Consider the following 57,671-nt stretch of genomic DNA (forward strand, 5'->3'; position numbering starts at 1 on the left):
GGCGGTTCGAACGTCTTTGTCCACCGGCTGCGCCGAAAGCGCTGGTGGTACCTAGAATGCGCGATCATGTCCTGGCAGTCCGGCGATCCCGAAGCCCGGCCGACGGTGTACCTCCCGCAGAGCGACGGGGCCACGCCTTTGGCCTATGAGGCGTACGCCGACCCGGCCGAGGCGCACGGCTGGCGCAAGGCGTACGCGGACGGCGACGACACCACCGTCCTGGCCGTCGTACCCGGCGTCCCGGCGGGGCGGCGCGCGCGGCAGGTACGCCACCGCCGGGCGCGGACGGTCCGGCGGCTGGCCGTGGCCGGGGGTGCGGCGGGAGTCGTCGTCCTCGGTGTCGCCGTCGCGGGCGTGTTCGACTCCGGGGTGTCCGGGGGACCGGGCGGCACGCCCGTGCGGACCGCCGGGCCCGCGCACCTCGCCACCGGACCCGCGCAGCCGGCCGGCGGATCGACCGCGGCCTCCTCGGCGCAGCCGTTGGCCGCCCCGCCGGCCACCACGTCGGCATCGGCGCCTCACGCCGTATCGGCCGCCCCCTCCGGCAGCGCGGGCGCCGCCTCCCCGGGCGCGCCCACGACCTCGGGCGGCGCCGCGTCACCGGGCGGTTCCACCGCCCCCGCGTCCTCCGCCTCCGCCGCGCCCACGACCTCCGCCGCCCCCACCCCGCCCGGCCCGACGACCCCGACCGCCTCGGCGACATCCGGCACCGGCGGGCACGGACACGGTCACGGGCACGGCGGCGGAGGCTAGCCCTCGGCCCCAGTAGGTTGACCCTGCCGCAAGGGGGAGGCAGGGCATGGAATTCTCGCTGTTGAACGACGAGCCGGTGGCCGGGCCGGGTGACGATCTGCTGGGCACCGGACGGGCCGCCCGCGAACTCGCCAAACTGCTCCACGACTCACGCGCCGCGACCCCGCTCACCCTCGCGGTGGACGCCGGGTGGGGCATGGGCAAGAGCAGCCTGATGCGGCTCGTGGACGCCGAGTTGCGGACCAGGGAGGGCGTCAACACCGTCTGGTACAACGCCTGGACCTCGACGGGCGCCGACGCCCTCGAAGGCCTGATCAAGTCCGTCCTGATGCGGTTCGACCGGCGGGCGCTGCGGCGGGCGCTGCACCGGGTGTCGGAACAACGGGCACTCATCGGCGTCGTCCGGGCGGCGCTGACCCTCGGGGCGGCGCCGTTCGGGGTCGCCGCCCTCGTCGACCGGCTCTGGCGGGACCTCTCCGTCGACGCCCGGTCCCGCAACGCCATGCGGGACGCGCTGCGCGAACTCACGGCGGACTGGGCCGAGTCCACGTCGTTCGACACCCGGCGTCTGCTCGTCGTCTTCGTCGACGACCTCGACCGCTGCTCCGAGGAGACCGTGCTCGCGGTGTGCGAGGCGGTGAAGGTGTACCTGGACGTGCCGGGACTCGCCTTCGTCATCGGGTGCGACCGTTCCGCGCTGGGGCCGAGCGGGCTGCTGCGGGATCTCTCGCCGGCCGGTTCGGCGTTCATGGAGAAGATCTTCCAGACGAGCTACCGGGTGCCGGTCCCGGCGGTCGCCGAGGTCCGTGCGTACGTCGACCGGTGCGCGGAACGCTCCGGCATCCGGGATCTGCTCGGCGACCACCTCGCCGAGCTGATCGCCCTGCGCTCCGCCCGCAACCCGCGCCGGATCAAGCGGCTCATCAACGGCTTCGGCCTGGAGTGCGCGCTCAACCCCGTCTGGGAGTCGTTCAGTTCGGAGGCGGTGATCCGGGTCCTGCTGCTCCAGCAGCTGTACCCCGAGTTCTACCGGGTGCTGCTCGCCCGCGACGGCGCCGATGTGCACGCGGCCCGGGAGTTCCTCCGCTACCGCGCGACCCGGCGGGTGCTGAGCCAGCCGTTCGCGCAGCCCGCGGAGGGCACCTGGCCGGTCGCGGTGAGCTGTCTGCTCGCCTACGACCTGGTCGCGCCGGAGCCGGGCCGGCCCGAGGACCGGCGCGCGCTCCTCGCCCGGCTGGAGGAGCATCTGCCCACCGGATTCCCGGAGTTGGTGCTCGACCCGAACTTCGTCCGGCTCATCGAGGAGTTGATGGCGCTCACCGAGGTGGACGACCTGGTGGGGCAGTTGCAGCGCGGGGCGCCCCGGCTCGCGCCGGATCCCGCGGACGGAACACCGGAGCCCGGTTCGTCCGTGCGGCCGGGCGGCGCCGGCCCCTCGGACGCCGGGATGCCGTACTCCGGCATGCGGATCCTCTGGATCGACGACCACCCCGAGCGCAACACCCGGTTCACCGAGCTGCTGGAGGCGCGGGGCGGCCGCGTCTGGGTGGCCACGGACCGGGACCGCGCCGAGCACGTCCTCGGCGGCACCCGGATCGACCTGCTCATCTCCGACGTGCAGCGCGGACTCGACCGGGAGGCGGGGCTCACCGATCTGGGCCGCTGGCGGGAGAGCGGGCGGTATTCCGGGCCCGCCGTCTTCTTCACCAGCCGCACCACCCCGAACCGCGAAGCCCGCGCCGCGGCACTCGGCGCGAGGGTCGCCACGAGCGGCGCGCTGCTCTTCCGCTACACCGAGGAGGCCTACGAGGTTTCCGCCCCTTAGGCCGAAAACGGCTCCTTGTTCACCTTCCCCTCCCCCCTCACAATGCGCATGACAAACAGATGACCGGAAGACCTCCGGTCAACAGAAGGTGACCGGATGACCTTCGGTCGCCCCACGTCGCAAGAGGGGACCCCCACATGAGAAAGCCTCTCGTCGCCGCTCTGTTCGCCCTGGTGATAGCCGGGGCGGGCGCGGCACCCGCGGTCGCCGCACCCGCCCCCCACCCGGCTCCCGCGCGCGTGTCGGCCTCCGCCGTCACGACGGACACCGCGGCGGGCACCCAGGCGGCGGCGCCCACGCTCCAGGCCGTCAGCCTCGCCGGGACGGTCGCGCTCAGCAACTGTTCCGGCTCGGTCATCCGCTTCCCCAACTCGGCGGACACCGACCCGGCACTCGTGCTCTCCAACGGCCACTGCCTGGAGACCGGCTTCCCGGACCCCGGTGAGGTGATCGTCGGGCAGTCGTCCAGCCGGACCTTCGGTCTGCTGAACTCGGCGGGCACCAAGGTCGCGACCCTGCGCGCGAGCAAGGTCGCGTACTCGACGATGACCGACACGGACATCACGATCTACCAGCTCACCAGCACCTACGCGACCATCAAGAGCTCGTACGGCATCAGCGCGCTGACCGTGCAGGACACGCACCCGACCGCCGGTACCGCCATCACGGTGGCCTCCGGCTACTGGAAGCGTCTCTACAACTGCAGCATCGACGGGTTCGTGTACCGCCTGAAGGAGGGCAGTTGGACCTGGAAGGACTCGGTCCGCTACACCTCCGCCTGCAACACCATCGGCGGCACCTCGGGCTCGCCCGTCATCGACCAGTCGACCGGCAAGGTCGTCGCCGTCAACAACACCGGCAACGAGGACGGTGAGACCTGCACGGTGGACAACCCGTGCGAGGTCGACGCGAACGGAAACGTCACCATTCACCAGGGCATCAACTACGCCGAGGAGACCTATCTGATCCCGGCCTGCTTCACGACCGGCAACCAGCTCAACCTGAGCGCGAGCGGCTGCGTCCTGCCCAAGCCGTAGCACGGCGGGAGGGCGGGCGGTCACGCCGTGCGGCGGACCGCCCGTCCCGCCAGGACGTCCGTCCGGCGCCCGTCCTCCACGACGAAACGGCCGTCGATCAGGACGTGCGGGACACCGGTCGGCAGGGTGCGCGGCGCCGCGAAGGTCGAACCCGCCGCGACCGTCGCCGGGTCGAACAGGACCAGGTCGGCGCGGTACCCCTCGCGGACGAGACCGCGGTCGGGCAGCCGCAGCCGGGCGGCCGGGCGGCCGGTCAGATGAGCGACGCACTCCTCCAGCGAGAGGACGCCCAACTCCCGTACGTACCGGCCGAGATAGTGCGGGAAGGTGCCGTAGGCGCGCGGGTGCGGCTTGTCGCCGGTGAGGATGCCGTCGGAGCCGCCGGTGTGCACGGGGTGCCGCATGATCGCCCGGACGTTCTCCTCGTGGCCGACGTGCTGCAGGATCGTCGGGCCGAGCCGGTCCTCGACCAGCAGGCGCCGGGCGGTGGTCCAGGGGGCCTCGCCGCGCAGGTCGGCGGATTCCCGGACGGTCCGGCCCACGTACGGGCCGAGGCCGGGGTCGCTCACCCCCGAGATCTCGATCGTGTCCCACGCGATGGGGACGCCGTGGCAGCCGTCCGCGCCCACGACCTCCATGTGGTGCCGGACGCGCTCGGCCGTCGCGTCGTCCCGCAGCCGCGCGAGAACCGCCTCGGGTCCGCCCTCGCCCGCCCAACTCGGCAGCATCGCCACGAGCGTGGTGCACCCGGGGGTGTACGGATAGGTGTCGAGGGTGATGTCCGCGCCTCCCGCCAGCGCCTTGTCCAGCAGGGCGAGGAGGTCCGGCGCCCTCCCCTCGTTCACGCCGAAGTTCATGGTGGCGTGGGCGAGATGGAGCGGACAGCCGGCCTCGCGCGCGAGGGTCACCATCTCCTCGTACGCCTCCAGGGCGCCCGCACCGTAGGAGCGGTGATGCGGGCAGTAGTAGCCGCCGTGCTCCGCCACCACCCGGCACAGGGCGGTGAGTTCGGCGTCCCGGGCGTACATCCCGGGGGTGTACGTCAGTCCCGAGGACATCCCGACCGCGCCCTCCCGCAAGCCGTCCGCCACCAACTGCCGCATCCGGTCCAGCTCCTGGGGGGTCGCCTCGCGGTCCTCCCAGCCGACGGCGAGCATCCGGACGGTGCCCTGCGGGACGAGGTAGGCGGCGTTCACCGCGATGCCCTCGCCGTCGAAGCCGTGGTCGAGGCGGTCCAGGTACTCGCCCACCGAGCGCCAGTCGAAGTCGATGTCGTCGCCGTGGCCGTTCCAGCCGGTGATCGTCCGGCGGACCTCGGCGAGCGTACGGTCGTCCACCGGCGCGTACGACAGGCCGTCCTGGCCGATGACTTCGAGGGTCACCCCCTGGGCGGCCTTCGCGCTGTGGTCCGGGTCCCGCAGCAGCGCGAGGTCGCTGTGCGCGTGCATGTCGATGAAGCCGGGGGCGAGGACAAGGCCCTCGGCGTCCAGCTCCCGTGTGCCGCGCGGCCGTTGGCAGCCGGCCGCCGCGGCCTCCTGGACGATCGCGACGATCCGGCCGCCCTTGACGGCCACGTCGGCGCGGAACGTGGGGGCGCCACTGCCGTCGGCGACGTCGACGTCCTGGATGACGAGATCGGCGTGATCCATGAGGGTGTCTCCCGCTCCTAGAAGAACGTGCGGATGTAGTCGACGACCGTGCCGTCCGCCTCGACCAGCGGGATGAGCTGCCACTTGTCGAAGGACGTGCACGGATGGGACAGGCCCATGCCGAACCAGTCGCCGACCTCCAGATCCGCCCCGGGGGCCGTCCGCAGCCACGCGTGCTGGTCGGAGAGCCCGCTGACCTCGATGCCGGTCGCGGGGCGCTCCTCGCCGTCCCGGCGCACCACCTGGGCGAAGGGCAGGCCGAGGTCGTAGGCCGCGTCCCGCTTGCCGGCGTTGGTGAAGGCCTGCTCGGGGGAAGGCCGGGAGACGACCTGCGACCAGAGGCGGAACGCCGGGTGCAGGGCACCCTCCTCCGGGATACGGGTGAAGGGCGTCAGCTTCCGGTAGTGGCCGTCGTCGTGCGAGACGTACGCGCCCGAACGCAGCAACTTCAGTACGGGGAGAGAGAGTTCGGGGATCTCCGCGAAGACGTCGGCGACCGCGTCGAACCAGGCGCTGCCGCCCGCGCTGACGACGATCGTGTCCAGGCCCTTGAACCGCCCGGCGCCGTCGAAGGCCGCCGCGAGCGCGGTCAGCCGCCGCAGCCAGGCGTGCACCCGCTCGGGGTTCGCGTCCGGGACCTCGCCCTCGTACCCCGCGACACCGGCCAGCCGCAGCGTCGCCGTCGCGGCCACCGCGTCCGCCACGGCCTCGCACTCCGCTTCCGTACGTACGCCGGTACGGGCACCCTCACCGGCGGCGAGTTCGACGACGACGTCCACCGGACGGGCGCTCCCGCGCAGCGCGGCGTCCATCAGCTCCACACCGCGCACCGAGTCGACGTAACAGACGAACCGGAACTCCGGGTCCTCGGCCAGTTCCGCGGCGATCCAGCGCAGGGCCGCCGGGTCGACGAGTTCGTTCGCGAGGAAGATCCGGTCGATGCCGAACTCCCTGGCCACCCGCACCTGGTGGGGGACCGCGAGGGTGATGCCCCAGGCGCCGTACTCGATCTGCCGCCAGAAGAGCTGAGGCGCCATGGACGTCTTGCCGTGCGGGGCGAACGCGAGGCCGTGCCGGGTGGCGTACGTCTCCATGAGTTCGAGGTTGTGGGTCAGGCGCTCGGCGGAGAGGGCGAGGACGGGGGTGGTGAAGCCGTCCGTGAAGAGGTTGAGGCGCCGGCCGGCCAACTCGCCGACGCTCAGGCCGTCCGCGTCCGGAGGCAGGCCCTTGAAACGGTGGTCGACGCGCTCCGCCGCGAGAGCGGCCAGCGGTGCGGCGGCGGTGTCGGCGCTCATGGGGCCTCCTTGGTCTGCCTGTTGTCTGTTGTGCGGCGCGTGTGACGTTGCATCATGTGCAACGCTCATTGCGTATGTCGCTTACTGCTGTCTAACATCCCAGCCAACGCAGGGTCAACGGTGCCGTTCACCGCCGTCGGCCGCCAGAGCGAGGAGCCCCGACCGCCGTGACCAGCAACGGACCCGCAGGTGCCGCGTCCCCCGACGCCGACGCCGACATCGAGAGCGGCACCGGCACTGACACCGGCACCGTCGACGTGGTGGCGCTCGGCGAGTCCATGGTCACCTTTCTGCCCACCCGGGCAGGACGCCTCGCCGACGTGCCCTCCTTCGAGCGGGGCATCGGCGGTGCCGAGTCGAACGTGGCCTGCGTGCTCGCCCGCGCCGGTCACTCCGCGCGCTGGGTCGGCCGGGTCGGCGCCGACGGGTTCGGCGACCACCTGGTGGAGACGATCGCCGCGTACGGCGTCGACACCTCCGCCGTACACCGGGACCCCGACCGCCCGACCGGCGTCTACTTCCGCACCGCGGGCGACCGGGCGACCGACGCCCACGAAGTCGCCTACTACCGCGCCGGATCCGCCGCCTCGGCCATGACGGCCGGGAATGTGGACCTGGCCGCCGCCCGGTCCGGCCGCGTGCTGCACCTGTCCGGCATCACCGCCGCGCTGTCCGACGGCTGCCTGGCCCTGATGCGCGAACTGACCGCCCCCCGGCCCGGCCGCCCCCTCGTCTCCTTCGACGTCAACCACCGCCCGGGGCTGTGGCGCGACCCCGAAGGACCCCGCGTCCTGCTCGACCTCGCGCGCGGCGCCGACATCGTCTTCGTCGGGGCCGACGAGGCCCGCGAGGCCTGGGGACTGCGCGGGGCGCACGCGATCCGCGCCGCGCTGCCCGAACCGGACGTCCTGGTCGTCAAGTACGGCAAGGACGGAGCCGTCGTGTACGACAGGAACGCCGACGGCGGGACAACCGCCGCCGAGCGGGCGAGCGGCACGGCCGACGGGAGCGAGGGCACGGCCGAGGGGGCGAGCGGCACGGCCGACGGGAGCGAGGGCACGGCCGAGCGGGCGGGGGACACCGCCAACCGGAACGAGGGTGCGGCCGAGGGGGCGAAGGGCGCCGCCGACGGGCGCGAGGGCGCGGCCCGGGGGGCCCAGGACGACACCAGGAGGCCCGCGGACGCGGCGGGCACCGTCACCTTCGTCCGCGCCCTGCGGGTCGACGTCGTCGCGGCCGTCGGCGCCGGCGACGCCTTCGCCGCCGGATTCCTCTCCGCCACCCTGCGCGGCCTCCCCGTCCGCGACCGGTTGCGGCACGGCCACCTGATGGCCGCCGCCGCCCTCACCGTGCCCGGCGACCTCGCCGAGCCGCCCGCCCGGGGGCACGCCGACCGGCTGGCCGCTCTCGACGACCGTGCCTGGGAGACACTTCGTCTCGGCCCCGGCTGGACCGCAGCCGACGCACGGGCCGCGGAGGAGGAACGTACGCCATGAGCCAGACCGTCGACCGAGCGCTGAGCATCCTGCCGCTGCTCGCCGAGGGCCCCGCCGACCTCGGACAGGTCGCCGACCGCCTCGGCGTCCACAAGTCCACGGCGCTCCGCCTGCTGCGCACCCTGCACGAACACGGTCTGGTGTACCGCCAGTCCGACCAGCGCTACCGGCTCGGCGCCCGCCTGTTCGCCCTCGCCCAGGAGGCCGTCGAGAACCTCGACGTCCGCGAGATCGCCCACCCCCACCTCGTCCGCCTCAACGAGAGCTGCGGACACACCGTCCACCTCGCCGTGCACGAGGAGAACGAGGTGCTCTACATCGACAAGGTGGAGAGCCGCTACCCGGTGCGCATGTACTCGCGGATCGGCAAACCCGTCGCCATCACCGTCGCCGCGGTCGCCAAACTGCTCCTCGCCGACCTGCCCGAGGCCGAGCGCCGCGCCGTCGCCGACAAGCTCGACTACCCCATGTACACGGCCCGTTCGACCCCCAACGCCCCCGCCTTCCTCAAGGAGCTGGCGGCGGTACGCGAACAGGGCTGGGCCACCGACCTCGGCGGCCACGAGGAATCCATCAACTGCGTCGCCGCCCCCGTCCGGGGCGCCGACGGACGCGTCGCCGCCGCCATGTCGGTCTCCGCGCCCAACGTCGTCGTCACCGCCGAGGAACTCCTCACCCTGCTCCCGCTGGTGCGCCGTACGGCGGACGCCATCAGCCGCGACTACTCCGGCAAGGCCCCCACGAAGGACGATTCCAAGGAATGAGCACCGCATGACCGACAAGACCGCCCTCACCCCCTCGACCCACACCACCCCGCCCGCGAGGTTCTCGCACGGTGTGCGGAAGGGGAACATCCTCCAGGTCGCCGGCCAGGTCGGCTTCCTGCCCGCCGAGGAGGGCAGGCCCCCGACGCCCGCGGGACCGACCCTGCGCGAGCAGACCCTCCAGACCCTCGCCAACGTCAAGGCCATCCTCGAAGAGGGCGGAGCCGGCTGGGACGACGCGATGATGATCCGCGTCTACCTCACGGACACCGGCCACTTCGCCGAGATGAACGAGATCTACAACCAGTACTTCGAGGAGCAGGGCCTCACCGCGCCCCCCGCCGCCCGCACGACGGTCTACGTCGGACTGCCGGCCGGACTCCTCGTCGAGATCGACGTGCTCGCCGTTCTCGGCTGACGTCGCCCGTGCGGGCCCCTGCCCGCACACCGCTCCTCCGGGCCCACGCCCGAGCAACTCCCGCACCGCGTACGACGTCACGGTGCGGCACCCGCAGAACCCGGGGTGCCGCACCGCGATCCGCCCTGCCCGAAAGCTCCATGGACCCACGAAAACGAGGCCCCCCGCCATGTCGTCGTATCCGCTCGCCGCGACAGCCCCATCCCCGGAGACACCACCGCACACCGGTGGTCTCCTGCTCCTCATCGACGGCACGGCCGGACTGCTCACGGTCGCCGCCCTCGGGATCGCGCTCCTCCTCTTCCTGATCATCAAGGTCAGGCTCCAGCCGTTCGTCGCCCTGCTCGCCGTCTCCATAGCCGTCGGCCTGTCCGCCGGACTCTCGGTCACGGAGCTGTTCGGCACGGTCCAGCGGTCCACCGCGGTATCGGTCGTCGAGACCGGCATGGGCGGCATCCTCGGCCATGTCGCGATCATCATCGGCCTCGGCACGATGCTCGGCGCGATCCTCGAAGTCAGCGGCGGCGCCGAGGTGTTGGCCTCCCGGCTGCTCAACCTCTTCGGGGAGAAGCGGGCCCCGCTCGCCATGGGCCTGACCGGCCTGATCTTCGGCATCCCGGTCTTCTTCGACGTCGGCATCTTCGTCCTCGCGCCGCTCGTCTACGCCGCCGCCAAGCGCTCCGGCAAGTCGATCCTGCTCTACTGCCTGCCGCTGCTCGCCGGCCTGTCGATGACCCACGCCTTCCTGCCCCCGCACCCCGGCCCGGTCGCCGCCGCGGGGCTGCTGCACGTCCAGCTCGGCTGGGTCATCCTCATGGGCATCGTCTGCGGCATCCCCGCCGTACTGGCCGCCTGGGTCTACGCCGCCTGGATCGGCAAGCGGATCTTCGTCCCCGTACCGCAGGACATGGTCGAGGCGGCGGCCGAGGCCAAGCGGGCCGTCGTCGCCGAACAGCGGGGTACGGGTGGCTCCTTGCCGGGTGGGCCCGACAGTCCGCAGGACGGGGCGGAGCCGACCGGGAAGCCGGTGCCGGACGAGAAGCCGGTGCCGCTCGGCACGGTCCTCGGCATCATCGGTACGCCCCTGGTGCTGATCCTCGCGGCGACCTTCTCCTCGGTCGCCCTCGACCCCTCCACTCTCCGCTCGGTCATCGAGTTCTTCGGCAGCCCCTTCGTCGCCCTCACGATCGCCCTGCTCCTCGCCTACTACCTGCTCGGCATCCGGCGCGGCTGGTCCCGCAAGTCCCTGGAAACCGTGTCGACTTCGTCCCTCAAGCCGGTCGGCAACATCCTGCTGGTGGTCGGCGCCGGCGGCGTCTTCGGTGCCGTGCTGAAGGCCAGCGGAGTCGCCCAGGCCCTCTCGGACACCTTCAACGACGTCGGCCTCCCGGTGATCGTCCTGGCCTATCTGATCTCGCTGGTCCTGCGGGTCGCCCAGGGCTCGGCGACGGTCGCGATCGTCACCACGGCGGGCATCGTCGCGCCGCTGCTCGTCGAGGGCCACCACTCGCAGGCCTTCGTCGCCCTGGTCATCATGGCGATCTCGGCGGGCTCCATCTTCGCCTCGCACGTCAACGACGGCGGCTTCTGGATGGTGGCCAAGTACTTCGGCATCAGCGAGCGCGACACCCTCAGGACCTGGACCGTCCTGGAGTCGGTGCTGTCCGTCGCGGGGTTCGCCGTGGCCGCCGTGGTCAGCGTCTTCGTGTAGGCGTGGCAGACGTCGTCGTACGGCCGCGGCCGGCGTCCGCGTACAGCGGCCGTCGGCCGCTTCGTACGGCCGAGATGAGTCTCTTCGTGTAACAGAGGCATAGCTAAGTCGGGGCTGGCTGTGTCCGACACAGGATCTTCGACCATACTTCCCGCTGTGGAGCAGCGCATAGGTTCGAAGAGCCAGCCCCTGGACGCCGCCGCGGTGAACCCGGCGTACATCCCCGGGCTTACGTCACCCGTGCCGGCGGAGCCGAAGGACGCGGTCGTGGAGACCGAGGAGGCCGCCGCCGAGGGGACCGTCTCCGAGGAGACGGTCTCCGACGACGCGGCGTCCGACGAGGCGCCCGCCGCCGAGACCCCGAAGGAGTCCGTGCCCGAAGAGGAGACCGACTCCGAGGACGAGACCGGTTCCGGGACGGAGACGGAGTCCGGGACCGCCCCGGAAACCGGCCCCGCCCCCGACGGTCCCGTCTTCGAGGCCTCCGACCGGCGTGCCTCGATCACGGCCGACCACAGCGGCGTACGGCTGCGCCTGGACGACCAGGAGGCCGAGTTCCGCTGGGACGAGATCGGCGCCGTCGAGACGGAGTCGCCGCGCTTCGGCAAGCGGTTCACCATCACGGTGCACACGCCGGAGCGCCGCTGGTATCCGATAGAGATCGAGGCGAACGCCCGGGCACGCTTCAAGGAGTGGGAGGAGCAGCTCGACGCCGTCCTGGACGCCTACTTCGAGGACGGTGAGGACGCCGAGGCCACCGCGGTCGTCGAGTCCACGGAGTCCACCGAGGATGCCGACGACGTCACGTCCGTCGCCGCACCCGAGGCGGCGGAGGAGTCCGAGTCGGCCGAGAAGACGGACGAGGCCGAGGCCGAGGACGCGAACACGGTCGGGAGCAAGGCCGAAAAGCCGTAAGCGGTACGGTGATCCGCGCGCCCGGTCACGAAGGGCGCGCGGATCACCGGCCGGAGCGGCCGGATGGGCCGGTGTGGCGCCTAGGCGCAGTACTGCGCCGCCTTGCCGATGGACCGGTACATGCAGTCGGCGTTCTCCAGAAGTTGGAGCACCGCGTCCCGGTTGCGGGACGTCTCCCGCTCGATGACCTCGTCGGGCGGATAGAAGCCGCCGCCTGAGCTGGACGTCGGGTACATCTCGAAGGTGTAGTCGAAGATCTTCTGGGCGCCCCAGAGATAGTCGTCGATCGAGCCGTCCGTGATGTACAGATCACTGTCCTGTTCGGCCGTGTACCCGTTGCTGGCGGCCATCTTCTGACCGACGGCCTTGAACGCGGCGGCGTCGTCCGCCGTCATCCCGGTGGCCGTGTCGGAGGTGGTGTACCCGAACGGCCACAGCACGAGTTCGCTGTAGGTGTGGAAGTCGATCCCGGCGGTGATCTGCTGCTTGCCGCCGACGACCCGGCCGCGCACGAAGTCGGAGACCACCTTCACCTCGGGCGCCGACTCGGCCGACGTGCCGCGGTAGGTCTCGGAGGACGGGGAGCCCGAAGAGCCGCCGCAGCAGCCGAACTTGTAGTTCCAGTTGCGGTTCAGGTCCGTACCGACGTACGAGGAGCCGGAGTTGGGCTGGCGGTTCTTGCGCCAGGAGCGGTAGGAGCCGCTCGCGATGTCGTACTCGCCGCCGTCCGGGTTGAGGTCCGGGATGATCCAGATCTCGCGGTTGTTCACCATGTTGGTGACCCGGGAGTCGCTGCCGTAACCGGCCCCGAGCTCGCGCAGCAGATACAGCGCCATCTCCACCGTGAGGTGCTCGCGGGCGTGCTGGTGGAAGGTGAGCAGGACCTCGGGCTCGCTCTCGTCGGTCGCGACGTTGTCGCTGACCTTGATGGCGACGATGTCCCGGCCCTGGTACGACTTGCCGATCACCTTCTTGCTCATGATGCTCGGGTAGGCCGCGAGCCGCTGGTCGATCTCCGCGTTCATCTCCGCGTAGTTGTGGTACTTCGCGTCCGCCGTCGGGAAGTCGAACAGGCGTACGTCGCCGGCGGCGGAGCGGTCGGGCGCCGCGCCCAGCGGTGTGACGTCGTAGCCCTGCCGGCGCAGCGCGGCGATCTGGTCCGCGCGGCCCGAGACGACGACGGTCTCCCGGTCGGCCTCGTCCACGGTGACCCCCGACCGCTGGATCTCGGTACGGGACGCGGGGGTCGAGCTCTGGTGGATCTCGTACTGCCTGACGTCGTCGGGCGAGGGTCGAAGGGCCCTGGCCCCGCTCGCGGTGGCGTCGGTGGCGGTGGCGGTCAGGGGAGCCGCGAGGGCGAGCGCGGCGAGGACGGCGAGGACGGCGGAGCGTCGGCCGCCGCTGCTCCTGCCGTCGGCGCGTGCGTTGCCGCGTGGGCGAAATCGCATGGTGTCTCCTTGTTTCTCCGGTAATCCCGGGATCTCCGGAATTGTGGGGGAGTGGAGCTGGGGAGTGGCTCAAGGTGACGTGTCTGGTGCGGGTGTGGCGCTCATGGTGAGGGTTCTGGCATGAGCAGGTCAATGGACGACAAAGAGACGTCGGCGGGAATCGGCCGCGCCGGACGGCGCCGAACCCGCCCCCGCCGGGCGGCGTCGAGCCCGCCCCCCGCCGGACGGCGTCGGCCGCGTCCGCCGTGCGCAACGGCACCGGCCCCGCTCGCCGCGACTGCGGCGAGCGGGGCCGGGAGGGGCACCGCCGGGGAAGGGGGAAGGAGGCGGTGGGGACTACAGGGAGTGCACGTGCGGACCGACCGCGTTCGACCAGGCGTTGCCGGCCGAGGCGTCCCAGTTCGTCGACCAGGTCATCGCGCCGCGCAGCGCCGGGTAGGCCTTGGAGGGCTTGAACGAACCGCAGTTGGTGAGCTTGGTCAGGCAGTCGAGGGCGTTGTTCACGATGGTCGGGGAGACATAGCCGCTGCCCGCGCCGCTCGTGGAGGCGGGGAGGCCGAGGCCGACCTGGGACGCGTCGAGGCCGCCCTGGAGCTGGATGCAGGCGAGCGCCGTCAGGAAGTCGACCGAGCCCTGCGAGTAGACCTTGCCGTCGCAGCCGAGCATCGAACCGCTGTTGTAGTACTGCATGTTGACGACGGTGAGGATGTCCTTGATGTTCAGCGCGGTCTGGAAGTACGAGTTCGACGTGGACTGCATGTCGATCGTCTGCGGGGCCATGGTGATGACCAGGGACGCACCCGCCTTCGCGGACAGGGACCGCAGCGCCTGCGACATGTAGGTCGCGTTGAGGCCGTTCTCCAGGTCGATGTCGACGCCGTCGAAGCCGTACGTCTGCATCAGGGAGTAGACGGAGTTGGCGAAGTTCGCGGCCGACGTCGAGTCGCTCACCGAGATGGTGCCGTTCTGGCCGCCGATGGAGATGATGACCTTCTTGCCGGCGGCCTGCTTGGCCTTGATGTCGGCCTTGAACTGGTCGACGGTGTAGCCGCCGAGGCCGGCCGAGTCGAGGGTGAAGCTCACCGCGCCCGGCGTGCTGGTGGCGTCGGCGAAGGCGACGGCGATGATGTCGTACTGCGACTGCACGGCGGAGATCTTCTGCACGGTCGCGCCGTTGTTGAAGTTCTGCCAGTAGCCCGTCACGGCATGTGCCGGCACGGTCCCGCCGCCCCCGCCGCCGCCCGAGGGTGCGGTCGTCGTCCCGGTGACCGCCGACGACTTCGCCGACTCACCGGCCGCGTTGGTCGCCGAGACCTGGAAGGAGTACGCCGTGGACGCGGCGAGCCCCGATACGGTCGCGGAGGTTCCGGTCACCGCCTGGACCTTGGAGCCGCCCTGGTAGACGTTGTAGCCGGTCGCGCCCGACACCGCGTTCCAGGCCAGGGAGACGGACGAGGAGGTCGTGCCGGACACGGCGAGGCCCGCCGGGGTGGCCGGGACCGTCGGGGCGGGGTCGCCGCCACCGCCGCCGTCCGGGCCGAACACCGAGAAGTCGTCCGCGAAGTAGGCGGGCTGGCCGTACCAGCCGTGCGTCCAGACCGCCACCGACGTCGTCGAGGCGCCGGTGGTGAAGGTGGTCGTGAGCTGCGTCCAGGTGGTGTTGGGCGTCCAGGTCGACACGTCCGTCGTCCCCGTGCCGGTCACCCCGAGGTAGGTGTAGGACCCCTGCACCCAGGCGCTGAGTGTGTACGTCGAACTGGGCTTCACGGCGACGGTCTGGGAGCACTGGGCGAAGTCCTGCCCCGCGGGCGTGGCCTTCAGCGCAGCCGAGCCGCCGTGCACCGGCGAGGAGACGGTCGTGCCACTGCCCGCCGAACAGGTCCAGTTGCTGAGGCCGGACTCGAAGCCGGCGTTCTTGACGTTGTTGACGTCGGCGGCCCGGGCCTGGCCGGCCAGGCCGGTGAGCGAGAGAACGGACGCGGTGACGGCGGCGGCGAGTGCTCCCGCCCATCTCCGCCCGGGCATACGGATGACGCGGTCCACTGGGTCCTCCAGGGAGAGGTGGGGGAGGGGGAACGGAACGGTGGCCACCGTCGGTGGGTACAAGTTGGTCCAGACCAATCGGGTTGTCAAGTCCTGTGACTTCTCAACACCCTTGCGGGAGACTTCAGTTGTCCGGCCCGGCTTACTCTGCGTTGATCACGTCCGCACCTTCGGTGAGATGATCTCGGAGATTCGGTGTTGAGCGGGCCATGCCGTGGATATGGTGCTGATGCAAGAGGACGTCACAGTGACGATCTGCGGCCGTATGCGTGGTCGTCCGTGATGCTCCATGGCGATAAAGGGGCGATCTGAGGCGGTGGTTGACCACCCCGCCGCAGCGAACGGGGTGTGTGCAGCGTGCCGACCGCGATAGCCGTCACCAGTCCCGATCTGGTGCTCCCACCGCACGACCGGCAGACCCCGCCGGCGGTCGTCCAGCCGCTCGGCACCCTGGAGAGCTCCCTCGCCGGGATGCACGCGCTCATCGAACAGCACGGGTACGTCATCTCCCTCTACCCGTCCTCCGCCGAGAGCGCCGTCACGCACCGGCTGCACACCGTCCGCTCCGTCCTGGAGAGCGACCGCATCGCGTTGCTCGGCATCGACCTGCCACCGCTCGGAATCGCCCTGCTGGCGCAGCAGTTGCGCCAGCTCTCCGTCTGCGACTTCAGCCCCGGTGTGCTCGCCTCCGCCGCCCGGCTGCTCGCCCACTACATCTACGCGGGCGCTCTGCTCGGCTCGGTCGCCAAGCTCGACCGGGTCCCGGTCTCCCTGAAGTCCCACGCCAAGTCATGGGTGCCGGGCGCCCAGTTCGCCGTACTCGCCAATCCGCGGCCCGAGCTGATCAGGGTCGGCCAGGACGAGCTGCCCGGACCGGAGTTCGGCACCCGGCTGCTCTCGGCCGCGGGCCAGCCGCCCTCCGACTGGGTGACCTCGACCCTCGCGCCCGCCTGGCAGGTCCAGGGCGTGGCGACCGTCCCGCTGCCCGAGGAATCGGTCCGCTGGTGGGGGACGTCACGACTCGTCGAGTTCGCCGCCGGGCTGTACGACGTCTCCGTCCTCTACCAGCTCGTCTCGTCCGTCCGGCGGGACGAGTGCCGCTGGTGCGGCCTCGAACTCATCGGTGACCGCTGCGGGTTCTGCGCCGCCCCGCTCACACCGTCTTCCGCACAGGAGCTTCCGGCCACCGTTGTCCGGGCAGCCTCTTCGGTACGCGCTCTGCCCCGAGGCGCCACATAGGCCCCCTCGGTCACATCTGAACAGCACACCAGGCACGACCGCTCGGCCCCGCCGTCCCCGTAGATCGAGGTTGTCCGGAACATGCTGCATCACCCCGGAGGTCACCCCCCGGATCCCCGGCAGGAACGACAGCTCGGTCCACTCCCCGGTACCGCCCCACGAGGTGAGATTCAGTGAACTCGCGCCAGCGCCGCGGCGTCATCCTGCTGGTCCTCTCGGTCCTGTGCGCCTTCGGCGCCTTCGCCGGGGTCCTGTCGGTGATCCGCGACGTGAACTCCAAGGTCGGCCCGGAGGTCACGGCGTACCGCCTGAAGAACGACATCGCGCCCTACAAGGAGCTGTCGGCCGACCAGTTCGAGAAGGTCTCGATGCCCGAGCGGTGGCTGTCGTCCACCGCCGTCACCGACCTCTCCCGGATCCGCGGGAAGATCGCCGTCACCAAGCTGGAGAAGGGCTCCCTGCTGCAGGCCGACATGATCGTGGCCAAGCCCCGACTGGCCGCCGGGCAGCAGGAGATCGCGATCATGATCGACGCCTCGACCGGTGTCGCGGGCAAGATCGACCCCGGCTCGAAGGTCAACATCTACGCCACCTTCAAGGCCGCGAACGACAAGAGCAAGGACCAGTCCAAGGTGATCGTCGCGAACGCCCGGGTCATCGACGTCGGCAAGCTCACCGCCCTCGAAGCGGACCAGTCCAGCTCCGACCGGCGCAACAGCGCCACCCAGGCCGTCCCGATCACCTTCGCGCTCGACACCGCCGACGCCCAACGCGTCGCGTACGCCGAGTCGTTCGCCCAGCACGTCCGGCTCGCCCTGGTCGCGGGCGGCTCCGACACGATCGTGGCACCCGGCGACCGTACGTACACCCTCGACGAGGACAAGTAGGAGGCCGCGCATGAGGTCCATGCCCACGGGGCGGTGCGGAGGGTCGCGTACGAGGCCGACGCGCACGGGTCCGGACCGACGGCCGGCGGCGTCGCCGCACCGGACACACGACGGACGGGACCGACGATCGGCCGCGCAGCGGCGTCCCGGGGTGCCGCACCGAGGCCCCGACGCGGGTCGGACCGGCGGGGTGCCGGGCCGGGGGCCCGGGGTGCGGCGGCAGGTTCCCGAGGTGCCGGCCGAGGGGTCCGGCGTGCGCGGAACCCGGGGGACGTTCGGCCGAGGCCCCGGTGTGCGGCAGGCCGGGGGGTTGCCGGGCCGGTGGTCCGGGGAGTGGCGACAGGTTGGCGGGGTGCCGGGCCGGGGGCCCCGCGTTTGGCGGGCCGACGAGTTGCGGGGCCGGTGGTTCGGTCTGCGGTGGGCCGACCGGTTGCGGGGCCGATGGTCAGGTCAGCGGCAGGCCGTCGGGTTGCGGGGCCGGTGGTTCGGTCTGCGGTGGGCCGACCGGTTGCGGGGCCGATGGTTCGGGGTGCGGCACGTGAGTGAGGGGCTTCGGCGATGACCATCCGTATCCTTCCCGCCGTCGGCGACATCGACTCGGCCCGCGCGCTCACCACCCTGCTGAGCCAGCTCGCCGACACCGAACCCGCCCCGCCCGTACCCGACTCGACGGCCCTCCTCGACACCCTCGCGCGGCTCGCCGCGGACTCCCTCGACGAGCTCCCCGAAGTGGTCCTGGTCCATGAACGCATAGGCCCCGTACCGGCGTTGGACCTCATCCGCGACCTGGTGATGCGCTTCCCCGCGGTCGGCGTCGTCCTCATCACCGCCGACACCGGCAACAGTGTCCTCACCGCCGCGATGGACTCCGGCGCCCGCGGCATCATCGGCCTGCCCCTCGGCTACGACGCCCTCGCCGAACGCGTCCAGGCCGCCGCCGCGTGGTCCGCCGGCATGCGCCGCCACCTGCACAGCGGCGCGCCCGAGCTGTACGCGGGCCCCGGCGGCACCGTCATCACGGTGACCGGCGCGAAGGGCGGCGTCGGCGCCACCGTCACCGCGGTCCAACTCGCCCTCGCCGCACGGGCGTCAGGACACAACGTGGCGCTGCTCGACCTCGACCTCCAGTCCGGGGACGTGGCCTCGTACCTCGACGTGCAGTTCCGCCGGTCGGTGGCCGACCTGGCGGCCATCACCGACATCAACCCGCGCGTCCTCCAGGACGCCGTCTACACCCACGACAGCGGCCTCGCCCTGCTGCTGGCCCCCGCCGAGGGCGAACGCGGCGAGGAGGTCACCGACCGCGTGGCCCGCCAGGTCCTCGGCGCGCTCCGCTCCCGCCACGACGTGGTGATCGTCGACTGCGGCTCCCAGATGAACTCCGCCACCGCGGCCGCCGTCGAGATGGCCGACCGGGCGCTGCTCCTCGTCACCCCCGACGTCATCGCCGTACGCGCCGCCAAACGCATGGTCCGTATGTGGGACCGCCTCCAGATCCGCAAGGCGGAGGAGACCACGACGGTCGTGAACCGCTTCGCCCGCGGTACGGAGATCCAGCCGTCCCTCGTCGAACGCGTCACGGGCACCAAGGTCGCCCGCTCCGCGGTCCCGGCCGCCTTCAAGGAGCTCCAGTCGGTCGTCGACGCGGGGCGGCTGCAGGACCTGGACGCCCGCTCGACCGTCAAGCAGGCACTGTGGGCGCTCGCCGCCGAGCTGGGACTCGTGGTCCCCCAGGAAGGCGGGGGCGGCGGCAGGCGCCGTAAGGCCTCCGCGTCGGACCGGGGCGCGCTCTCGCTGCGGCGCCGGGGCGGTGACCGGGGAGCCGTCACCCTCGAATTCGCCGGGATGTTCCCGCTGTTGCTCGTCGTCATGACGATCCTGTGGCAGTGCGTGCTGTACGGCTACTCGTACTCGCTGGCGGGGAACGCGGCGGACGAGGCGGCACGGGCCGCCACCGCGGCGTACGCGGTGCACGGTGACGTCCCGGGCGCGTGCGCGGCCGCCGGGAGCAAGCATCTGCCGAGCTCCTGGAAGGGCGCGGGCATCGACTGCGGCCCGGCGGGCCCGGTCATGAAGGCCACCGTCGATGTCGACGTCCCGCTGTTCTTCCCGGGCTTCAACGCCGGCTTCCACGTACGGGGCACGGCGGGCGCGGCACTGGAGGGGGACACCGGATGAACACGCACCTCCGACGCGGCTCACACCCTCCGCACGAGGTCGGCCGCCCGAACCGGCCCGGCACCGCGAGCGGTCACCGCGCCACGACCGGACCGTGTGCCACGAGCGACCTCCGCGCCACGGCCGGGGCCCGGGTCTCGACCGGGCCCGGTGCCGGGACCGGGCAGCGCGCCGCCGCCCGGTCCCACCCCGCCACCCGGCTCCGCGGGTTCGCCCGACTCCGCGCCACGGCCGGAAGCCGCGCCACGGCCGGAAGCCGCGCCACGGCCGGAAGCCGCGCCACGGCCGGAAGCCGCGCCACGGCCGGAAGCCGCGCCACGGCTCGGCTCCGTGCCGCGGTCCGGCTCCGTGCCACGGCCAGACCCCGCGCCGCAGTCAGGCTTCGCCCGGCCGGTGGGTTCCGCGCGGCGCGTCGGCTCCGGGGGGACCGGGGTGTCTCCATCCTGGAGTTCGTGGGGTTCCTGCCCATCCTGCTGATGATCGGGATGGCGACCATCCAGCTCGGTCTCATCGGGTACGGCATCAACCAGGCCGGTTCCGGGGCGCGGGCCGCCGCGCGGGTCGCCTCGCAGGGCGGCGACGGCAGGGCGGCGGGACAGGCCGCCGTGAGCGGATGGCTCAACCCACGGGTCCCGCCGCCCGCAAAGGGCCCCGACCTCACCACCGCGACGGTCACGGTCCACGTCCCCGGCGTCATCCCCCTCTTCCCCGGCTACGACCTGACCCGCCGCGCCACCATGCCCACCGACGACTGACCGGGAGGAGCCGACACCATGAGCCTGCGTTCCCGAATCGCCGCCCCCGACGAGGGGGGACCCGCCCGCGAGGACGGCCACCTCGTCGCCGTCTACCGGGCCAAACTCCTCGAAGAGATCGACCTCGCCGAGATGTCCAGCCTGGCGGCGGCCGAACGCCGTATCCGGCTCGAACGCGTCCTCGGCCACATCATCAGCCGCGAGGGCCCGGTCCTCTCCACCGCCGAACGCTCCCAGCTGATCCGCCGGGTGGTCGACGAGGCCCTCGGGCTCGGCGTCCTCGAACCGCTCCTCGCCGACGCGTCGATCACCGAGATCATGGTCAACGGCCCGGACTCGATCTTCGTGGAGCGAGCCGGCCGCGTGGAACAGCTTCCGCTGCGCTTCGCGTCCAACGAGCAGCTCATGCAGACCATCGAACGCATCGTCTCGACGGTCAACCGCCGCGTCGACGAGTCCAACCCGATGGTCGACGCCCGCCTGCCCACCGGCGAGCGCGTCAACGTCATCATCCCGCCGCTCGCCCTGACCGGCCCCACCCTCACGATCCGCCGCTTCCCCCGCGCCTACACGCTCTCGGAGCTGATCGGCCTCGGCTCCCTCGACGAGCAGACGCTCATGCTGCTCGCCGCCTTCGTCCGGGCCCGCTTCAACGTCATCGTCAGCGGCGGCACCGGCAGCGGGAAGACCACCCTGCTGAACGCGCTCTCCGGACTGATCCCGTCCCACGAGCGCATCATCACCATCGAGGACTCCGCCGAACTCCAGCTCCAGCAGGAGCACGTCATCCGCCTCGAATCGCGCCCGCCGAACGTGGAGGGCAAGGGCCAGATCACCATCCGCGACCTGGTCCGCAACTCGCTGCGCATGCGCCCCGACCGCATCATCGTCGGTGAGGTCCGCGGCGGCGAGACCCTCGACATGCTCCAGGCCATGTCGACCGGCCACGACGGCTCGCTCGCCACCGTCCACGCGAACTCGGCCGAGGACGCCCTCATGCGCCTGCAGACACTCGGTTCGATGTCCGAGGTCCAGATCCCCTTCGAGGCGCTGAAGGACCAGATCAACTCCGCCGTCGAGGTCGTCGTCCAGCTCTCCCGGCACGCCGACGGCTCCCGCAAGGTCACGGAGGTCGCGCTGCTCGTCTCGCACGGCCGCGAACAGTTCCGCGTCACCCCCGTCACCCGCTTCGTGCCCCGCCCGGTCGGCCCCGACCGCGTCGTCCGGGGCCACTTCGAGCATCTCCCGCTCCCGCGCTCGGTCGCGGAGAAGCTGTACGTCGCCAACGAGCCGCTGCCGCCCGCCTTCGGCGTCACCGAGGCCATCGACGTACTCAACACAAGGCAGGCCATCGGATGACGCCCCCCACTTCAGAGGCCTCCACTTCAGGGGCTTCCGCTTCAGAGGCCCCCAGTTCAGAGGCCTCCACTTCAGAGACCTCCGCCTCAGACGTCTCCACCCCCGAGGCCTCCACCCCCGAGGCCTCCACCCCCGTGGCACCCACCTTCGTGGCCCCCACCTTCGAGGACTCCCCCTCGGATCCCTTCACCTCCGAGGCGGCCACCTCCGAGCCCCCCACCTCCGAACGGAGGCAGCCATGAACGACCCCGTCCTCCTCGCCCTCGGCGGGACGCTCCTGGGCGGCACGCTCGCCGTCGCGGGCGTGCACTCCTACGCCTCGGGCCGCGCCCAGCGCCGGGACCTCGTCGACCGCCTCTCCGGCGGCGGCCCGCTGCGCACGGCCGGCGGCCGGGTCCGCCGCTTCGCGGCCGTCGACCGCCGGCTGCGCCGCACCCGCCTGGGCCGAACGATCCATCTGCGTCTGACGGCCACCGGACTCGACCTCACGGCGGGGGAGTTCTTCAGCTATGTCGCCGTCGTGGTCGTCGCGCTGTGGCTCATCGCGGCCGCGACGCTCGCCCCGTTCTTCGGCCCGATCGCCGCCGTCCTCGGCGTGTGGAGCGCGGTCGTCTTCCTCAACTGGCAGCGCCAGAAGCGCATCGAGGCATTCATCAGCCAACTCCCGGACGTGGCACGCCTGCTGGCGAACGCGACGGCGGCCGGCCTCGCCCTGCGCACGGCGCTCGCCATGGCGGCGGAAGAGCTGGAGGCTCCGGCTGGCGAGGAACTCGCGCATGTGGCGGACCAGTTGATGCTGGGGCGCACCATCGACGACGCCCTCGGCGAACTGTCCGAGCGGCTGCCCTCCCGCGAGCTGATCGTCCTCGTCACCACCCTCGTGCTCGCCAACAAGGCGGGCGGCTCCGTCGTCAGCTCCCTGCGCAACCTCACCCAGACCCTGGAGGACAGGAAGGAGACCCGCCGCGAGGTCCGCACGATGCTCTCCGAGGTCAACGCGACCGCCTTCACGGTTCCCTTCCTCGGCATCGGCTCGCTGGTCCTGATCAACTCCTCGAACGAGGGAGCCCTCGCCCGCGTCACCGGCTCCCCGCTCGGCCAGGGCCTGGTCCTGCTCGCCCTCGGCCTCTACACCGTGGGCTTCTTCGTCATCCGCCGGCTCGGCAAGATCGAAGTCTGAGGGAGGGATCACGTTGCTGCCGCTGCTGCTCGCCGTCCTCATGGGCGCGGCCGTCGCGGGCGTCCTCCTGGGCGTCCGGATGATCCGCGCCGACGTCAAACTCCCCAGCGACCTCCAGCTCGCCCTGGAGGTCGGCGGTACCCGCGTCTCCGTGGCGGACTCGGCCGTCGACCGCCTCGGCATGCGCTTCGCGCCGACCGTCCTGCGCCTGATGGGCCCCCGGCGCGTGGACGCCAAGCGCCGCCGCATCGACATGGCGGGCAACCCCGGCGGTCTGACGCTGAACCGCTACGCGGCCCGCCGCGCGGTGTACGGCGTCTTCGGCGTCGTGCTCGGCCTGGTCTTCCTCTCCAACGGCCAGCTCCTCTTCGCCGCGCTCACGCTGGCCTTCGGCCTGGTCGCCGCGGACGCCCTCATCTGGCAGGCCGTCCGGGAGCGCAAGGAGGTCATCGACCGCACCCTGCCCGACTTCCTCGACGTCCTCGCGGTCGTCGTCTCCGCGGGCCTCGGCTTCCGCCAGGCCCTGGACCGCGTCGCGGAGAAGTACGAGGGGCCCTGGGCGGACGAACTGCGCATCACCCTGCGCCAGATGGACATGGGCGTCAGCCGCCGCCAGGCCTTCGACGAGCTCCGCAGGCGCAACTCCTCCGAGCAGGTCGCCCAGTTCGTCTCGGCCCTCCAGCAGGGCGAGGAACTCGGCTCCCCGATCGCCGAGACCCTCATCCAGCTCGCCACGGACATGCGCCGCACCGACGCCCAGAACGCCCGCCGCCGGGCCGCCAAGACCATCCCCAAGGCCACCATGGTCACCCTCGTCTTCATGCTCCCTGCCACGATGATCCTCATCGCGACGGGCATGTTCCTGGGCTCGGGGACGAACTTCGGCTCGATCCTGGGGCGCTGATGAACGCCTTCCGGAGCAGCCGAGGTCCCACGGGCCAAGGGAGCCGACGGTGGTCCTGGTCCTCCCTGTCCGCGCGAAGCCGCGAACGGGGCACCGGCTACCTCGCAGACGACGCCCCCGCCCCCGGCGGCATCCGCCTCCAGCTCAACGCCCTCCAGGCCCTGTGCCGTCAGGCCTTCGCGGTCCGCCTCGCGGCCATCGCGATCGGCGCCCCCTTCGCGATGTCGAACGCCACCGACGGCCTCCCGCGCTACGCCGTCCTCGCCGCGGCCGTCCTCGGCGTCATGGGCTCCTACGCCATGCTCCGGGACTGGGACCGCTTCGGCCCCCGTCTCCTCGCCCACCCGACCCTGATGGCCCTCGACCTCACCTTCGGCGCGGTGCTGCTCCTGACCGCGTCCCCGGCCTCCCCGCTCGCCTACGCCACGGTCTGCACCCCGCTCCTCTCGGGCCTGCTCTACGGCTGGCGCGGCGCGGGCGTCTTCACCGGTTTCCAGCTCGTCGTCCTGCTCACGGTGTTCAGGGCCTGGGAGCACCGCCCGGGCGCGGGCGCCAACACCCTCCTCATCGCGGGCTTCTGTGTCGGCGCCGGCATCATCGGCGTCACCCTGCGCAACCTGATGTTCCGCTTCGGCACAGCGAGTCAGGCCCTGTCCGAGGCGACCAGCAGGCTGGCCGTCGCGGAGGCCGTGGAGTCCGAACGGGCCCGCCTGGCACGGGAGATGCACGACTCGGTGGCCAAGACGCTGTACGGCCTCGCCCTCGCGGCGGAGGCCCTGGCCGCCTCGGCGGACGGCGCGAACCCGGGGGCGCTCAAACGCCAGGCGACGGTCGTCGCCGACGCGGCGCGCCTCGCCGCCGCGGAGTCCCGCACCCTTCTGTCGGACCTGCGGCGGCACACCGACCTGACCGACCCGGACACCGAGCTCCTGCCCGAACTCCGTTTCATGACAGCCGACTTCGAGGCCCGCACCGGTCTCGCCGCCGTCGTACGGCACCGGGGGGCGGACCCGGTCCTTCCCAGCACCGCCGCTCACCATGTCCTCGCGGTCGTCTCCGAATCCCTGGAGAACGCCCACCGCCACGCGGGCGCGAGCACGGTGACGGTCGAACTCGACGTATCGGCACACGAGTTCTCGCTGCGCGTACGGGACGACGGGACGGGACTGCCGACGCCCGCGAGCCCCGCCGCACTCGCCGCCTGGACGAGATCCGGCCATTTCGGTCTGCTCGGCATGACCGAACGGGCCGCCTGCGTCGGCGGCCACCTCGCGCTGGACCGATCTCCGCGAGGGGGCACCGAGGTCCGGCTGACCCTCCCGTTCCCGTCGGCCGCCCTTCTCTCTCCCCCCACTCCCCAAGAGGAGGCCGCACATGCCTGACCAGGCAGTTTCCGGGCCGCCCCTGCGTGTCCTCGTCGCCGACGACAACCCGGTCGTACGGGCCGGCCTGACCGCGCTGCTGGACGCGCATCCCGACCTCGCCGTCGTCGCGGCGGCCCGGGACGGCGCGGAGGCAGTGGCCCGCGCCGCCCGCCTCGTCCCGGACGTCGTCCTGCTCGACGTCCGCATGCCCGGCACCGACGGCCTCACCGCGCTGCCCGAACTGTGCCGGATCGCCCCGGTCATGATGCTGACATACAGCCGCGAACCGGAGGTCGTGGCGGAAGCCCTGCGCCGAGGCGCGTCCGGCTATCTCGTCCATGGCGAGTTCACGGCGGCCGAACTGATTGCCGCCGTGCGGGATGTTCGCCACGGGCGCCCGACTGTCCCGGATTCACTCGGACTTTCACACCAACCGACCTCTTCCTCTTCGCAGCTGCAATCAACTGTGGCACAGTCGTCGGAGGCCAGGCCCGTACCAACGGCGGGACTTCACCGTCATGCCGTCCATCAGCCGGATTTCGGCCTGAGTTCAAGGGAGGTGGAGGTGATGGACCTCATCGCGGCCGGCATGAACAACCGGCAGATCGCCGCCACCTGCTTCATCGCCGAGAAGACCGTCAAGAACCACATCAATCGCATCTTCGCGAAGCTGCACAGTTCTTCGCGCAGCGAAGCCATCGCCCACTGGCTGGGCACCGCCCACGGGGGGTGGAGCCGATGACTCCCCAGCCGAGAAGTTGGGCCCCTGGGCCCACCCGGAGTAGGCATCACCTCACGTACGGTGCTCGGGTCGTTAGTGGAGTCGGCCGGGAGGGCAGTCCTGATGAACAGGTTCACCATGTGGACGCGAACGGTGATCTCCCGGACGCGGGGCACGAACCGGGACGCGGGAGCGGGGTTCGTGGAGTACGCGGGGTTGATGATCCTCATTGCGGGGATCTTCACCATGATCCACGGCCTGGGGCTGGACGGCGTGATCTCGGGAGCGATCATGACTGCGGTCAAAAGCGTCACCGGTGCCTGACCGGCCCACGCTCGCGCGATGACCGGGGGCAGACCCTCCCCATCTACATCTGGCTGACGGGGATTCTGCTCTTCGCCGCGTTCGCCTTCTTCGCCTTCGCCCAAGCAGCGTCCGCCCGGAATGGAGCTCAATCCGCGGCGGACGCTGCTGCGTTGGCGGCCGCGCAGGACTCCCGCGACGAGTTGATGGCGGGCTTGACGGGAGCCGTCGGCACGGACGACCACTGGCTGGACTGGCTCAACGGCGACAAGTTCCAAGGCGCGGGGGCATCCGCCGCGGCCGACCGGCTGGCCGCAGAGAACGACGCGACGGTGCAAGGCGGTGCCCAGCCCGCCGTCGTGAACGGCTTCCCCGGCTATCGCGTGGCGATCGAGACCCGCTACACGGTGGGCAACTCGATCATCCCGGGCACGGAGAACATCCACGCCAAAGCCCAGGCGACGGCGGTCATCCAGCCTCGCTGCACCTTCGCCGCCGACGCGGATCCCAAGAAGCTCGTGGAGTTGGACTGTGGCGGGCGCATTGTGGACATCGATCCCGGACATTTCAATTCGGACGACCTTCCCGACGCGTCCGTGCTGTTCTCTGTGCATCTGGCCGAGTGAGAGGAAGCCGTACCGATGGACTTTCGGCACACCAGGCAAGGCCGTACGGCGCTGAGCGCGGTGGCGATCACGGCTGGGCTGCTCCTCACGGTGGTCGGTTGTGGCGGCGGAGGCGGCGGAACGTCCGACAAGGGGGCCTCGTCCCCTTCGGCTCCCGCCAGGAGCAGCAACGGCGGCGCCAAGACGGAATCTCAGACGCCCCAGGCCGATGCGGTGCTCGCCGAGGTCAAGGGCGAGAACGGCTTGGTGCTCGACGTCACCTCTGCCAAGCGTGATGCCGGTGGTTTCGTGACGGTCGAGGGAACGGTCACGAACAACACGGACACGATCTGGGTCGCGGCTGATTGGCGCGGTGACGAGAAGGAGTTGGCGAGGAACGGCGGATCCATCGCCGGCGCCAGCCTGATCGATCAGAAGGGCAAGAAGAAGTACCTCATCCTCCGGGACACTTCCGGCCGCTGTCTGTGCACGCAGTTCACCGGTGGCGTCGACGCCGGCAAGTCGGCCGACTGGTTCGCCCAGTTCCCCGCACCCCCCGCGGACACCACCGCCGTCGACTTCCAGGTCGGGTCCATGCCACCCGCCTCCATCGAGATCTCCGAGGGCTGAGCCATGGCCCTCCCGACCCGCGGCGCCGCGACGACGTTCACGGCCCTCGCCGTGCTGATCACCCTCGGACTTCCGGGTCCCGCGCACGCGGACGGCGGCGACCCCAGCGCACCGCCCGGCAGTGTCACCACCCCTTCGCCCCCCGAAGTCGACGCGACCAGCCCGGGGCTCAAGCTCGCCGACGGGGCGACGCTGGCGCCCGCCAAGGTGCTGGACATCAAGTCGGTCGTGGAGGACCTGGGCGGTGAGGAGCGCCGGACGGACACCAACTCGGACGTGACGTTCGCGCTCCAGGCGGAGGTCCTCTTCCCCAAGGACAGCTCGAAACTGAACCCGGACTCCCAGTCCCGTATCCAGGCGATCGCGGACGAGATCAAGGCCCAGCACGCGACGACCGTCCGCGTCTTCGGATTCACCGACAACCTCGGCTCGTACGCGCACGGTCTGGTCCTCTCCAAGAACCGTGCGGAACAGGTGCACGACGAGCTGGCCGCCGCGCTCGGTTCCGCGGAGTCGGCCATCACCTTCGAGGTGCGCGGCTACAGCGAGGACTACCCGATCGCCGACAACACCTCGGAACAGGGCCGCCGCAAGAACCGCCGCGTGGAGGTGACCTTCCCGCGGGGCCCGGTGAACGGGAACAGCGCCTGACGCGCGCGTCACCTTCACAGTGCCTCCGCCGGCACGTCCGACCCCGATGACGCGTAAGCGGTTGTCCGTGCCGGACGACCTGGGTAGGAAGGCCGCATGACCTCACTAGGAGTTGTCTTCCGGCCCCAACTTCCCCCCGAGCGGCTGCGTGCCCTGGCGTGCGCGGCGGAGGAGGCGGGTCTCGAGGAACTGTGGCTGTGGGAGGACTGCTTCCTCGAAGGGGGCATCTCCGCCGCCGCGGCCGCACTCGCCTGGACCGAGCGCCTGCGGGTGGGAGTGGGACTGCTGCCCGTCCCGCTGCGGAACGTCGCCGTGACGGCGATGGAGGCCGCCACCCTGCACCGGCTGTTCCCCGGGCGGGCGGTCCTCGCGGTCGGCCACGGCGTCCAGGAATGGATGGGACAGGTCGGGGCGCGGGCCGAGTCGCCCGTGACGTTGCTGCGGGAGCACCTCGACGCGCTGCGCGCCCTGTTGCGCGGCGAGCGGCTGACGACCGACGGGCGGTACGTGAAGCTCGACGGCGTCGCCCTCGACTGGCCGCCCGCCGAGGCGCCCGAGGTCCTCACCGGCGCCACCGGGCCCCGTACGCTCCGCCTCGCCGGCGAGGCCGCGGACGGTACCGTCCTCACCGCCTCGACCACCGTCGACGGGGTGCGACGGGCCCGGCGGCTCATCGACGAGGGACGGAAGGCGGCCGGACGGACGGCCGGGCACCACCGCGTGGTCGTCTATCTGCACACCGCCACCGGGTCCGACGCCGCCGCCCGGCTGCGTGCCGAGATCGAGGCCGACGGCGAGGACCCCGCCCCGGACCGCGGTGTCGCGGGCGACGCGGACGCCGTCGCCAAGGCCGTCCAGCGGCTCGCGGACGCCGGCGCCGACACCGTGGTTCTCCAGCCCACCGCCGACGAGCCGGACCCCGAGGGCTTCGTCCGCTTCGCGGCCGAACAGGTGCGCCCACGGGTCCCCTAGCCGCCACGAGAACGGGCCGGACGACCCCGGTGCCGAGGCGGCGCCCCGCGGCCGGACGGCCTGATCGACGCCCGCCTGAGCAGATTGACCGAAAACATCCCGTTGAGGCGTGCTCGGCGTGAGATGTCCGTCCGGATGACGGACGCGGACTCGGCCGCGCACCGCGCGGCGCGCACCACGTCCCCGCGGGTTTCCACATCGTTATCGAGCGTGTGTCGCCAGGAATGTTTGGCTCGCGTAAGTTCGGACCAAGGTAATTCGCGTGAGCAAAGCTGCGCGTGTGGCACCGCGCAGAGGAGGGGGCTGCGCGGTGCTGCCTTGCCCGGTGACGTGCTGTCAGTCGTCCTGGACCGTGATCCGCGCCCCGCGCCGCACTCCCCAGCGCAGCATCGCCCCGGCCTCCGCCTCCAGGACCTGCCGGGCCCGCGGCCGCGGCAGCCCCAGCCGCCCCGGACGCATCGTGCGCACCGCCAGGACCCGCGACGACCGGTCCAGATAGGCGACGTCGATCGCGAACCGCATCCCCAGGGTGTGCACCGAGTTCGCCGGTGTCAGCAGCAGCGCGCCCTCGATCCCCGGGCGGCCGAGCAGTCCGCGCCGCCGGGCGCGCGCCGTCGCGGCTACCTCCAGGGGCACCGGCTCGGCCGTCCCCTCGATCGTGTCCGTCGTGAACGTGGCCATGGGTGCGAAGTTAGCGGTCCGGTCAAGCGGGAGCGCGCCACGCGGATCACTCGCCCGGAGTACGTGGGGACAAGTCGGCGCCACGCCCCACAAGCATGCGCAGACCCATTGGATCTCTCCCGATCCTCCGCGATTCCCTTTGAATCAGCCGTGATTCGGCCATGATCACACCCGGAATCGATGGTTCCACGCTCATCGTGGCGTCGTCGGGCGACTCCGGAGAGTAGTTGTGGCACGCGGATGCACGCAGCATCACTTACGAAGGGTTATGGTGGAAACCCCCCCTCGGGCCGGTCCGTCTCCCCCCCACGGACCGGCCCGTTTTTTGTGCCCGCGGCGGCACGCCCGGCAGGCGCCCCCGTGCGCCCCCCGGCCGGCCCGCCTCGTGCGGCGGGGAATTCGGTGACTCAGCGCCGTTGGGCCCAGATGTTCGTGCCCTGTGTCGACACCGCGAACGTGTCGATCTCCCTCAGCTCCTCGTCGGTGAGCTTCGGCGCCGCCAGGGCCGCCATGTTCTCCTCCAGCTGCCGCACGCTGGAGGCGCCGATGAGCGCCGAGGTCATCCGCTCGTCACGCAGCACCCAGGTGAGCGCGAGCTGGGCGAGGGACTGGCCGCGCCGGGCCGCGATGTCGTTCAGCCCGTTCAGCCGGCGTACGACGTCCTCGCTCAGCAGGTCCGGGTCCAGCGACTTGCCCTGGGTGGCGCGCGAGCCCTCCGGGATGTCCTTGAGGTACTTGCCCGTCAGCAGACCCTGCGCGAGGGGAGCGAAGGAGATGCAGCCCATGCCGGCCGCCTCCAGCGTGTCGAGCAGGCCGTCGTCCTCGGTCCAGCGGTTGATCATCGAGTACGAGGGCTGGTGGATGAGCGGACGGACGCCCATCCCGGTGAGGATCCGGGCCGCCTCCGCCGTCTGCTCGCTGGTGTACGAGGAGACGCCGACGTACAGCGCCTTGCCCTGCTGGACGGCGGACGCGAGGGCGCCCATCGTCTCCTCCAGCGGGGTGTCCGGGTCGAAGCGGTGCGAGTAGAAGATGTCGACGTGGTCGACGCCCATCCGCCGCAGCGAGGCGTCAAGGGAGGACAATAGGTACTTGCGGGAGCCCCACTCGCCGTAGGGGCCGGGCCACATGTCGTAGCCCGCCTTGGTCGAGATGACCAGCTCGTCCCGGTAGGGGGCGAAGTCCTCCTTCAGCAGCCTGCCGAAGTTGATCTCCGCCGAGCCGGGCGGCGGCCCGTAGTTGTTGGCGAGGTCGAAGTGGGTGACGCCGAGATCGAAGGCGCGGCGCAGGATCGCGCGCTGGGAGTCCAGCGAGCGGTCGTCGCCGAAGTTGTGCCAGAGGCCGAGCGAGATCGCGGGCAGTCTGAGGCCGCTGCGGCCCGTACGCCGGTACTCCATCGAGTCGTACCGCTCCGTTGCGGCCCGGTACAGAGAGGGGTCGTTCATGGGGACGAACCTATGTCAGGGTGCACGGGTCCCTCGGCAGCTCCCACGTTTCGCGGGGGTAGGCTTCGCCCCGGGGGATCGTCATATGGACAGGGACTGTGCTCGGGCGCGGCTGTCCGATCCGCACGGAGGGGCTGACAACACGTGACCTTGCGCGACAACCTGCGCCGTCTGCTGGTCAGGTTCTATGCACGCAGGGTGGAAGGCCACCTCGACCACGACCAGGTGCCCAAGCACATCGGGGTCATCATGGACGGCAACCGGCGCTGGGCCAAGGCGGCGGGTTCCACCACCGCCCAGGGCCATCGGGCCGGAGCCGACAAGATCGGGGAATTCCTCGGCTGGTGCTCCGAGACCGATGTCGAGGTCGTCACCCTGTGGCTGCTGTCCACCGACAACTTCGACCGCCCGCAGGAGGAGCTCGGCCCGCTCCTCGGCATCATCGAGGGCGTCGTACGCACCCTGGCGGCCGACGGCCGCTGGCGGGTGCACCACGTCGGCACGCGGGACATCCTGCCCTCCCCGATGCAGTCGGCCCTCAAGGAGGCCGAGGAGGCCACCGCGCACGTCGAGGGCATAGTCGTCAACGTCGCCATCGGCTACGGCGGCCGCCAGGAGATCGCCGACGCCGTGCGCTCGATGATCCTCGACGCCGCCGACAAGGGCACCTCGATGGAGGACCTCGCGGACCGCGTCGACGTCGACCTCATCGGCAAGCACCTCTACACGGGCGCCCAGCCCGATCCCGACCTGGTGATCCGTACCAGCGGTGAACAGCGGCTGTCCGGATTCATGCTCTGGCAGACCGCGCACTCCGAGTACTACTTCTGCGAAGTCTTCTGGCCCGCCTTCCGCAAGGTCGACTTCCTTCGCGCCCTGCGTGACTACGCGGCGCGACACCGCCGTTACGGAGGCTGAATTCCGGGGTGTCCCGCGTTGCCCGGGGCACCCCGTGGGGACGTACGTCATCGGGAGTTAACGAACGCGCCGTCATATGCCGTGGCATGGCTTCGCTCGTTCGAGGGCATAAGCCTTGCAGGTCGACGCCCGAACCACGGGTGTCGTATCTCAGCGGACGGCTCGGGGCCGTCCGCCCGGGAGGCCCTTTGCACCAGCCCGACCGTGCGGTCAGTACGGACGAAGCGGAGGGCCGGTTTTCGGCCCGTGCATCGGTGCCGTCAACCGGTCCAGATCTCCTTCGTCGCTCCCCGACCTCATCCGAGGGGGTACGTCCTTCCGTGGTGACCAGCACAAAGCGCCGCAAGCCAGACCGGCGCACCTATGTTCTCGACACCAGCGTCCTGCTGGCCGACCCGAATGCCCTGAGCCGCTTCGACGAGCATGAAGTAGTGCTCCCGATCGTCGTGGTCACGGAGCTGGAGGCCAAGCGGCACCATCCCGAACTCGGCTACTTCGCCCGGCAGGCCCTGCGTCTGCTCGACGAGTTCCGGGTCCGGCACGGCCGCCTCGACTCCCCGATTCCCGTCGGGGAGCTCGGCGGGACGGTACGGGTCGAGCTCAACCACTCGGACCCCAGCGTCCTGCCCAGCGGGTATCGCCTGGGGGACAACGACTCCCGCATCCTCGCGGTCGCCCGCAACCTGCAGGCCGAGGGATACGACGTCACCGTCGTCTCGAAGGACCTGCCGCTCAGGATCAAGGCGTCCTCCGTGGGTCTCCTCGCCGAGGAGTACCGCGCGGAGCTCGCCATCACGGGCTCCTCCGGCTGGACCGGAATGTCCGAACTGAACCTGGCCGGCGAGCAGGTGGACATCCTCTTCGAGGAGGGACACGTCTACGTCCCCGAAGCGGCCGACCTGCCCGTGCACACGGGTCTGACGATCCAGTCGGAGCGCGGCAAGGCCCTCGGCCGTGTCACGGCCGACGGTAACGTCCGGCTCGTACGCGGCGATCGGGAGGCGTTCGGCATCAAGGGCCGCAGTGCCGAGCAGCGCATCGCGCTCGACCTGCTGCTCGACCCGGACATCGGGATCCTGTCGATGGGCGGCCGGGCCGGCACCGGCAAGTCCGCGCTCGCGCTCTGCGCGGGCCTGGAGGCCGTCCTCGAACGCCGCCAGCACCAGAAGGTGATGGTCTTCCGGCCGCTGTACGCGGTGGGCGGGCAGGAGCTCGGCTATCTGCCCGGCTCCGAGTCCGAGAAGATGAGCCCCTGGGCCCAGGCGGTGTTCGACACGCTCTCCGCGGTCACCAGCCGTGAGGTCATCGAGGAGGTCACCGCGCGCGGCATGCTGGAGGTCCTGCCGCTCACGCACATCCGCGGCCGCTCCCTCCACGACGCGTTCGTGATCGTGGACGAGGCCCAATCCCTGGAACGGAACGTCCTGCTGACCGTTCTGTCCCGGATCGGCGCCAATTCACGGGTCGTTCTGACCCACGATGTGGCGCAAAGGGACAATCTGCGCGTCGGGCGTTACGACGGAGTGGTCGCCGTCGTAGAGAAGTTGAAGGGCCATCCGCTCTTCGCGCACGTCACGCTGAATCGTTCGGAGAGGTCCCAGATTGCGGCACTCGTGACCGAAATGCTGGAGGACGGGCAGATCTGATCCCGACTGTCCCCACCTGGTCAAAGGGTGGTGGATACACGCTGGTTGACGCCGTCCGGCAAAGGCGAAGAGCCTAGCCGGGCGGCGTCTTGCCGCGCTGAGGTTTCCAGGAAACAGCTGAGGCAAACGGGGTGTGAGCTTTCACACGCGACGCGGAATTGCCGCGCGGCGTCGGGTTACGGCTAAAGTCTCACTCCTGTCAGGCCCCGCATACGACACAGCTGTACCCCCAGCGGTACGGCAACACCGGAACCTCAGAACTCCATAGAGCCGTCGTATGCCGCCCGCGCACCACGCGGCGCTCCCCCAGCGGGAGTTGCCCACCGGGCCCGTGCTTCCCCGTGACCCCGCAGTTGGGAGGCCAGCGCCGAGGGGCACGATTGCGTCCGCGAGGGTCACCTAAACGGGCGATGCTGGAAGGAAACCGTGTGAGCCGGATTTCGGTCCGGGGATTCGCAGTGGCTTCGGCCACCGCGGTCACCGCTGTCGGAAGCGTCGTCGGAGTTGCCTCGGGCAGCGTCGCCCAGCCGTCGAACGATGCAGAGGCGACGGCGAGCGACTCGACTCTCCTCGCAGACATACCTGCGGGCCAGCAGGCCCAGGTGCAGACCGCGTCACTGACGCAGCAGGCCGATGCCCAGGCCATCGCCGCGGACGCGAGCGCCAAGAAGGACGCGGAGGAAGCCGCCCGCAAGCAGGCGGCCGACGACGCCGTCGCGAAGCAGAAGGCTGCGGCGAAGGCCGAGAAGGAAGCCAAGGCTCGCAAGGTGGCCGCGGAAGCGGCCAGCCGCTCCGCGACGCGTGACGCCTCCAGCTTCTCCGTCCAGTCCTCGTACACCGTCGCGCAGATCCAGGCGATGGCGGCCCAGATGGTGCCGAGCGGTCAGTTCCAGTGCTTCAGCAACATCGTGAACCACGAGTCGAGCTGGAACTACCACGCCGTCAACGCTTCCTCGGGTGCCTACGGTCTCTTCCAGGCCCTGCCCGGCTCCAAGATGTCGTCCGTCGGTTCCGACTGGCAGACGAACCCGGCCACGCAGATCAAGTGGGGCCTCAACTACATGAACAGCCGGTACGGCAGTCCTTGTGACGCCTGGTCGTTCTGGCAGGCCAACAGCTGGTACTAGGTTCCGCGCCGTCCGTCGGCGGCTCAACCTTGCGAAGCCCCTCCCCGTCCTAGGGGGAGGGGCTTCGGCCATGTACGGTCGGACCCGACGACTCCAGGGGGGAGTGGTGGGGAGCAGCGGGGGAAAAGGACGTTTCATGTCGCGTGTACCAGGATGGCTCGGCAGGATCGGCGCCGGACTCACCGAGCTGGGTGAGCGGTTGGACGAACGCCGCGCCGAGGTCGAACTGGAGTCGACGGGCCCCCTCGACGGCGAGGGCGTCGTCCTCGACGCGCGCACTCCCCTCGACGCACCCGGCACCCTCCAGGAGGCTCCCGAGCCTCCCGAGGACGCGGTGACCGACGCCGAGCCGTCCGCGCTCCCGGTCCAGCGCCCGTCCGAGGAGACGGCCGCGACAGGCGCGTACGTACTGACGCCCCAGCGTCCCGACCCGGCGTTCGCCGTGCCGTGGGGGGTGCGCGTCGCCGCCGAGGCCGGCTGGCGGCTGCTCATCCTCGCGGGCACCGTCTGGGTGCTGATGCGGGTCATCAGCGCCGTGCAACTCGTGGTGCTGGCCTTCGTGGCCGCGCTCCTCATCACCGCGCTGCTCCAGCCGACGGTGGCCCGGCTGACGCGTTACGGCGTGCCGCGCGGACTCGCCACGGCGCTCACCGCGATCCTCGGCTTCGTCATCATGGGGCTGGTCGGCTGGTTCGTGGTCTGGCAGGTCCAGGAGAACATCGACAACCTCTCCAACCAGATCCAGGACGGCATCGACGAGCTGCGCAAGTGGCTCCTCAAGGGCCCGTTCCATGTGACGGACAAGCAGATCAACAAGATCGCGAAGAACCTCCGCGAGGCGATCGGCGCGAACACGGACCAGATCACCACGGCGGGCCTGCAGGGCGTGACGGTGATCGTCGAGGCCCTCACGGGCATCCTGCTCACGATGTTCTCGACCCTCTTCCTGCTCTACGACGGCAAGCGGATCTGGGAGTGGTCGCTCAAGCTCGTCCCGGCCGCCGCCCGGACCGGGGTCGCGGGCGCCGGCCCGCGCGCGTGGCGCACGCTCACGGCGTATGTCCGCGGCACGGTGATAGTGGCCATGATCGACGCGATCTTCATCGGTCTGGGCATCTACTTCCTCAAGGTCCCCATGGCCGTGCCGCTCGCCGTCTTCATCTTCCTCGGCGCGTTCATCCCGCTGGTGGGCGCGGTGATCTCCGGGGCGCTGGCGGTGGTGGTCGCGCTGGTGACCCAGGGCGTCTTCACCGCCGTGATGACCCTCGTCGTGGTCCTCGCCGTCCAGCAGATCGAGGGCCACATCCTGCAGCCCTTCATCCTCGGCCGCGCGGTCCGCGTCCACCCCCTCGCCGTGGTCCTCTCGGTCGCCGCGGGCGGCATGGTCGCCGGTATCGGCGGAGCCGTCGTCGCGGTCCCGCTGGTCGCGGTGACCAACACGGTGGTCGTGTACCTGCGTTCGTACGCCCGTGAGGCGGACCTGCGGCACGCCCCGGAGCCCCGGGGCGCCACCGCGCTCGACGCCTCCCCGGCCCACCGTCTGACGCCGTAGGGACTTCGCCCCGCTCGCGCGCCGGTCGGCGGCCCGCGATCCGGGGGCGGCGAACACGCAGGGCCCCGCCCACCACAGAGGTGAACGGGGCCCTGAAAGCTCGAGCAGGCTCGGACCGCCCGGGGGCGGGGGGACCTGCCCGGCACGCGGGGACTACTCGGCGAGAACGGCCTCGGCGTCCAGCGTGGTGCCGACCGCCTGGAGGACGGCGGCGATCTTGAACGCCTCCTGGATCGTCTCCCGGTCGACGCCCGCCTTGCGGAGCACCTGCTCGTGCGAGTCGAGGCACTGCCCGCAGCCGTTGACGGCGGAGACGGCGAGCGACCACAGCTCGAAGTCGACCTTGTCCACACCCGGGTTGCCGATGACGTTCATCCGCAGGCCGGCCCGCAGCGTGCCGTACTCCGGGTCGGAGAGCAGGTGCCGCGTCCGGTAGAAGACGTTGTTCATCGCCATGATCGCGGCGGCCGACTTGGCGGCCGTGTACGCCTCGGGCGAGAGCCGGTCCTTGGCCTCCGGCTCCAGCTCACGCAGCACGCGCGGGGAGCGCGAGGCGATGGCGCAGGCCAGCACGGTGCCCCACAACTGCTGTTGCGGGAGGTCGCTGTTGCCGATCACCGAGCCGAGGTTCAGGCGCAGATCCTTGGCGTAGTCCGGTAGTGCGGACTTCAGTTCGTCGAGAGCCATGGAAGGTCACTCACCGGCCAGAAGGGAGGCCGCGTCGAGGGTGTTCTCGCCCTTGGTCCAGTTGCACGGGCAGAGCTCGTCCGTCTGGAGAGCGTCCAGGACCCGCAGGACCTCCTTGGGGTTACGGCCGACGGAGCCGGCGGTCACCATGGAGAACTGGATCTCGTTGTTCTGGTCGACGATGAAGACGGCGCGCTTGGCGAAGCCGTCCTCGCCCTCGATGCCGAGGTCACGCATGAGCTCGTGCTTCGAGTCGGCCATCATCGGGAAGGGCAGGTCACGCAGGTCGTCGTGGTCCTTGCGCCAGGCGTGGTGCACGAACTCGGAGTCGCCGGAGAAGCCGAGCACCTGGGCGTCACGGTCGGCGAACTCGTCGTTCAGCTTGCCGAAGGCCGCGATCTCGGTCGGACACACGAAGGTGAAGTCCTTGGGCCACGCGAAGACGATCTTCCACTTGCCCTCGTAGGTCTTGTGGTCGATCTGCTCGAACTCCTGGCCCTTCTCCAGCGATACGCAGGCGGTCAGGTCGAACGCGGGGAACTTGTCACCGACAGTGAGCACGTGCTCTCCTTGCAGCGCGGGGCAGCCCTTTGTGGGGGCATTTCCCTGGGGGTGGACGTACTTGATGTTGGCACAGGCTGCATTGATCCGGGAAATAGCTACACTCGGTCGCGTTGATCGGATGCGGCTATCAGTGACAGCCGGTGAACCGACGCGGAGTGAGAGGTACGGTCATGGCGAGCCCCACCGGTGAGACCGGCACCACCGGCACCGCGGACACCCCCGCGAGCGCGGGAGCCGCCGACATGACGGGAGTCGCCGGTGCGGCGGGCGGCCTCGGCGCCGCAGGCGCCCCTGGTGTCGCCGGCGCGAGGGGCCTGCCAGGGGCAGCCGGAGCGGTGGGCGCACCGGGTGCGACGGGAGCCGCCGGTGCGACGGGCGCCCTCGGCGCGACGGGTTCGGCCCTCGGCCGGGCGGGGGCCGTCGGCAGATCCGCCGGCAAGGGCGGCGGCCGCCGCAGTCCCAGCCTCGCGCAACTGCGCGCCTTCACCGCCGTGGCCGAGCATCTGCACTTCCGTGACGCGGCCGCCGCGATCGGCATGAGCCAGCCCGCGCTGTCCGGCGCGGTCTCCGCCCTGGAGGAGATCCTCGGGGTGACCCTGCTGGAGCGCACGACCCGCAAGGTGCTCCTGTCGCCCGCCGGTGAGCGTCTGGCCGTACGCGCCAAGGCGGTGCTGGACGAGGTCGGCGCGCTGATGGAGGAGGCGGAGGCCGTGCGCGCGCCGTTCACCGGAGCGCTGCGCCTGGGCGTCATCCCCACCGTCGCCCCCTACCTCCTGCCCACCGTCCTGCGGCTCGTCCACGACCGCTATCCCGACCTCGACCTCCAGGTACACGAGGAGCAGACGGCCAGCCTGCTGGAGGGCCTCGCGGTCGGGCGGCTCGACCTGCTGCTGCTCGCCGTCCCCCTCGGCGTGCCCGGTGTCCTCGAACTCCCGCTGTTCGACGAGGACTTCGTGCTGGTGACCCCGCTCGACCACTGGCTCGGCGGCCGGGAGGGCATTCCGCGCGAGGCGTTGCGCGAACTCCGTCTGCTGCTGCTCGACGAAGGGCACTGCCTGCGCGACCAGGCCCTGGACATCTGCCGCGAGGCCGGACGCGCCGACGCCCCCGTCACCACCACCGCTGCGGGCCTGTCGACCCTGGTCCAGCTCGTCGCCGGCGGCCTCGGCGTGACCCTGCTGCCGCGCACCGCCGTCAAGGTGGAGACGACCCGCAGCAACCAGCTCCTCACCGGCTACTTCGCGGATCCGGCGCCCACCCGGCGGATCGCGCTCGCGATGCGGGCGGGCGCCGCCCGGGGCACCGAGTACCAGGAACTGGCGGAGGCCCTGCGCGAGGCGCTACGCCCGTTGCCCGTACGGGTGTTGGGCGCGGAGGCCTGAACTGCCGTACATAGTCGGTCATTCAAACGACCGATGACGTCTTTCGGCAGGCGGGATATTTCAACTTCCGTCAGGTAGCGCGACTCTCGCCGGGATATCCGCCCCCGGCTGATACACATACCCCCTCAGGGTGACTCGTCAGGCGTCTGTGCGAAGTGCCGGAAGTTCCAAGGGGAGTGATGTCGGGCATTCGGGATTCCCTTGGCCGGGTCGGATACGACCTGCTGTCGTGCGCGCTGAGCGAATGCCAGGGCACACGGGCGACGGGAAAACTGCGGGTGTCCGGAAAGCCCGGGGGAGTCTTCCATCTCCGCGACGGCTGTGTCGTCGCCGTCGAAAGCCCGGGCGCCCCCGGTCCCGAGGCGCGGCTGCTGCGCTCCGGCCGGATCAGCGGCGAGCAGTGGGCCGAACTGCTCCGCGAGTCCGGCGGCACCCGCTGGCCCGAGGCCGGGCTGATCGCGCACGGTTACGCGGGGGCTGCGCAGCTCCGGGTCGTCTGCATGATGGCGATGCAGGACGCGGCGTTCGCCGTCGTGGCCGGTGACGTGGAGGCGTGCGACCCGCTGGACGCCGCCTTCGAGCCGTACGCACCGGTCGCCCTCGGGGAGGCGCCGGGGCGGTTGCTGCAGGACGCGGCGAGGAAGCTCGCGGCCGTCGCCGCCCTGCCGCAGCCCGTACGTCCGGACCGGGAACGACCCGTGCCCGCCGCGGTACCGGACGAGATACGCGAGCAACTGCCGCCCCCGCAGAAGGAGTTACTGGCCCACGCCGACGGCCGCCGGACCGCCCGCGACATCGCCTTCGCGACCGGCCTCGGCGCCTACACCGTGACGGTGGGGATGGCCCGCATGCTCGGCGAGGGTCTGCTGGAACTGCCGCAGGGGCCCGAGTCCGCCGCCCCGGTCACCGTGCGGGACCTGCCGACCGGAGCGCTCCGGCAGCGGCCGTCCGGCGTCCCGCCGGCGATGGACCCGACGGTGTTCTCGGCCCTGTCCTCCGTGGTGGAGGCCGCACAGGCCCCGGCACCGGAGCCCCGGCCGGCCCCCGGCCCGCCTCCGGGGGCGAGCGCTTCGGACCTGCCCCGCAGAGAGCCCGGCGCGCATGCTCCGTCCCTGCCCCGCCGTGAACCCGGCGCGAGCGGAATCACCGAGACTCTCGCCCCCGAAAGGGCCGGGGCGAGCTGGAAAGGATTCTTCCGACTGCGGCACCGGATCTGGACCCCGGATTCCGGAACGTGAAACCGCATGCCTGCCACCGAACAAATGCATCCGACCATCAGGGAGTTCACGACATGAATCACGAGGCATTGGCCAGGGAAATGAGAGGGCTCCGGGAACAGGTGCCCGGAATCACCGATACGGCGGTGGCGGCGGCCGACGGAATGCTCATCGCGGCCGACACCGCCGACACCATCGATCCCGAGAGCCTCGCCGCGATCGCCGCCGCGGGCCTCGGCATCGCGCGCCGCGCGACCGCGGTGACCGGTAGGGGCGCGTTCCGCCAGACCGTGACCTACGGAAGCCAGGGCCTCGCGGCCTTCTACGCGGTCGGCGACACCGCGCTGATGATCGTCCTCGGCGACGAGGGCATCGATCTCGAACGGCTCCACGAGTGGACCCGGCCGGCCCTCGGCCGTATCGGATCGATCCTCACCGGGGCCGACCCCGACCCGCTCGCCGGGACTCCGAGCGCCCCCGAGGCGCTCGTCGGAGCCGTGACCGAAACCGCGACCGAAGGGGTATGACGACATGGCCAGCAAGCGAATGACACCGGGGTTCTCCGACCAGATCATGGGCCTGGTCAAGTCACTGCGCACCGACGCGCCGGACTGTCTCGCCTCCGGAGCGGTCGACATGTCGACGGGCATGCTGCTGTCGTACGAGACCGTCGACAATCATCCGCCGGAGGTCCTGGACCTGCTGGCGGGCGCCACCCTCGACCTGTTCCAGGGGCGCACGGTCCAGATGATCGAGGATGTCTTCAAGGAACGCCGGGGCATCGAGTCCGACTCGCATTTCTTCCAGGAGATCCTGGTCAACAGCGACAACCTCACCCATCTGTTCGTGCGCATGAACGACCAGCAGGACGTGGTCGCCGTGGTCGTCTGCCGCAAGGCGGTGAACGTGGGCATGCTCTTCGCGCAGGTCCGGCGCGTGGTGCGGGAGTACAGCATGTGAACGCGAACCGGTGGCCCACCCCGGGCGGGGCGGGCCACCGGAGCCGGCGGGCGACGCGGACGGTGTCCGTGGTGGCGCGTCCGGCTACTCCGTACGCAGTCCGTCCGGCCGCATCAGCCGGATCAGCGGAGGCAGGCTGAGCAGGGTCACCAGGAGCACGACTCCCGCTCCGATACCGGTCATCGACAGCACGCTCGCCCAGTCGACGCTCACCGAGGTGCCCGTCATCTTGAGCAGCACCGTGCCGAGGGTGAGGCCCACGATCGACGCGAGGACGAGCCCCAGGGTGATCGGGATCGCGGTCTGCCACAGCACCGACATGCTCAGCGTGCGGCGCCGGGTGCCGAAGGCGACCAGCGCCGACAGCAGCTTTTTGCGCTCGCGTAGCTGCTCCAGCTGAGAGATCAGCAGGCTCGCGCCGATCAGCACGAGGACGCAGGTCGCGCCGACGAACAGGCCCGTGCGGATGGACGTGAACTTCTTGGACTGGATCGTCGCCGTCCACGTCTCGGGGTCGGCCAGCGGGTCGAGTCGTGCCGAGCTGTTGCGGACGAACTCACGGACGTCCGGCACCGACTCGTCGAGCCGCAGGAAGACCGTTCCCCGCACCGTCGAAGCGGCCTGCGGGGGCAGCGCGCCGGGCGTGAACAGGAAGCCTCCGCGCTCCTCGCCGGACGGGTCCCTGCGCGAGTCCGCCCGCTTGACGCCCTGCGGCACGGTCCAGGGAATCTCCTTCCCCTTGCTGCCGGAACCGAAGGACGGGTCGAAGTAGAGCCTCTTGCCGGCCTTGTTCAGCTTCGCGGTGGACGAGTCCCACTTGGCGTCCCCCACCGCGAAGATGTCGCCGTCCTTGCAGGAGGGCAGCCGGGCCGCCTCCCGCAGGGCCGCGCAGTCGCCGACCGACACGGTCGACTGCTGCTCGGGCTCGTCGCGTCCGTCGCCCAGTTCGGTCCGTCCCAGGGCCGTCGTGTGCGTGACGCCCCTGGTCCGGGACATCCGCCGGACGGCCTCGGCCATGGGCACCCCGGCCGGCACCTGGACGGACATCTGGGCCCGGGCGAGATCCTGGTCGCTGACCTTGGTGTAGTCGTCGTCGACGCCGGCGAACAGCATCTGAAGGGCGATCGCGCCGGCCACCGCGACCGCAATGCCGTTCACCATGCGGGCAGCGGTGCCGCTGCTCAACTGAAGTCTGCGGATGGCCAGTTGCCAGGCCACACCGCCCGAGTTCAGCCGGGCGACGACCGCCTCGACCACCCAGGGCAGCAGCGCGGTGATGCCGACGAGCAGCAGCAGGACGCCGCCGATGACGAGGTACTGGTTGAAGTTCCCGTTGGACCGTCCCTGCCCGATCATCGGGTAGAGCATCGCGAGGCCGCCCAGCGGCAGCAGCAGGCGCCACCACAGTCGGCGCCGCGACGGCCGCGCCGTGCGCACCACTCCGAGCGGTTCGATGACGACCCCGCGCAGCGCGAGGAGCGTGACCGCGACCGCGGCGGACGGGACCGCGAGGGCCACCAACACCACCAGCCCGGGCGTCGGGTTGAGGTCGCTGGGGAAGACGCTGATCCTGAAGACCATCACCAGGCCGGCGAGCTGACGTCCGATCAGGAAGAACCCCGCGCCGAGGGCCAGCCCGACCAGCGCTCCGGCCAGCGCCTCGCCGGCCGCGATCCGGCGTGTCATCCGTCCGTCCGCGCCGACCAGTCGCAGTGCGGCCAGCCGCCGGTCGCGCCGCTCGCCGCCGAACCGTACGGCTGCGGCGATGAAGACGCCGACCGGCATCAGCAACACTACGAAGACGATGAGCACGAGCAGCACGAGGATGGGGTCCATCGCCTCCGACTGTCCGCTGTACCCGAACGAGTCGATGCGTTCGATGCGGCCGTTGGTCTCGGCGGTCGCGCTCAGCTTGTCGGCGCCCGCGTAGTAGGCGAGTTCGTGCGGGCCCACGAGCCCGCTGTCCGCGATGGTGCCGCGCACGCGGTAGCCGAGCCGTTCGCGCAGCAGCTTGCCGTCGGGAGACTTCAGCAGCCGGTCGAGAGCGGGCGAGACGACCATGTCGCCGACCGCGGGGAACGAGGACACGCCCGGTGGCAACGGCGCCCGCGCCCCTTCGGGTTCGAGCATCCGGCCGCGTACGTCCTCGTCGCGGAAGGTGGTGTCCGACGTCGCGATGAGCAACGTACGGTCGGACTTCTTCTTGATCACCGAGCTGAACGTCATGTCGTTGCGCCCGCGTTCCCGCTCGTGCCGGGAGGCCAGCGCGCTCGGGAGCGCCGTGGTGAGCAGCAGCAGCGCGACCCCGAGTCCTACGCCGACGGCTGTCAGCAGGACCCGCACCCAGGCCTCACGGCCCCCGGTCACCGCGAACCGGGCGCCCATGGCGAGGTCGCGGGACCACTGGCGCACGCTCATACGATCCGCTCCATGTCCCGGGACCTGCCGTCGCGTACGACGATCTCGCGGTCCGAGTACGCGGCCACGCGCGCCTCGTGCGTGACGAGCACGACGGCGGCGTTCGTGGAGCGGGCCGCGTCGGTCAGCAGATCCATCACGCGCTCGCCGTTGAGGGAGTCGAGCGCGCCGGTCGGCTCGTCGGCGAACAGCACCCGCGGGCTCGTGACCAGCGAACGGGCCACCGCGACGCGCTGTCCCTGACCGCCGGAGACCTCACCGGGCCGCTTGCCGGACAGGTCGTCGACCTCCAGCCGCTCCATCCAGGACAGCGCGGTGCGCTCGGCCTCCTTGCGGCCCGTGCCGTTCAGCCGCAGCGGCAGCGCGACGTTCTCGACACAGCTCAGCTCCGGTACGAGCTGGCCGAACTGGAAGACGAACCCGAACTCCGAGCGGCGCAGCGCACTGCGCTGGGCGTCGTTCATCGTCGCCATCTCGCGGCCGTTGTACGTGATCGAGCCGGAGTCGGGAGTGACGATCCCGGCGAGACAGTGGAGCAGGGTGGATTTGCCGGAACCGGAGGGACCCATCACGGCGACCACCTCGCCGGGGTGGATGGAGAACGCGGCGCCGTCCAGCGCGGTGGTCGGGCCGTACGTCTTGCGCAGCTCCGACGCTATGAGCAGGGAACCCGGAGGGGGCGTGATCGTGGTCATCGGGTCGTCACCGCCTCGGCGAGTTTGTCGAGGCGCGCGGCGGCCAGTTCCAGCCACCGCAGATCGGCCTCCAGATGGAAGAGGGCGTGGTCGCAGATCAGCTGATCCGCCAGGTCGCCCTTGCGCTTGCGTTCGGTGAGCATGCGCATCATCCGCAGATGCTCCGAACGCTGGGTGTCGAGGAGCTCGCTCGCGTCGCGGTGGGTCAGCAGGGCGAGGACGACCTTCGTGTACAGGGTCGACTGGAGGTACGGCTCGGGCGTCTCCGGCGTCGCGAGCCAGCGCTCCACGTCGGTGATCCCGGCTTCGGTGATCGCGTACCGCTTGCGCTCGGGGCCGTCGCCCGCCTCGATCCCGTCGATCTCGACGAGCCCGTTCTTCAGCAGCCGCGACATCGTCGAGTAGACCTGGCCGTAGTGCAGTGGCCGGTCGTGACCGAACTTCTCGTCAAAGGCCCGCTTGAGGTCGTAACCGTGGCGCGGCCCGGACTCCAGGAGCCCTAGGAGGGTGTGACCGATGGACATGCGCAGCACTGTACACACGGCGTATACATCGCATGTATACGCGCCGCGTATAGATGACCGAGGAGACGGCCGGAAGGGCGGGAACCGGCTGGTCACGACCAATTGTCACGGTTCTGAAACCGACGCGCCCGGTGCCCGCGGATGAGGACGAGGCGAGAGCCCCGCAACCGCGGGGCGGAGCCGGGATCGCGGGGCGGCGGTGACGGGGGAGTGGGTCGGCAGGTGAGCGGGCCGGCGGTGGGGTGGGCGGTCAGGAGAGTGGGCGGGCTGGGAGAGAGAGGAGTGGCCCGGCGGGAGGAGTGGCCCGGCGGGGAGCGGGCCGACTCGGCGAGCGGGCCGGCGGGGACGTGGCCCGGCGGCGGATGTGACCGGTAGGGGAGTGGCACCGGCGGGGAGCGGGCCGGAGGTGGAGCGGGCCTGTACGGAAGGTGGTGGGGCCGTCTACTCCTCCCGGTGCTCCGGCTCCCCGGGAACGGGTGGTCGCCCCCGGCGGGGGATCGGTCCCGCGCCGCCGGGCAGCCGCCCCGACTCGGCGAGCGCGCGGCGCAGCAGGAACTCGATCTGCGCGTTGGCCGAGCGCAGTTCGTCGCCCGCCCAGCGGGCCAGGGCCTCGTACACCAGCGGATCGAGCCGCAGGAGCACCTGCTTGCGCGGCTGCGGCTGCCTGCGCGGCGGGGTCGGGGTCCCTTCCGCGGGAGCCGTCACCGGGGGACCCCCGGGTTCGGCAGGGCGCCCGCCGCGCCGACGGCGCACAGTGCGGCGCCGAGGAGCGGCCCGGGCGGACCGGGGAGAGGCGCGAGCCCCTCGCCGATGCGGTGCGCGGCGATCTCCCGCCCGCGCGAAGCCGGCGGGCCGGGCGCTTCCCCGGGCGCCACGGCGCCGGATACGCCTGGGGCGGGTGAGGAGTCACGGGAGCCGTGTGACGGCATGGAGGCTCCCCCCTTTCGTACGGCATGGCGTCCGTATATCTAACTGATATCACTTTACTGGTCATAGCAACCTTCCGCCCCTCCTGCTCGTCGGATTCAGTGAGGCGGGTGCGTAAGGCGTGCTGATTGTCACGTCCGGAAAAGACCGGATCGGCGGCCCTTTGTCATAGCGCGCGGTGTTAGCTTTCTGAGCTGACCTGGCCGACGAACTTGTGTGCCACACGAGAGAGAAGCGGAGCGGATCGACCCATGGGACGAGCTGAAGAGAGACGAGCGCGGCAGGCGCAGGGCCGCCGCGCGGCGCCCCAGCGCTCGTCTGGGCATGAGTCGGCGGCCCCCGGAGCCGACGTGAGAGCAGGCGCGAAGCCGGGCGGCAAGCCCCGCCGCACCGGCATACGCCGGTTCGTGAACTGGAAGACGATCCTCGGGTCGTTCTTCGGCTTCTGCCTGCTCGGCATGGGCGCCTTCATCGTGCTCTACATGGTCGTGTCCGTCCCCGAGGGCAACGCGGCCGCCAAGCGGCAGAGCAACATCTACAAGTACAGCGACGGCTCGATGCTCGCGCGCACCGGCAAGGTCAACCGCGAGATCGTCGACCTGGCCAACGTGCCCAAGAGCGTCCAGAAGACCTTCGTCGCCGCCGAGAACAAGACCTTCTACAAGGACTCGGGCATCGACCTCAAGGGCACCGCCCGAGGTCTGATCAACACCCTGTCCGGCAAGGGCAAGCAGGGTGGTTCGACGATCACCCAGCAGTACGTCAAGAACTACTACCTCAGCCAGGACCAGACCGTCACGCGCAAGCTGAAGGAAATGGTCATCTCGCTGAAGCTGGACCGCCAGAAGTCCAAGGACGACATCCTCGCGGGCTACATCAACACCAGCTACTACGGCCGCAACGCGTACGGCATCCAGGCGGCGGCGCAGGCCTACTACCGCGTCGACGCGAGCGACCTCACGGTCGAGCAGGGCGCCTACCTCGCCTCGCTGCTCCAGGCTCCGAGCCAGTACGACTGGGCGGTCGCCTCGAAGACCGGCAAGAAGCTGGTCCAGGCCCGCTGGAACTACACCCTCGACAACATGGTCCAGCAGGGCTGGCTCGACTCGGGCAAGCGCGCGGCCATGAAGTTCCCCGTGCCCAAGGACCCCACCGGCGCACCGGGCATGGAGGGCCAGACCGGCTATCTGGTGGAGTCGGCCAACAACGAACTGGCCAGGCAGCTCGTCACCCAGGGCACCGCGGGCGACCTCAGCGTCGCCCACGCCATGGTCGACGCGGGCGGCTGGACCATCACGCTCAACGTGGACAAGAAGAAGCAGGCCCTGCTGCTGAAGACGGTCAAGCAGCAGCTCACCAGCAAGCTGGACCCGAAGAAGCGCAAGGTCGACGCCAACATGCAGGCCGGTGCCGTGTCGGTCGACCCCAAGACCGGCAAGGTCCTCGCGATGTACGGCGGCACGGACTACTTCAAGCACTACATCAACAACTCGACACGCCGTGACTACCAGGCCGCCTCGACGTTCAAGCCGATGATCCTCGCGGCCGCGCTCGCCGAGGAGGCCAAGACGCACTCCGGCCAGCCGATCACCGCGAACACGATCTACGACGGCACCAACCGCCGTCCCGTCGTCGGCAGTGACGTCGGCTTCGCGCCGCCGAACGAGGACGAGCACAGCTACGGCCCCGTCACCGTGCAGACCGCGATGAACAAGTCCATCAACTCCGTCTTCGCGCAGATGGGCGTCGACGTCGGCATGGACGAGGTGCTGAAGGTCGCGGGCAAGCTCGGCATGAACACCAAGGGCCTCCCGGCGGTGCCCGCCCAGACCCTCGGCTCCATGGGCGCGAGCCCGCTGGAGATGGCGGGCGCGTACGCCACGCTCGACAACCACGGCAAGAAGGTCACCCCGGCGATCGTCGCCTCGGCCCAGCACAAGGACCGCACGGTCACGATGCCGGACCCGATCGGCAGTCAGATCATCAGTACGGAGGCCGCCGACACGGTCACCTCGGTGCTGACCGGCGTGGTCGACGACGGTACGGCCCGGGTCTCGGTGCGGGACAACGTGAACCGCGACGGCCAGGTGGTCGCCGGCAAGACCGGTACGTCCGACAACAACAAGTCGGCCTGGTTCACCGGCTACACGCCGAAGCTGGTCACCTCGGTCCTGCTGTTCGGCGAGGACGCGAAGACCCACAACCAGGTCTCCATGAAGGGCGCCACGGGCCTCGTCGCGGAGAGCGGCCGTGTCAACGGCGGTGGCTACCCGGCGAAGATCTGGGCGGCTTACACCTTCGAGGCGATGGCCGGCCAGGTCAGCAAGTTCGACCTGAACACCACGACGGGCGCGGCGGTGGCGCCGACGGACACGCCCACCTTCACCCAGACGCCGTCCAGCACACCGTCGTCGACCCCGACCACCGAGGCGCCGTCGACGGCGCCGCCCACCACCAGCAGCCCGCCGACCCCCACGACCCAGCCGCCGACGACCGTGCCGCCGACGACGAGCCCGTCCAGCACGACGAGTTCGCCCAGCACCCCGGCCAACCCGTTCGATCAGACCGGCCAGTAGCGCCCGAGCGCACCAGGAGGGGGCACCCGGAGTTCCGGGTGCCCCCTCCTGTCGCCGTTGAGAGGTGCGGCCCCGTGCGGGCCCGGATCGGGCTGCCCGAGGGTTACGGCGCGGAGCCGCTTCAGCCGCCGTTGACGCTCTGCGCGATCCTGTCGCCGGTCTCCTTGTCCACGTTGCGCCAGTACTGGACGGCCCGGTCCAGGACCGGGCGGCTCACACCGTCCTTGAGGTGGCCGCTCACGTTGTCCACCAGCCGGTCGCGGGCCGCGTCGTCGAGGACCTGGCGGACCATCGTGCCCGCCTGGCCCCAGTCGTCGTCCGAGCGGTGCGGCTTGTACGCCTCGCGCACCAATTCACCGGCGGTCTGCCAGCTCGCGGGGTCACCGAAGCGCCCGTAGTCGGCCGCCGGGCCGCCGTAGGAGTTGGGCGCGTACGGACGGGCCGCCTTCGACGGCTCGTAGCGCATCGGACCGTCCTTGGCGTACGAGTTCGCCGGGGCGTGCGGCCGGTTGGGCGGGAGCTGGGCGTAGTTGGGGCCGATCCGGTACCGGTGGGTGTCGGGGTACGAGAACAGCCGGCCCAGCAGCATCTTGTCCGGTGAGGGCCCGATGCCCGGCACCAGGTTCGAGGGCTCGAACGCGGCCTGCTCGATGTGGACGAAGTAGTCCTCGGGATTCCTGTCCAGCACCATGCGGCCCACGTCGATCAACGGGTAGTCCCCGTGCGGCCAGACCTTCGTCAGGTCGAACGGGTTGAACCGGTAGTCCGCCGCGTCCTCGAACGGCATGATCTGCACCTTCAGCGTCCAGCTCGGCGCGTTCCCGGACGTGATCGACTCGTACAGATCCCTGCGGTGGACGTCGGGGTCGGTCCCGGCCAGGGTGTCGGCCTCGGCCTGGGTGAGGAACTCGATGCCCTGGTCGGTCTTGAAGTGGTACTTCACCCAGAACCGCTCACCACCGCCGTTGATCCACATATAGGTGTGGGAGCTGTAGCCGTTCATGTTGCGGTACGTCTTCGGGATGCCCCGGTCGCCCATCAGCCAGGTCACCTGGTGCGCCGACTCGGGCGAGAGGGTCCAGAAGTCCCACTGCATGTCGTGGTCGCGCAGCCCCGTCACCGGGTGGCGCTTCTGCGAGCGGATGAAGTCCTGGAACTTGATCGTGTCGCGGACGAAGAACACCGGGGTGTTGTTGCCCACCAGGTCGTAATTGCCGTGCTCGGTGTAGAACTTCAGCGCGAAGCCACGGGGGTCGCGCCAGGTGTCGGGCGAGCCCTGCTCGCCGGCGACGGTCGAGAAGCGCGCCAGCATCTCGGTGCGCCTGCCCGGCTGGAAGAGGTCGGCCCGGGTGAACTGGCTGACGTCGTTGGTCACTTCGAAGAATCCGTACGCGCCACTTCCCTTGGCGTGCACCACCCGCTCGGGCACCCGCTCCCGGTTGAACTGCGCCATCTTCTCGATGAGGTAGTGGTCCTGGAGCAGGATCGGTCCGTCGGGGCCGACGGTGAGCGAGTGTTCGTCGCTCTCCACCGGAATCCCGACGTTGTTCGTGGTGTACGGAGCCTTCCGGGATGCCTGCGTCACGAGCGTCCTCCCGTCGGAGATGAGGTCGTCAGGTCGCTTCGCCCACCCCAGCAGTCAACGCCGCCGACAGCGTGTCGGCAACATGGAGACAGCACCCGGCACCGGCACGGACAAGCGCCGGCACGATCCGGCGCGAGCACCGTCCGGCACCGGCAAATCCGCCATCGACAGGGTCCGGCGCCGGTTCACCACCGGCAACAGCCCCGCGCCAGTACGGTCCGGCACCGGTCGGGTCCGGCACCGGTTCAGCGCCGAAAACGGTCGTGCCAGTACGGTCCGGCATCGACAGGGTCCGGCGCCGGGTGCGGTCCGGCACGGTTCGGTGCCGGCCCGCGAGGGCGAGGCCGGACGGGTACCCGGTCAGTTCCGGTTCAACTCGAACCAGACGACCTTTCCCGTACTCAGCCGGGTCGCCCCCCACCGCCGTGCCAGCCGGTTCACCAGGAACAGCCCGCGGCCGCCCTCGTCCGTGGCCCGCGCCTGCCGCAGCCTCGGAAGCTGCGGCACGTCGTCGCCGACCTCGCAGCGCAGGACGTCCGTCCGCAGCAGCCGCAGCGTCACCGGCCGTGACGCGTACCGCACCGCGTTCGTCACGACCTCGCTGACCAGCAGCTCCACGGAGTCGGTCATGTCCTCCATGCCCCAACGGGCCAGGGCCCGCCGGGCCAGACGCCGGGCCCGGCCCGGCGCCGCGTCCTCCGGCTCCAGGAACCAGTACGCGACATCGCTCGGCGCGATCCCGTCGAACCGCGCCGCGAGCAGCGCGATGTCGTCGTCCCGGTCACCCGGGCCGAGCATGTCCAGCACCTCGTCGCACAGCGCTTCCAGGGGCGGCGGATGATCGGGGCCGGTCAGGGCCGCGACCGCCGCGAGCTTCTCCCGCAACTGCTCTATCCCGGTCCAGACGTCCCTCAGCCGCGACTCGACCAGCCCGTCGGTGTACAGCAGCAGCGTCGCCCCGGCCGGCGCGTCCAGCTCCACCGCCTCGAAATCGACCCCGCCCACGCCGATGGGGGCACCCGGCGGCACCCGCAGCACCTCGGCCCGCCCGCCCAGATGCAGCAGCACCGGCGGCGGATGGCCCGCGTTGGCGATGGTGATCCGGTGAGACACCGGGTCGTAGACGGCGTACAGGCAGGTCGCCATGCGGTCGGTGCCGAGCCGCTGCGCCTGCTCGTCGAGGTGGTGCAGCACCTCCTGCGGCGGCAGGTCGAGCCCCGCGAGGGTCTGCGCCGTCGTCCGCAGCTGGCCCATGATCGCCGCCGACGTCATGGAGTGGCCCATCACGTCACCCACGACCAGGGCGACCCGGCTGCCCGGCAGCGGGATCGCGTCGTACCAGTCGCCGCCCACCCGCGCCGTCTCCGCGGCCGGCAGATAGCGGGACGCGAGCCGTACGCCCGTGGGCCGCGGCAGCGTCTCGGGCAGCATCGTGCGCTGCAGTTCGTCGGCGATGTACGCCTCGCGGCCGTACAGCACCGCCTTGTCGATACCGAGCGCGCTGTGCGTGGCGAGCTGCGCCGCGACCAGCAGATCGTCCGCCTCGAAGGCCAGACGCTCCGGACGGCGCAGGAACAGCGCCGCCCCGATCACCCGGCGCCGGCCGCGCAGCGGGGCGAGGATCGCCCGCTGGCCGCTCGGCACCGGCAGATCGTCGCCGAGCAGCTCGGGCAGCGCGGCCCGCGCGGCGGGCGCGTCCGCGAACACCGGCCGCACCCCGCGCAGCACCTCGGCGAGCGCCCCGCCGGGACGCACCTCGCACAGCTCGGCCGTCATCGCCGACAGCTCACTGGGCTCAGGCCGCAGCACGGACAGGAAACCGCTCTCGGTGTCCCGCTCCTCGGGAATGCGGTCCGTGCGCCGCAGCCGCAGCACGAGAGGCCCCGTCGGCCGCTCGTCGCCGACCGGCAGCGGGTCGCGCAGATAGACGAGGATCGCGTCCGAGAAGGTAGGCACGGTGGCCCGGCACAGCCCCATCACGATCTCGTCGAGGTCGATGCCCCGGGCGATCCGCCGGGTCGCGGCGCCCACGAAGCGCAGCCGGTCGCCGTCCCGCCGCATAGGCATCGGGCCGCCCTGCGGCAGCGTCTGCCCGCTACGGCGCTCCTTGCCGCCGGAGGTCCGCGAAGCCCGGTCCCGCTCGGCGTCCGGCTGGATCGGGATGCCCTCCGGCGCGGGCCGGGGGCGGTGCGGATCGGGTTCGGTCGCCGAGGGCTGCGAGTGCTCCGGGCCGGGCCCGGAGGAGGGGGGCGACGACGAGGGCACGTCCGTGCCCGAGGACATGGCGGCGTCGCCGGGCACCTTGCCGCCGGCCTTGCCGCGCTTGCCGCGCGGCGTGGCCGTACCCGAGCTCCTCGGCGCGTCGCCCGTGCGGGCCTGCACCGGTAACGCTCCGGAACCCGGAAGCTGGGACGGCTGCTCCGAGGTACGCAGGAGCGCCCCGCGAGGGTCCGCGGGGGCGGGCGGCCGGCCGGCGCCGCTCTGCCGGCGCTCGTGCGAGGTGGGGTGCTCCGTCACGCGTGTCGAATCCATCCGTCCGGGGCTGCACGCCGTGCGCGCAGTTCGTCCCGCAGCCCCGATACCCGGAATGTGTGCCCCAGGAACGGATTCTGCGTGTCGTCAGGGCCGGAACCGACGGCACCAGCGGCCGTCGCCCGGCACGGTACGGCCCGCGGGCGGCCGGAAACGGCCCGCGCCGACAGGAGGGCGGTGGCCGAAGCCCGCGCCCGCACGGCCGTCGTGGCGAGCCCGCTCGGTGCGGCCGATGCCTGGCCGGCCCCGCCGCCGTACGCCTCGTACCCCTCGCTCACGTCCTGCCGCCCCTCGGTGACATATGGTCAAGCCCGGCTCATCCTGCGGGAGTTGTTACTGCCGTGCGCCCTTGCGGAAGACGATCCTACGGTTGTACCACGGGGGCGCATCAAGGGTCTCATGAGGACACGTGCGCGGGCGTACGGTCCCAGTCATCCGGCAGAGCGGGAACCGGCCAGCCCGGATCGGGCCTCCAGTGCTGCCAGCCGTCCGAGAACGGCGCGCCCCAGGCGCGGATCACCTCCACCGCAGACCACCCCGCCTCCCGCACCCGTGCCGCCAGTTGAGCATCCATCAGACCGGCCCGTTGCGCCATGGCGAATTCGTCCTCGTCGAGCCAGCGCCAACTCCGGTCCGGGTGGACCGAGATGTCGAGGAAGTGATCCTCGGAGTCCACTCCGCCCGCCCAACGGGCCAACGGAGCCTCCAGATTCACGTACCAGTTCTTGAAACGCCAGCCCTGGTCCCAGAACAGCCAGACCGACCAGGCGTCGCCCGGCCGCGCCAGCTTGAGCACCCCGGTCCCGAACCACCGGTCCCGCCGCACCGCCCGAGGCTTCGTGTAGCGCGACTCCAGCGGTTCTCCGTGCACCGGCGAACCGTCGGCGAGCACCGGCTTCACACACTCCGTGCCCGGCGCCATCCACACCCCGAGCAGGTCGGCGTCGTCCCGTACGACCGTCACGGGGCGGCAGATGTGGACCCGCTCTCCGGCGTTCTCCCGGTACCGCCACAGGATCTGGCTGCCGGGCTCCCAGTACGCCCCCGGCCCGCCCGCTTCCGCTCGTCTCACCGCTCCACCCTCTGCCATGAACAGATATTAGGTGTCCCCCGCATACGACGCTGCGGTACCCGTCATGGTTCTTGCCATCGGCGAACTGCTGTTACGGAGCTGTCATCAGGCGTTTCTCCATGGGTGCGGGCTGTTACGGGTGCGTCATCCGCAGGACATCCAACGCCTCGTCCAACTGCTCCAGGGTCAGGTCACCGCGCTCCACGTACCCCGACTCCAGCACCACCAGGCGAATCGTCTTGCGCTCCGCCAGCGCCTTCTTGGCCACCTTGGCGGCCTCCTCGTATCCGATGTACTTGTTCAGCGGTGTCACCACGGACGGCGACGACTCCGCGTACTCACGGGCCCGCTCACGGTGCGCGACGATCCCGTCGACCGTGCGGTCGGCGAGCAGCCGCGAGACGTTCGCGAGCAGCCGGACCGACTCCAGGACGTTCTTGGCGATCACCGGCAGCATCACGTTGAGTTCGAAGTTCCCCGCCGCGCCCGCGACGGCGACGGTCGCGTCGTTCCCCATCACCTGGGCGGCGACCATCAGCACCGCCTCGGGGACGACCGGGTTCACCTTGCCCGGCATGATCGAGGACCCCGGCTGGAGGTCCGGGAGGCTGATCTCGGCCAGTCCGGTGCGCGGCCCGGAAGCCATCCACCGCAGATCGTTCGCGATCTTGGTGAGCCCCACGGCGATGGTCCGCAGCTGCCCGCTCGTCTCCACGATCCCGTCGCGCGCCCCCTGCGCCTCGAAGTGGTCGCGGGCCTCGGTCAGCGGCAGCCCGGTCGCCCGCGCCACCTCCGCGATCACCGCGGCGGAGAACCCGGGCGGTGTGTTGATCCCCGTGCCCACGGCCGTCCCGCCGAGCGGGAGTTCGGCCAGCCGTGGCAGCGAGGCCCGGAGCCGTTCGACCCCGTACCGCACCTGGGCCGCGTACCCCCCGAACTCCTGGCCGAGCGTCACCGGAGTCGCGTCCATGAGATGGGTGCGCCCCGACTTCACCACGTCGGCGAACTCCTCCGCCTTGCGGCCGAGGGCGGCTTCGAGACGCTCCAGCGCGGGCACCAGATCGCGGGTCACGGCGGCGGTCGCGGCGATGTGGATCGAGGACGGGAACACGTCGTTGCTCGACTGCGAGGCGTTCACGTGGTCGTTCGGGTGCACGTCCCGGCCCAGCCGCTCGGTCGCGAGCGTGGCGATGACCTCGTTGGCGTTCATGTTGGAGGACGTCCCCGACCCCGTCTGGAACACGTCCACCGGGAACTGCGCGTCCCAGCGCCCCTCGGCGACCTCATCCGCCGCCTCCTGGATCGCCTCCGCGACATCCTTGCCGATCACGCCCAGCTCGCCGTTCACCTTCGCGGCGGCCGCCTTGATCCGGGCCAGGGCCTCGATGTGCGCGCGCTCGATCCGCTGCCCCGAGACCGGGAAATTCTCCACGGCGCGCTGCGTCTGCGCCCGCCACTTCGCCTCCGCGGGCACCCGCACCTCGCCCATGGAGTCGTGCTCGATCCGGTACGCGCCTTCGCCCTGGCCATCTGCCATCGGTGACACCTCCATGGGGGACAGCGTCCCGGAGCCCACGGGTGTTCCCGGCCCGGCACGCGCGAGCGTCCGCAGGGGCGGCCCGCCGCCGGTACGGCCCGGGACGAACGAACGGCCGCCCGGTCGGCGGCCGTTCACATGGCTTCTACGGCGTCACGGACGTACGGAACTCCCCGTAGGGCGTCCCGCCCGCGTCACCCGTACGGCGTGACCCGGAAGGCCGTACACCGTACGAGTCCGCGCTACGCCAGTCCCGGGCCCCGCACCGGGATCGTCGTGAAGGTCGGGGCGGGGGCGGGATCCTGGAAGAAGTCGTTGCCCTTGTCGTCGACGACGACGAAGGCCGGGAAGTCCTCGACCTCGATCCGCCAGACGGCCTCCATGCCGAGCTCCTCGTACTCGACGACCTCGACCTTCTTGATGCAGTCCTGGGCGAGACGGGCGGCCGGGCCGCCGATGGAGCCGAGGTAGAAGCCGCCGTGCGTGTCGCAGGCGTCCGTGACCTGCTTGCTGCGGTTGCCCTTGGCCAGCATCACCTTGGAGCCGCCCGCCGCCTGGAACTGCTCGACGTAGGAGTCCATGCGGCCGGCGGTCGTCGGGCCGAAGGAGCCGGACGCGTAGCCCTCGGGGGTCTTGGCCGGGCCCGCGTAGTACACCGGGTGGTCCTTCAGGTACTGCGGCATCTCCTCGCCCGCGTCCAGCCGCTCCTTGATCTTGGCGTGCGCGATGTCGCGCGCCACCACGAGCGGGCCGGAGAGCGAGAGACGGGTCTTGACCGGGTACTTCGTCAGCGCGGCGAGGATGTCGTCCATCGGCTGGTTGAGGTCGATCCTGACGACGTCGTCCCCGGCCGAGTCCAGGCCCGCGGCGGAGCCGCTGTCGAGTTCAGCGTCCGTGGTCTCCGGCAGGAAGCGCGCGGGGTCGGTCTCCAACTGCTCCAGGAAGACGCCCTCGGCGGTGATCTTCGCGACGGCCTGGCGGTCGGCCGAGCAGGACACGGCGATGGCGACCGGACAGGACGCGCCGTGGCGGGGCAGGCGGACCACGCGCACGTCGTGGCAGAAGTACTTGCCGCCGAACTGCGCGCCGATGCCGATCTTCTGGGTCAGCTCGAAGACCTTCTCCTCCAGCTCCTTGTCCCGGAAGCCGTGCCCGAGCTCGGAGCCCTCGGCCGGAATCTCGTCCAGGTAGTGCGCGGAGGCGTACTTCGCGGTCTTCAGCGCGTACTCGGCGCTCGTGCCGCCGACGACGATCGCCAGGTGGTACGGCGGGCAGGCGGCCGTGCCCAGGGAGCGGATCTTCTCCTCCAGGAACTTCATCATGGAGCCCTCGTTGAGGACCGCCTTGGTCTCCTGGTAGAGGAACGACTTGTTGGCGGAGCCGCCGCCCTTCGCCATGAACAGGAACTTGTAGGCGCCGCCGTCGGTGGCGTACAGCTCGATCTGCGCCGGCAGGTTCGAGCCGGTGTTCTTCTCGTCCCACATGGTCAGCGGGGCCATCTGCGAATAGCGCAGGTTCAGGTTCTTGTAGGCGTCGTAGATGCCGCGCGAGAGGGCCGCCTCGTCGCCGCCCTCGGTGAGCACGTTCTGGCCGCGCTTGCCCATGACGATCGCGGTGCCGGTGTCCTGGCACATCGGCAGGACGCCCGCCGCCGCGATGTTCGCGTTCTTCAGCAGGTCCAGGGCGACGAACTTGTCGTTCGCCGAGGCCTCCGGGTCGTCGATGATCCGGCGGAGCTGGGCGAGGTGAGCGGGCCGCAGGTAGTGCTGGATGTCGTGGATGGCCTCCGCGGCGAGCGTGCGCAGCGCCTCCGGCTCCACCTTGAGGAACGTGCGCCCGTCGGCCTCGAAGGTGGAGACACCCTCGGAGGTCACCAGCCGGTACGGGGTGGTGTCCTCTCCCTGGGGGAGCAGATCGGTGTACGCGAACTCAGGCATCTCGGCCCATTCCTCACTCGACAGACAGCTTTTGGGGCTCGTTCGCCTCGGGCGCGCCCGTTCGGCTCACTCGCCGGAGGCCGGCCGTCATCGGCAGCATCCACCAGCGTAGAACCTGACACGGGCGCCGATGCTGTGAGGTAAGGCTCAGTTCGGGCGTCGGGACCGGCGGCCCGGACGGACGGCGGGTTTTCCACGGACGGCGGGAGAGGGGTAGTCGCGATCTATCGCGTTTGGGTACGCTGTGGCCGTGGACCTTCAGAAGAGCCCCGACGCGACCCCCGCCACGGCGGCGAAGCCGGCCGAGCTGCGCGCCTCCGACGCCGACCGCGACCGGATCACCGACATCCTGCGCGAGGCCGTCGCCGAGGGGCGTCTGACCGCGGAGGAGCACGCCGAGCGGGTGGAGGGCGTGCTGGCCACCAAGACGGTGGGTGAGCTCGACCAGTTCGTCCGGGACCTGCCCGCCGCCCACACCGGCCGCGCGACCTCCGCGTACGCCTCCGCGCCGAACCGGCCCTCCACGGGGGCGATCCCCGTGGAGGCCGACGAGAACGTGGTGGCGGTGTTCAGCTCCGCGGTCCGCA

At 71.0% G+C, this 57,671-nt stretch carries 49 protein-coding genes (1 of these 49 only partly in view); 32 read left to right on the top strand and 17 right to left on the bottom strand.

What is annotated here, in order from left to right:
• Positions 1 to 66 precede the first annotated feature (66 nt).
• The 3 genes from ACIQRL_RS19345 to ACIQRL_RS19355 all read left to right on the top strand — a co-directional run bounded on the left by ACIQRL_RS19345 (position 67) and on the right by ACIQRL_RS19355 (position 3,615).
• Entirely contained in the window at positions 67 to 753 is a 687-nt protein-coding gene (locus ACIQRL_RS19345) for a hypothetical protein (RefSeq protein ID WP_401332757.1), read from the top strand.
• Positions 754 to 799: 46 nt separating this feature from the next.
• The gene (locus ACIQRL_RS19350; RefSeq protein WP_401332759.1) at positions 800 to 2,578 is read left to right on the top strand and encodes a P-loop NTPase fold protein; all 1,779 of its coding nucleotides are present in this window, start codon (positions 800 to 802) and stop codon (positions 2,576 to 2,578) included.
• A 137-nt stretch (positions 2,579 to 2,715) separates the two neighbouring features.
• Entirely contained in the window at positions 2,716 to 3,615 is a 900-nt protein-coding gene (locus ACIQRL_RS19355) for a serine protease (protein ID WP_401332761.1), read from the top strand.
• A 20-nt stretch (positions 3,616 to 3,635) separates the two neighbouring features.
• Here the strand turns inward: ACIQRL_RS19355 and ACIQRL_RS19360 are convergent, their stop codons facing one another.
• Positions 3,636 to 5,264: an amidohydrolase family protein gene (locus tag ACIQRL_RS19360; protein ID WP_401332762.1), complete on the bottom strand. Its 1,629-nt coding sequence runs from the start codon at positions 5,262 to 5,264 to the stop codon at positions 3,636 to 3,638.
• 17 nt (positions 5,265 to 5,281) lie between these two features.
• Positions 5,282 to 6,559 (bottom strand): amino acid deaminase, encoded by a 1,278-nt coding sequence (locus ACIQRL_RS19365; RefSeq protein WP_401332764.1) that lies wholly within the window; start codon positions 6,557 to 6,559, stop codon positions 5,282 to 5,284.
• Between the two features lie 167 nt (positions 6,560 to 6,726).
• Between ACIQRL_RS19365 and ACIQRL_RS19370 the strand changes: the two genes are divergently transcribed.
• The 5 genes from ACIQRL_RS19370 to ACIQRL_RS19390 all read left to right on the top strand — a co-directional run bounded on the left by ACIQRL_RS19370 (position 6,727) and on the right by ACIQRL_RS19390 (position 11,863).
• Positions 6,727 to 8,055, top strand: a complete 1,329-nt coding sequence (locus tag ACIQRL_RS19370; protein WP_401332766.1) for a sugar kinase — start codon at positions 6,727 to 6,729, stop codon at positions 8,053 to 8,055.
• Positions 8,052 to 8,819 carry an IclR family transcriptional regulator gene (locus ACIQRL_RS19375; RefSeq protein ID WP_401332768.1) on the top strand — a complete coding sequence of 256 codons (768 nt, stop codon included), beginning with the start codon at positions 8,052 to 8,054 and terminating at the stop codon, positions 8,817 to 8,819. Before ACIQRL_RS19370 ends, ACIQRL_RS19375 begins: the two co-directional genes overlap by 4 nt.
• Before the next feature lie 7 nt (positions 8,820 to 8,826).
• The gene (locus ACIQRL_RS19380; RefSeq protein ID WP_401332769.1) at positions 8,827 to 9,237 is read left to right on the top strand and encodes a RidA family protein; all 411 of its coding nucleotides are present in this window, start codon (positions 8,827 to 8,829) and stop codon (positions 9,235 to 9,237) included.
• A gap of 169 nt (positions 9,238 to 9,406) precedes the next feature.
• Positions 9,407 to 10,948 carry a GntP family permease gene (locus tag ACIQRL_RS19385; protein ID WP_401332771.1) on the top strand — a complete coding sequence of 514 codons (1,542 nt, stop codon included), beginning with the start codon at positions 9,407 to 9,409 and terminating at the stop codon, positions 10,946 to 10,948.
• A gap of 156 nt (positions 10,949 to 11,104) precedes the next feature.
• Entirely contained in the window at positions 11,105 to 11,863 is a 759-nt protein-coding gene (locus ACIQRL_RS19390; RefSeq protein ID WP_401332773.1) for a hypothetical protein, read from the top strand.
• Positions 11,864 to 11,943: 80 nt separating this feature from the next.
• On the opposite strand, the gene ACIQRL_RS19395 is transcribed toward ACIQRL_RS19390, so the two are convergent.
• Positions 11,944 to 13,311: a M14 family metallopeptidase gene (locus ACIQRL_RS19395; RefSeq protein ID WP_401332775.1), complete on the bottom strand. Its 1,368-nt coding sequence runs from the start codon at positions 13,309 to 13,311 to the stop codon at positions 11,944 to 11,946.
• 336 nt (positions 13,312 to 13,647) lie between these two features.
• A complete protein-coding gene (locus ACIQRL_RS19400) occupies positions 13,648 to 15,336 on the bottom strand; it encodes a chitinase (protein ID WP_401333365.1) in 1,689 nt (562 codons plus the stop codon).
• Between the two features lie 375 nt (positions 15,337 to 15,711).
• Between ACIQRL_RS19400 and ACIQRL_RS19405 the strand changes: the two genes are divergently transcribed.
• The 14 genes from ACIQRL_RS19405 (at position 15,712) to ACIQRL_RS19470 (ending at position 29,102) form a co-directional block, all read left to right on the top strand.
• Positions 15,712 to 16,593: a hypothetical protein gene (locus tag ACIQRL_RS19405; protein WP_401332777.1), complete on the top strand. Its 882-nt coding sequence runs from the start codon at positions 15,712 to 15,714 to the stop codon at positions 16,591 to 16,593.
• A 173-nt stretch (positions 16,594 to 16,766) separates the two neighbouring features.
• Positions 16,767 to 17,480, top strand: coding sequence for a Flp pilus assembly protein CpaB (cpaB, locus tag ACIQRL_RS19410; RefSeq protein ID WP_401332779.1), 714 nt, complete (start codon positions 16,767 to 16,769; stop codon positions 17,478 to 17,480).
• 558 nt (positions 17,481 to 18,038) lie between these two features.
• Positions 18,039 to 19,658 carry a CpaE family protein gene (locus ACIQRL_RS19415; RefSeq protein WP_401332781.1) on the top strand — a complete coding sequence of 540 codons (1,620 nt, stop codon included), beginning with the start codon at positions 18,039 to 18,041 and terminating at the stop codon, positions 19,656 to 19,658.
• Between the two features lie 440 nt (positions 19,659 to 20,098).
• On the top strand, positions 20,099 to 20,413 hold the full coding sequence (locus tag ACIQRL_RS19420) for a TadE/TadG family type IV pilus assembly protein (RefSeq protein WP_401333367.1): 315 nt from the start codon (positions 20,099 to 20,101) through the stop codon (positions 20,411 to 20,413).
• Between the two features lie 18 nt (positions 20,414 to 20,431).
• Entirely contained in the window at positions 20,432 to 21,772 is a 1,341-nt protein-coding gene (locus tag ACIQRL_RS19425; RefSeq protein ID WP_401332783.1) for a CpaF family protein, read from the top strand.
• Between the two features lie 238 nt (positions 21,773 to 22,010).
• A complete protein-coding gene (locus tag ACIQRL_RS19430; RefSeq protein WP_401332785.1) occupies positions 22,011 to 22,952 on the top strand; it encodes a type II secretion system F family protein in 942 nt (313 codons plus the stop codon).
• A 13-nt stretch (positions 22,953 to 22,965) separates the two neighbouring features.
• Positions 22,966 to 23,856, top strand: coding sequence for a DUF5936 domain-containing protein (locus ACIQRL_RS19435; RefSeq protein WP_401332786.1), 891 nt, complete (start codon positions 22,966 to 22,968; stop codon positions 23,854 to 23,856).
• Entirely contained in the window at positions 23,856 to 25,238 is a 1,383-nt protein-coding gene (locus tag ACIQRL_RS19440) for a sensor histidine kinase (protein WP_401332788.1), read from the top strand. Before ACIQRL_RS19435 ends, ACIQRL_RS19440 begins: the two co-directional genes overlap by 1 nt.
• A complete protein-coding gene (locus ACIQRL_RS19445; protein WP_401332790.1) occupies positions 25,231 to 25,962 on the top strand; it encodes a response regulator in 732 nt (243 codons plus the stop codon). Before ACIQRL_RS19440 ends, ACIQRL_RS19445 begins: the two co-directional genes overlap by 8 nt.
• A 117-nt stretch (positions 25,963 to 26,079) precedes the next feature.
• Complete coding sequence (locus ACIQRL_RS19450) at positions 26,080 to 26,265, top strand: hypothetical protein (protein ID WP_401333370.1); 186 nt, start codon at positions 26,080 to 26,082, stop codon at positions 26,263 to 26,265.
• On the top strand, positions 26,262 to 26,870 hold the full coding sequence (locus tag ACIQRL_RS19455; protein ID WP_401333372.1) for a pilus assembly protein TadG-related protein: 609 nt from the start codon (positions 26,262 to 26,264) through the stop codon (positions 26,868 to 26,870). The genes ACIQRL_RS19450 and ACIQRL_RS19455 overlap by 4 nt, the downstream gene beginning before the upstream one ends.
• A gap of 15 nt (positions 26,871 to 26,885) precedes the next feature.
• Positions 26,886 to 27,479: a hypothetical protein gene (locus tag ACIQRL_RS19460; protein WP_401332792.1), complete on the top strand. Its 594-nt coding sequence runs from the start codon at positions 26,886 to 26,888 to the stop codon at positions 27,477 to 27,479.
• Positions 27,480 to 27,482: 3 nt separating this feature from the next.
• The gene (locus ACIQRL_RS19465; protein WP_401332794.1) at positions 27,483 to 28,130 is read left to right on the top strand and encodes an OmpA family protein; all 648 of its coding nucleotides are present in this window, start codon (positions 27,483 to 27,485) and stop codon (positions 28,128 to 28,130) included.
• 96 nt (positions 28,131 to 28,226) lie between these two features.
• Entirely contained in the window at positions 28,227 to 29,102 is an 876-nt protein-coding gene (locus ACIQRL_RS19470; protein ID WP_401332796.1) for an LLM class flavin-dependent oxidoreductase, read from the top strand.
• Positions 29,103 to 29,438: 336 nt separating this feature from the next.
• On the opposite strand, the gene ACIQRL_RS19475 is transcribed toward ACIQRL_RS19470, so the two are convergent.
• Positions 29,439 to 29,783 carry a DUF192 domain-containing protein gene (locus ACIQRL_RS19475; protein ID WP_401332798.1) on the bottom strand — a complete coding sequence of 115 codons (345 nt, stop codon included), beginning with the start codon at positions 29,781 to 29,783 and terminating at the stop codon, positions 29,439 to 29,441.
• 407 nt (positions 29,784 to 30,190) lie between these two features.
• Positions 30,191 to 31,228, bottom strand: coding sequence for an L-glyceraldehyde 3-phosphate reductase (gene mgrA, locus ACIQRL_RS19480; protein ID WP_401332799.1), 1,038 nt, complete (start codon positions 31,226 to 31,228; stop codon positions 30,191 to 30,193).
• A gap of 144 nt (positions 31,229 to 31,372) precedes the next feature.
• Between mgrA and ACIQRL_RS19485 the strand changes: the two genes are divergently transcribed.
• The 4 genes from ACIQRL_RS19485 (at position 31,373) to ACIQRL_RS19500 (ending at position 36,471) form a co-directional block, all read left to right on the top strand.
• Entirely contained in the window at positions 31,373 to 32,146 is a 774-nt protein-coding gene (locus ACIQRL_RS19485; RefSeq protein ID WP_261702254.1) for an isoprenyl transferase, read from the top strand.
• 320 nt (positions 32,147 to 32,466) lie between these two features.
• On the top strand, positions 32,467 to 33,792 hold the full coding sequence (locus tag ACIQRL_RS19490; RefSeq protein ID WP_401332801.1) for a PhoH family protein: 1,326 nt from the start codon (positions 32,467 to 32,469) through the stop codon (positions 33,790 to 33,792).
• Positions 33,793 to 34,202: 410 nt separating this feature from the next.
• The gene (locus ACIQRL_RS19495; RefSeq protein WP_401332803.1) at positions 34,203 to 34,919 is read left to right on the top strand and encodes a transglycosylase SLT domain-containing protein; all 717 of its coding nucleotides are present in this window, start codon (positions 34,203 to 34,205) and stop codon (positions 34,917 to 34,919) included.
• Positions 34,920 to 35,055: 136 nt separating this feature from the next.
• Entirely contained in the window at positions 35,056 to 36,471 is a 1,416-nt protein-coding gene (locus ACIQRL_RS19500) for an AI-2E family transporter (protein ID WP_401332804.1), read from the top strand.
• Positions 36,472 to 36,624: 153 nt separating this feature from the next.
• Here ACIQRL_RS19500 and ACIQRL_RS19505 read toward each other — a convergent pair whose 3' ends face one another.
• Both ACIQRL_RS19505 and ACIQRL_RS19510 read right to left on the bottom strand, forming a co-directional pair.
• A complete protein-coding gene (locus tag ACIQRL_RS19505; protein ID WP_401332806.1) occupies positions 36,625 to 37,158 on the bottom strand; it encodes an alkyl hydroperoxide reductase in 534 nt (177 codons plus the stop codon).
• Between the two features lie 6 nt (positions 37,159 to 37,164).
• A complete protein-coding gene (locus tag ACIQRL_RS19510) occupies positions 37,165 to 37,719 on the bottom strand; it encodes a peroxiredoxin (protein ID WP_401332808.1) in 555 nt (184 codons plus the stop codon).
• Between the two features lie 476 nt (positions 37,720 to 38,195).
• Here ACIQRL_RS19510 and ACIQRL_RS19515 point away from each other — a divergent pair, with 476 nt between their 5' ends.
• The 4 genes from ACIQRL_RS19515 to ACIQRL_RS19530 all read left to right on the top strand — a co-directional run bounded on the left by ACIQRL_RS19515 (position 38,196) and on the right by ACIQRL_RS19530 (position 41,281).
• Positions 38,196 to 39,104, top strand: coding sequence for a LysR substrate-binding domain-containing protein (locus ACIQRL_RS19515; RefSeq protein WP_401333375.1), 909 nt, complete (start codon positions 38,196 to 38,198; stop codon positions 39,102 to 39,104).
• Between the two features lie 179 nt (positions 39,105 to 39,283).
• Positions 39,284 to 40,342 carry a MarR family transcriptional regulator gene (locus ACIQRL_RS19520; protein WP_401332810.1) on the top strand — a complete coding sequence of 353 codons (1,059 nt, stop codon included), beginning with the start codon at positions 39,284 to 39,286 and terminating at the stop codon, positions 40,340 to 40,342.
• Positions 40,343 to 40,395: 53 nt separating this feature from the next.
• Positions 40,396 to 40,848, top strand: a complete 453-nt coding sequence (locus ACIQRL_RS19525) for a roadblock/LC7 domain-containing protein (protein WP_401332812.1) — start codon at positions 40,396 to 40,398, stop codon at positions 40,846 to 40,848.
• A 4-nt stretch (positions 40,849 to 40,852) separates the two neighbouring features.
• Complete coding sequence (locus tag ACIQRL_RS19530; protein WP_401332814.1) at positions 40,853 to 41,281, top strand: hypothetical protein; 429 nt, start codon at positions 40,853 to 40,855, stop codon at positions 41,279 to 41,281.
• 84 nt (positions 41,282 to 41,365) lie between these two features.
• On the opposite strand, the gene ACIQRL_RS19535 is transcribed toward ACIQRL_RS19530, so the two are convergent.
• The 4 genes from ACIQRL_RS19535 to ACIQRL_RS19550 all read right to left on the bottom strand — a co-directional run bounded on the left by ACIQRL_RS19535 (position 41,366) and on the right by ACIQRL_RS19550 (position 45,623).
• Positions 41,366 to 43,699: an ABC transporter permease gene (locus ACIQRL_RS19535; protein WP_401332815.1), complete on the bottom strand. Its 2,334-nt coding sequence runs from the start codon at positions 43,697 to 43,699 to the stop codon at positions 41,366 to 41,368.
• On the bottom strand, positions 43,696 to 44,385 hold the full coding sequence (locus ACIQRL_RS19540) for an ABC transporter ATP-binding protein (RefSeq protein ID WP_401333378.1): 690 nt from the start codon (positions 44,383 to 44,385) through the stop codon (positions 43,696 to 43,698). Before ACIQRL_RS19540 ends, ACIQRL_RS19535 begins: the two co-directional genes overlap by 4 nt.
• A 5-nt stretch (positions 44,386 to 44,390) precedes the next feature.
• On the bottom strand, positions 44,391 to 44,918 hold the full coding sequence (locus ACIQRL_RS19545; RefSeq protein WP_401332817.1) for a PadR family transcriptional regulator: 528 nt from the start codon (positions 44,916 to 44,918) through the stop codon (positions 44,391 to 44,393).
• Between the two features lie 441 nt (positions 44,919 to 45,359).
• Complete coding sequence (locus ACIQRL_RS19550; protein WP_401332819.1) at positions 45,360 to 45,623, bottom strand: hypothetical protein; 264 nt, start codon at positions 45,621 to 45,623, stop codon at positions 45,360 to 45,362.
• A gap of 473 nt (positions 45,624 to 46,096) precedes the next feature.
• On the opposite strand from ACIQRL_RS19550, the gene ACIQRL_RS19555 reads away from it, so the two are divergent.
• On the top strand, positions 46,097 to 48,421 hold the full coding sequence (locus ACIQRL_RS19555) for a transglycosylase domain-containing protein (protein WP_401332821.1): 2,325 nt from the start codon (positions 46,097 to 46,099) through the stop codon (positions 48,419 to 48,421).
• Between the two features lie 121 nt (positions 48,422 to 48,542).
• Here ACIQRL_RS19555 and ACIQRL_RS19560 read toward each other — a convergent pair whose 3' ends face one another.
• The 5 genes from ACIQRL_RS19560 to ACIQRL_RS19580 all read right to left on the bottom strand — a co-directional run bounded on the left by ACIQRL_RS19560 (position 48,543) and on the right by ACIQRL_RS19580 (position 57,084).
• Positions 48,543 to 50,006: a catalase gene (locus tag ACIQRL_RS19560; RefSeq protein WP_401332823.1), complete on the bottom strand. Its 1,464-nt coding sequence runs from the start codon at positions 50,004 to 50,006 to the stop codon at positions 48,543 to 48,545.
• A gap of 360 nt (positions 50,007 to 50,366) precedes the next feature.
• Positions 50,367 to 52,523 carry a SpoIIE family protein phosphatase gene (locus ACIQRL_RS19565; protein ID WP_401332825.1) on the bottom strand — a complete coding sequence of 719 codons (2,157 nt, stop codon included), beginning with the start codon at positions 52,521 to 52,523 and terminating at the stop codon, positions 50,367 to 50,369.
• A gap of 412 nt (positions 52,524 to 52,935) precedes the next feature.
• Entirely contained in the window at positions 52,936 to 53,628 is a 693-nt protein-coding gene (locus ACIQRL_RS19570; protein WP_401332827.1) for a DUF402 domain-containing protein, read from the bottom strand.
• Positions 53,629 to 53,743: 115 nt separating this feature from the next.
• Complete coding sequence (locus tag ACIQRL_RS19575; protein WP_401332829.1) at positions 53,744 to 55,147, bottom strand: class II fumarate hydratase; 1,404 nt, start codon at positions 55,145 to 55,147, stop codon at positions 53,744 to 53,746.
• Positions 55,148 to 55,389: 242 nt separating this feature from the next.
• Positions 55,390 to 57,084: a fumarate hydratase gene (locus ACIQRL_RS19580; protein ID WP_401332831.1), complete on the bottom strand. Its 1,695-nt coding sequence runs from the start codon at positions 57,082 to 57,084 to the stop codon at positions 55,390 to 55,392.
• A 250-nt stretch (positions 57,085 to 57,334) separates the two neighbouring features.
• Between ACIQRL_RS19580 and ACIQRL_RS19585 the strand changes: the two genes are divergently transcribed.
• Positions 57,335 to 57,671: the beginning of a DUF1707 domain-containing protein gene (locus ACIQRL_RS19585; protein ID WP_401332833.1), read on the top strand. Its footprint extends 392 nt past the window's final position; only the first 337 of its 729 coding nucleotides appear in the window; the start codon lies at positions 57,335 to 57,337; the stop codon falls past the right edge of the window.

The sequence above is a fragment of the Streptomyces sp. NPDC091209 genome (genome assembly GCF_044757755.1).
Taxonomy (GTDB): Bacteria; Actinomycetota; Actinomycetes; order Streptomycetales; family Streptomycetaceae; genus Streptomyces.

Excerpts from the sequence above, each read along its gene's own strand:
- ACIQRL_RS19415 (WP_401332781.1), top strand. The coding sequence starts at position 18,039 with ATGACCATCCGTATCCTTCCCGCCGTCGGCGACATCGACTCGGCCCGC.
- ACIQRL_RS19440 (WP_401332788.1), top strand. The coding sequence starts at position 23,856 with ATGAACGCCTTCCGGAGCAGCCGAGGTCCCACGGGCCAAGGGAGCCGA.
- ACIQRL_RS19520 (WP_401332810.1), top strand. The coding sequence starts at position 39,284 with ATGTCGGGCATTCGGGATTCCCTTGGCCGGGTCGGATACGACCTGCTG.
- ACIQRL_RS19580 (WP_401332831.1), bottom strand. The coding sequence starts at position 57,084 with ATGCCTGAGTTCGCGTACACCGATCTGCTCCCCCAGGGAGAGGACACC.
- ACIQRL_RS19530 (WP_401332814.1), top strand. The coding sequence starts at position 40,853 with ATGGCCAGCAAGCGAATGACACCGGGGTTCTCCGACCAGATCATGGGC.
- ACIQRL_RS19575 (WP_401332829.1), bottom strand. The coding sequence starts at position 55,147 with ATGGCAGATGGCCAGGGCGAAGGCGCGTACCGGATCGAGCACGACTCC.
- ACIQRL_RS19350 (WP_401332759.1), top strand. The coding sequence starts at position 800 with ATGGAATTCTCGCTGTTGAACGACGAGCCGGTGGCCGGGCCGGGTGAC.
- ACIQRL_RS19365 (WP_401332764.1), bottom strand. The coding sequence starts at position 6,559 with ATGAGCGCCGACACCGCCGCCGCACCGCTGGCCGCTCTCGCGGCGGAG.
- ACIQRL_RS19375 (WP_401332768.1), top strand. The coding sequence starts at position 8,052 with ATGAGCCAGACCGTCGACCGAGCGCTGAGCATCCTGCCGCTGCTCGCC.
- ACIQRL_RS19425 (WP_401332783.1), top strand. The coding sequence starts at position 20,432 with ATGAGCCTGCGTTCCCGAATCGCCGCCCCCGACGAGGGGGGACCCGCC.
- mgrA (WP_401332799.1), bottom strand. The coding sequence starts at position 31,228 with ATGAACGACCCCTCTCTGTACCGGGCCGCAACGGAGCGGTACGACTCG.
- ACIQRL_RS19345 (WP_401332757.1), top strand. The coding sequence starts at position 67 with ATGTCCTGGCAGTCCGGCGATCCCGAAGCCCGGCCGACGGTGTACCTC.
- ACIQRL_RS19450 (WP_401333370.1), top strand. The coding sequence starts at position 26,080 with ATGTGGACGCGAACGGTGATCTCCCGGACGCGGGGCACGAACCGGGAC.
- ACIQRL_RS19535 (WP_401332815.1), bottom strand. The coding sequence starts at position 43,699 with ATGAGCGTGCGCCAGTGGTCCCGCGACCTCGCCATGGGCGCCCGGTTC.
- ACIQRL_RS19430 (WP_401332785.1), top strand. The coding sequence starts at position 22,011 with ATGAACGACCCCGTCCTCCTCGCCCTCGGCGGGACGCTCCTGGGCGGC.
- ACIQRL_RS19470 (WP_401332796.1), top strand. The coding sequence starts at position 28,227 with ATGACCTCACTAGGAGTTGTCTTCCGGCCCCAACTTCCCCCCGAGCGG.
- ACIQRL_RS19395 (WP_401332775.1), bottom strand. The coding sequence starts at position 13,311 with ATGCGATTTCGCCCACGCGGCAACGCACGCGCCGACGGCAGGAGCAGC.
- ACIQRL_RS19545 (WP_401332817.1), bottom strand. The coding sequence starts at position 44,918 with ATGTCCATCGGTCACACCCTCCTAGGGCTCCTGGAGTCCGGGCCGCGC.
- ACIQRL_RS19555 (WP_401332821.1), top strand. The coding sequence starts at position 46,097 with ATGGGACGAGCTGAAGAGAGACGAGCGCGGCAGGCGCAGGGCCGCCGC.
- ACIQRL_RS19445 (WP_401332790.1), top strand. The coding sequence starts at position 25,231 with ATGCCTGACCAGGCAGTTTCCGGGCCGCCCCTGCGTGTCCTCGTCGCC.
- ACIQRL_RS19400 (WP_401333365.1), bottom strand. The coding sequence starts at position 15,336 with ATGCCCGGGCGGAGATGGGCGGGAGCACTCGCCGCCGCCGTCACCGCG.
- ACIQRL_RS19360 (WP_401332762.1), bottom strand. The coding sequence starts at position 5,264 with ATGGATCACGCCGATCTCGTCATCCAGGACGTCGACGTCGCCGACGGC.
- ACIQRL_RS19380 (WP_401332769.1), top strand. The coding sequence starts at position 8,827 with ATGACCGACAAGACCGCCCTCACCCCCTCGACCCACACCACCCCGCCC.
- ACIQRL_RS19355 (WP_401332761.1), top strand. The coding sequence starts at position 2,716 with ATGAGAAAGCCTCTCGTCGCCGCTCTGTTCGCCCTGGTGATAGCCGGG.
- ACIQRL_RS19505 (WP_401332806.1), bottom strand. The coding sequence starts at position 37,158 with ATGGCTCTCGACGAACTGAAGTCCGCACTACCGGACTACGCCAAGGAT.
- ACIQRL_RS19500 (WP_401332804.1), top strand. The coding sequence starts at position 35,056 with ATGTCGCGTGTACCAGGATGGCTCGGCAGGATCGGCGCCGGACTCACC.
- ACIQRL_RS19460 (WP_401332792.1), top strand. The coding sequence starts at position 26,886 with ATGGACTTTCGGCACACCAGGCAAGGCCGTACGGCGCTGAGCGCGGTG.
- ACIQRL_RS19570 (WP_401332827.1), bottom strand. The coding sequence starts at position 53,628 with ATGGCAGAGGGTGGAGCGGTGAGACGAGCGGAAGCGGGCGGGCCGGGG.
- ACIQRL_RS19465 (WP_401332794.1), top strand. The coding sequence starts at position 27,483 with ATGGCCCTCCCGACCCGCGGCGCCGCGACGACGTTCACGGCCCTCGCC.
- ACIQRL_RS19525 (WP_401332812.1), top strand. The coding sequence starts at position 40,396 with ATGAATCACGAGGCATTGGCCAGGGAAATGAGAGGGCTCCGGGAACAG.
- ACIQRL_RS19475 (WP_401332798.1), bottom strand. The coding sequence starts at position 29,783 with ATGGCCACGTTCACGACGGACACGATCGAGGGGACGGCCGAGCCGGTG.
- ACIQRL_RS19385 (WP_401332771.1), top strand. The coding sequence starts at position 9,407 with ATGTCGTCGTATCCGCTCGCCGCGACAGCCCCATCCCCGGAGACACCA.
- ACIQRL_RS19495 (WP_401332803.1), top strand. The coding sequence starts at position 34,203 with ATGCTGGAAGGAAACCGTGTGAGCCGGATTTCGGTCCGGGGATTCGCA.